Genomic DNA, 56,016 nt, shown 5'->3' on the forward strand with positions numbered 1-56,016 from the left:
GCGTTTCAGCCCTCCATCGCGGGTATAGCCCGACACGCCCGAGGGCAGGGTCACTTCAAGGTAGCCATAGCCATCAATCGCCAGATCAAGCTCACCGCCGGTTGAGGTAAGCGAGCCTTGCGCAAGGTTCACGCTGACCGCGGTCGGGCGCACGCCCAAACCAAGCTGCACGCCTGCGGGAACAATGGTGCCATCATTGGCCGTGACCGTGCCGGGCCGGGTGGCTTGCTGATACATGAGATCGGCAAATTCGGCGCGCCGGGCGTTGTAGCCCGTGGTCGACATGTTGGCGAGGTTGTTCGAGATGACCTCGACCCGCATTTGCTGGGCGCTCATCCCGGTGGCGGCGATCTGCAAGGCGCGCATGGCTCTCTCCTAATTCTTTACTTGAGCGTCGAGATGACGCTACGGATCCGTTCGTCCTCGCGGTCGAGGAAGTTTTGGCCCATCTCATAGGCCCGCTGCACTTCGATCATCCGCGCGATTTCTTTCACCGGATCGACGTTCGATTGTTCGACAAAGCCCTGCAAAACGCGGGCGTTCTCGGCCTCAAGGGTGCCATCGGGCACGGCGAAGCGGGTGCCGGCTTGCAGGCTGATGGTGGTGGAGTTTTCGGGCAGGTAGAGCCCGATTTGGGCGAGCGGCGCGCCATTGACGGACATGGTGCCATCTTCGGCCATCGCGATTTCGCCCTGATCGGCGGGGATGAAGATGGCCGAGCCGCCATTATCGAGCACGCGGAAGCCTTCGGGGGTGACCAGTTCGCCCGCGGGTGAGCGCATAAAGCTGCCTGCACGGGTCAGTTGGTTGCCCTCGGGCGTTTCGATCATGAAGAAGCCTTCACCCTCGATCGCGAAATCGAGCGAGCTGCCGGTATTTGCCAAGGGGCCCTGCTCGAAATCGACCAGCTTGCCGTGGGCATAGGCCATCGAGAGCGACGGCTCTTGCCCATCAAGCGAATCGACATATTCGGCAAAGACCACGCCTTCGCGCCGAAAGCCGGTGGTCGTAATGTTGGCCATGTTGTTGGCCACCACCTGCATTTCCCGCATCAGGCCCGATTGGCGCGACAGGGCCGCGTAGATCGAATTGTCCATGGCTCAGCTTCCGATGATGAGGGGGATGATCCGGGCGGTGTAAAACTCGACCAAGGATTTCGACATGAAGGACATCGAGACCCAGAACACCACGAGCATGGCGCCGACCTTCGGCACGAAGGTCAGCGTCATTTCCTGCACCGAGGTCAGCGCTTGAAACAGGCCGATGGAAACCCCGGCCACAAGCGCGACGATCAGCATGGGCGCCGAGATCATCACGGCGACCCACAGTCCTTCGCGCATGGTGTCAAAGAAGACGAGGTCTTCCATGTTACACCGGCATCCGCAGGATTTCCTGATAGGCCTCGACGACCTTGTTGCGCACCGTCACTGCGGTTTCCACCGCCAGTTCTGTCTGTGCGAGCGCCTGCACAAGGGCATGCGGATCGGCGCTGCCAAGCATTGCGGCTTTGGCCGTTTGCTCGCTTTCTTGCATGGTTTCCATGAAGCTCGTGGCAAGGCTGCCAAGCGTGCTTTGCTGGGAGTTGCCGCTGCCGGCTTGCGGCGCCGCGGCGGATCGGGCCAGTGCATAGCCCTGAGTCGCAACAGAAGATTTGATGTCCATTCTGGACCTCCTTCAGGTTTCAACGACGCAGCAGATCAAGCAGAGCCGACGACATTTGCCGGGTCTGATCGAACATTCGGAGGTTCGCCTCATAGCTGCGTTGCGCTTCGCGCGCGTCTGCGATTTCGACCACCAGATCGACATTCGAGCCGTCGTAGTAGCCGTTCTCATCGGCCATCGGGTTGCCCGGATCATAGATGCGGGCCAGTTCCTTCGGGTCGAGTTGCACGGGACCGAGTTGAACCTCGGCGGCACCGTTGTCTTGCGACACCACTTCCTCGAAGCTGGTCACCTTGCGGTGGTAGCCGGGGGTGTCGACGTTCGCGATGTTTTCCGAAACGTGGCGCAAGCGCATGGATTGCGCTTTGAGCCCCGAGGCGGAAACGGAAAGGGTATTGGAAAAGTCGCCCATGATCGTCAGCTCCGGCCAAGGCTGGCGCGCAGCACGTTGAGGGAAGACTTGTAGATCGCCAGTGCAAGGTCGTGCTGGCGCTTAACCTCGACAGCTTTCACCATCTCATCTTCAAGCGAGACGTCATTGCCATCGGGCGAACTGGCGCCGGGGTTACGCACCTGCGCGACTTCGACTCGATGCGCGCCATCCGCGCCAAGATGCCCGGATCGTGTGGCCCGCATCCCTTCGCCATGCTCACTGCGATAGGTTTCTGAAAAGTCAGAAACATCGCGCGCCTGGTAGCCGGGCGTATCGGCATTGGCGATATTTGTGGCGATGGCACTTTCGCGCAGCGCGGCCTGCCGGGCCATGCCTTGCGCCATCTGAAACATTTCTAGTTTACCGAACATCGGGGTTTCTCCTCCGAGCTATCAACCAACGATTAAGGGAGAATCGTTTAAAAACAGTTTCGAGAAGACGAGCTCGATACGGCTCGGTAACCATGGAGGCCAGAATGGCGTTGGGTGGCTTGGAGATGTTGCAGGCGGAGATCGCCGAGGTCGGTGCGGTGCATCCGGTCGGCCGGGTTTTCGAAGTGGGCAAGGGCACGATTGAAGTCAGCGGCCTGACGATGCGCGCGACCCTAGGGGATCGCGCACAGATCCATTCCCGTGGTGGTGCGCGATTCGATGCCGAGGTTATCTCGCTGCGGCGCACCTCTGTGACGCTTTTGGCCGATGGTGCCGTGGAAGGTGTAGCGATTGGCGACCGGGTTGAACTACTCGGTCAGGCCGGTATTGCGCCTGATAATTCTTGGGTGGGTCGGATCGTGGACCCGTTTGGCCGCCCGCTCGATGGCCGCCCGCTCTTGCGCGGCCCTGTTGACCGCAATGTCCGCGCCACGCCGCCTGCCGCTGCTGCGCGTGGGCGCTTGGGCGGTCGGGTTGAAACCGGGCTTGATGTTTTCAACACGCTTTTGCCGCTGGTGCGTGGGCAACGGATTGGCCTGTTTGCCGGGTCCGGCGTTGGCAAATCCTCACTGCTGGCGAAATTTGCCAAGGGCGTGGAAGCCGATGTTGTGGTGATCGCACTGATTGGCGAACGCGGGCGCGAGCTGCGCGAATTCGTTGAAAAGACGCTGGGGCCAGAGGGCATGGCGCGCGCGGTGATTGTGGCTGCTACCTCTGACCAATCTCCGCTGGTGCGCCGCCGCTGTGGTTGGGCGGCGATGTCGGTGGCCGAACACTTCCGTGACCAAGGCAAGCATGTGCTGTTTCTGGCCGATAGCGTCACCCGTTTTGCTGAGGCGCATAGGGAGGTTGCCTTGGCGGGCGGCGAACCCGCCAGCCTGCGTGGCTATCCGCCCTCGACCTCGCATCAGATCATGTCTTTGGCGGAACGCTCCGGCCCGGGGCTTGAGGGCACGGGCGATATTACGGCGGTCTTTTCGGTTCTGGTCGCGGGCTCCGATATGGAAGAACCTGTGGCCGATATTTTGCGCGGGACGCTTGATGGGCACGTGGTGCTAGATCGGGCGATTGCCGAGCGGGGGCGCTTCCCGGCGATTGACCTGTTGCGTTCGGTTTCGCGGTCTTTGCCCGATGCGGCGACCCCGCCCGAAAACGCGTTGATCGCCAAGGCGCGCAAGCTCTTGGGGGCTTATGATCGGGCCGAGATGATGATTCAGGCGGGGCTTTATACCTCTGGTAGCGACCCGCTGATTGATTCTGCGATCCGGGTTTGGCCCGCGCTGGATGGGTTCATTGCCCAAGACGCGCCCGATGCGGTGCAGGGCAGCTTCACCCGCTTGGCGCAGGCGCTTCAAGCCGCAGGCTGAAAAGCGCAACAGACACGAAAAAAGGGCCCGCAAGCGGGCCCTTTTTTATGCGCGCGGAGGCGCGGGTTACTTCATATCTTGCATCAGCTTTTCAAAGGCTGCGCGTTCGGCCTCGCTTTGGGCGATCAGCTTTTGTGCAGCGGCCAGCGGGCCCAAAGGTGCTGCATCCCGGTCTTGCGCCGGGGGGGCGGTGTCGCTGAAAAGTTCAAGAAACTGCCGTTGTGCCTCTGAACCGCCATCGGTCACTTGGTCCCAATTGCCTGCGCGCCAGGCGGCTTCCAGCCGCGCTTCGGTCGCGCCCGCTTCGGCAAAGGCGGCCTCGGCGTTTTGATGCTGGCCTAAAAGGCTAAGCGCCTCGCCGCGCAGAAGGGCTGCCTCTTCGCCTTGAAGCCCGACCAGATGCGAATAGGCTGCCGCCGCATCGCGCCCCGCAAGGGCGGCACGTGCCATGGCCAACCGACCCGGCTCACTGCGCCGGGTTGCCGGTGACAGAACTGCCCGTGAGGAAATATCGAACCCGCTTTTCGACAGCCGCTCCGAAAGCGCGATCTGCACTCCGGGTTCCAATTCTTCCGGGCTCCATTGCGGGCGGAAACGGAAGAAGGTTTCGATGAACATCTGCTCGTCGGGCAATTTCGCCAGCATGGCGAGCAAATCGTTTTGGGTATCGCGCCGCAGCGTTTCATCGAGGGGCTCTTCCCAGCGTTCGAGCGCCTCAAAAGCGGGGTCGAATTTTGCGGTTGAGGCGTTGCCCAGAATCTCGACCCGGGTAAGCTTATCGCCCATGTCGCTGCCGCCGAGCTGCTTGGCTAGGGCGCTCGCGTTCTCGACCTCATTCTTGGGGATGGCGATCCCTTCCGAGAGTTTGGTCTCAACCGATAAAATCAGCGCTTCAGCGGCGATCTCGGAATGCGATTCGGCGACTTTATCAAGCCGTTCGGTGGCGTCTTCGACCCGGCCTTCGGACAGATCAATCCGCGCATCCATGTATTCGAGCGAACTGCGATGTTCCGCTGGCGCGCGCGCCAGCATCGAACGCACGGTTTGCGCAACATCTGCCGCGCCAACTTCGATCAAACGGTCACTGAGTTTCGGGCCAATGAGGTTCCGAATCGGCGGGGGCAGGGCCGAATAGGCGCGCAGAACGGCACCAAAATTCACGGTTTCCCGCTGCGGCGGTTCGGGTTGCGCAACGAGCGCCCAAAGCGCAACGCGGCTGTCACAGGCGGTGAAAGCCTTGAATGCGGGATAGGGGTCGGGGGTGTTGCCATCGACCACATCTGCCAAAATGGTCAGCGCGGGATTGGCCTCTTCTTCCAGCCCGAAGGATTTGAACAGGGCCTTTGCTTCGGTGCCGAGGCCGAGCGCGATATAGACCTTTGCCAGATGTTCGACCGCGCGTAGCCGCGGCTTATCGAATTCTGCCAGAAGATCGCGTCGGGCATGCGCGATCTGTACCGAAGGGGCTTCCTCGGTCAGCCAAGATTGCAGATCAAAGTCGGCATCGCGCGGGCAGCTATGACCCGAATCTGCCAGTCGCCCCGGCGCGAAATGCGCCGAGGAATCCCGGTCGATTACGGTTTCTGCTTGCAAGGCAAGATGTGATTCATCCCTGCCGGGATGGCCTTCGATATCATGGCCCTCTGTCGGGGTACCATGCGCGGGTTCTGTTGTGGGCATGTCATGCCCTCCCGCTTCATGCCCATCTGTCTGATGCGGGTCTGCAACTGGATGCTTGGGCATCTGCATGGTGATCAGACCCTGAGACGCAGCGCGCCCCAATTCGTCAATCAAAGCAATCTCAGCCGCGCTGATCCGCCCATCGGGGAAGGCGACGTTTTCCGTTGCTTCACCGGGTTGCGGTGCGGGCTTTGGGGCGGACGGCGGGGCAGGTTGCGCTTCGGGCCGCATTTGAGTCGGTTTATCGGACCAATAAAGATCCAGATAGCCAAGCTTTGGAGCCGGGCGGTAGGAATGATCCGGCGCGGTGATCTGCGGCTTGGGGGTGCCGGGCTCGAACGGTTCGGGCTCGGCCCCATCGGCGATGTCGACCACCACCGCGCCAATCGGCAGTTGGAAGACTTCAAGATGCACATCCGGCGTGGTTTCAATAAAGACCGAGCGGGCATCAATATCGGCGGAAATTGCCTGAATCCGGGTTTTCGGGATCAGCCGAAACACATTGGCAAGGTTGAAGCGGGTGCGCGGCGGCGCGGTGAGCTTATAGCCCCCCTCCACACGTTCCGTGCTCCAGTCGGTGCCGGGCGGGAACATGAAGACCAGCCGGGAGAAATCGGCGTGTTCGCCAGAGCGCACGTCAATCTGTTGCGCCGCAACCGGGCTTGCCACAACCAGCAGCCCGGTGAGGACGAGGGCGAAGAACCTCATGCCGCCTCCGATTTCACCGCCTTGAGCGCCTCTTCGAGTTCCGAGAAACTGGGCCGGATGTGATGCGGCGTGTTCTGACGGCCGACTTCGATGCAGATGTTGGTGGCGTGGTTGTGCAGGTTGGCCACCAGCACTTCACGGATCAGCTTGTAGAAATTGGCGTCTTCATCGACCACGGCTTTGATACGTACCGCGAAGGGGCCAATGAACCCATAGGCGAGGAACACGCCCAAGAACGTCCCCACAAGCGCGCCGCCGATCATTTTGCCCAGAATTTCGGGCGGCTGGTCGATTGAGCCCATGGTTTTAATCACGCCGAGCACGGCGGCCACGATCCCAAGCGCGGGCATAGCATCCGCCACCGATTGCATCGCGTGGCTTGAGTGCATGGCGTGGTGATAGTTCGCCTCGAGCTGCTTTTCGAGCACCTCTTCGACCTGGTGGGGGTCGTCATAGTTCATCGAGGCCGAGCGCATCGTATCGCAGATCAATTCCACCGCTTCGTGGTCATGTACAATTTTTGGGTATTTCCCGAAAATTGAGGAATTTTCTGCATCCTCGATATGTTCTTCGATCGCGACCGGGTTTTGCCGGGCGAGTCGGATCAGTTCAAACAGCAGGCACAGAAGGTCGCGGTAGTCCCCGGGCTTCCATTTCGGGCCCTTGAACACCTTTCCCACATCCTTGAGCGTATGCTTGACCGAGGCCCCGTCATTCGAGAGCAAGAAGGCCCCCACCGCAGCGCCGCCGATCATAATCATCTCAAAGGGCAGTGATTTCAGAATGATCCCCATCTTGCCCCCGGCAGCCACGTAGCCGCCGAAGACCATGCCAAAGATGACGACGATCCCGATAATGCCGATCATGTCCGTTCTCCATTCATACGGAGCGACTGTGCCAGATTTGGCTTAACAAATGCTCTGCAAGGTTATTCCTGCGGTGCGCCCGCATTACGCCCGGCCATGATCACCGAGATCGAATAGGCAACCTGAGGTTCAAGCGCCGCCATCACCGCCGCAGAAGCATCCGGGCGCATCCGCGCAAGGAAGCCAGCGGCGAAGTCCGGGGCCATCGCCGCAAAGAGCGGGGCCGCTTCTTTCGGTTTCATGCTCTCATAGACGGTGACAAGTCGCGCCACATCTTCATCGGCGGCTTCGTCGGCCATGGTCACGGTTTGCGCAAGGTTGCGCTCCGCCTCAACCAGCGAGGCCAGCCGTTCTTCGATTCGCCGCTCGGCCAGCGTGATCGCTTGCGACCGATCCGTCAGAAGTTGTTCGCGCTCGCCTAGTTTTTTCTCGCGCGCTTGCACTTCCTTGAGCATCAGCATGACGCCCGGCTCGGAAACGCAATCGCCCGCAGTTTCTTGCGGTGCGTCATGCGCCCCGGTGCCGGTCGCGAAAGCTTCTGCGATCCCGGTGCCAAAACGAATCGCTCCCGAGACGGCAAACAAGCTCGCGATCAGCACCAAGCTGCCGCGTCCGAACCGTTTGCGCGACTTTTTCTTCGCCGGTGCTTTGGTCGGTTGTTTGGCTGCTTTGGCGGGTTTCATTCCGCGGCCTCCAGATCCGACGGACGCAGCCGACGGCGCAACACGCGTTGGTGACGGCGGGCATCCGCAGCGGGTTCCGGTGCGGGCGGCGGCGCGGGGGCTGCCGCGGCGGGGGCCGGGGTTTGGTTCATCGTGGCGAGCAACAGTTCAAGCCGTTGCGTCGCTTGTTCGGCGCGTTCGGTCACCGTGCGAAGCTGCTCGGCCGAGCTGGCCGAAGTGGCTTGCGCCCGGTTCAGCGCCTTGGTCATGTCATCAACCTGCGCGGACAGCACGGCGATTGCGCCGCCCATGCCGTTTTCCAGCTGGTTGAAGCGTTTCAGACGGCGGGCCAGAACCATGCAGTAGATGGTCGCACCCAGCGCGCCCAGACCCATGAGAATATCGGCGGTATACTGCAGCATCTGCCTCTCCTAGTTCAGCACGAATTCGATCACGAGCAGGTCGTTGACCTTGCCCTCGCCCACAACAACAAGCACCCGGCGCAGCATTTGCGCGCGCAGACGCATTAGCGAAGAAGGGTCTTCGAGATCCTTCACCTCAACCGCACGCAAGAAGCCGTTGAGCACATCAAGCACCCGGGGTTTCACCAGCTCGACTTCCTTTTGGTAGTTGAGCGGCACTTCAAGTTGCGCGGTAAAGCGGAGGTGGCGGCTGCCACCACCCGGCAGCGAGATCACCATCGGATCCAGCGCCACAAAGGCGATCTCCGGCAGCGGCTCGGGTTCAGGTTCGGGTTCATGCGCCGCCGCGCCCTCTGCAGGGGGCGGGGCAAGAATCATCCCGGAGTAAATGGCAAAGAATGCGCCGCCGCCCAAGACGAGCATCAGCACCAATCCAATGATCAGCGGCAGCTTAGATTTCTTCTTTGGCGCTTCTTCGCCTTCAGCTTCTGGCTCGGCCATGGCGGTATCCCGATTTCTTCGTTCTTCCCCGATATAGACCGGCACCCACTAACCGATTGTTAAGGGCGATCGGAGAAAGATGCTTTCGACGACGGGGCAGAAGCCCGCTCGAAGGAGGTGCGTCTTGCAACAACTCTTGGCCCTTTGGCAGGGATTAGACACGCTAAAGCGTGCGGTCGTAATTGGTGCGACAGTTCTCATGTTTGCAGCTGTATTGGCGCTTTCGAGCTTTGCCTCGAAGCCTGACATGGCGCTTTTGTATGCGGGGCTCGAGGGGCCGCGCGCAGGTGAGGTCGTGACCGCGCTGGAAGCGCGCGGCGTGCTTTACCAAGTGCGTGGCGATTCGATTTACGTAGAATCGACGCGGCGTGATGAGCTGCGGATGTCGCTTGCGGGCGAAGGTCTTCCGGCAACCGGGGGCGCGGGCTACGAATTGCTCGATTCGCTTTCGGGCTTCGGCACAACCTCGCAAATGTTCGACGCTGCCTATTGGCGCGCGAAAGAGGGCGAATTGGCCCGGACCATCGTTTCGAACCCGATGATTCGCCAAGCGCGCGTGCATATTGCGGCGCCTGCTGCGCAATCTTTCCGCCGCGATACCCATGCTAGCGCTTCCGTCACCGTAGTGACGGCCTCGGGCGGGCTTTCGCCCACCCATGCGAAGGCTTTGAAATTCCTTGTGTCTTCCGCGGTTCAGGGCATGTCGCCTGATGATGTGTCGATCATCGACAGTGTCTCGGGGCTGATTGCGACCGGCGATGAAGTCACCGGGCAAGTGGCGGGCGATCGTGCCGAAGAGCTGCGCAAGAATGTCGAGCGGCTGCTTGAGGCGCGCGTGGGCTATGGCAATGCGGTGGTCGAAGTTTCCGTCCAGACCGTGACCGAACGCGAAGCGATCACCGAACGACTGATTGATCCGGGGAGCCGGGTTCCGATTTCGACCGATGTCGAGGCGCGCTCGGATAAATCCGACGATACCAAACCGGGGGCGGTGACCGTGGCGTCCAACCTCCCGGCGGGGGATGCGGGCAATGGTGGCAAATCGCAAAGCCAATCGAGCGAATCGCGCGAGCGCACCAATTACGAAGTTTCTGAAACCACCCGCGAGGTGCTGCGCACCCCAGGCGACATCAAGCGGCTGACCGTTGCCGTGCTGGTGGATGGGGTCGAAGGCACCGATGCCAATGGTGTTGCGGCGGTCGTGCCGCGCTCGGATGAAGAACTCTCGGCGTTGAAAGAACTGGTGGCCTCTGCCGTTGGCTTTGATGAAACGCGCGGCGACGTGATCACCATTCGGTCGATGGCCTTTGAGCCGATCACCGATCTGGGCACCGAAGCCAGTGCCAGCATGTTTGCCTCCTCTCCTCTGGATGTGATGCAGCTGATCAAGATTGCTGTGGCCGCGATTGTGGCGCTGGTGCTGGGTCTCTTTGTGATGCGTCCGATCTTGGCGCAGCGGGCTGCCGCAGCGGCTGAGGCTGAACTGGGCGAACTGCCCGGTGGTATGATCGGTGCCGAAGGCATCCCGAGCTCTGATGGAACGCCTGCCCTGACGGGTGAGATTGCGGAGGATGATATGCCGATTGGTAACATGGCCGTGGTGTCCGACTTCGATCTTGGCGACATGCCGATGAGTATGGGGATGGGCGACTTCGGTGGCGGCTTTGGTGGCGATAGTGACAACGCCGATCCGGTCGCACGGCTCAAGAAACTGATCGAAGAGCGTCAGGCCGAATCGGTTGAAATCCTGCGGGCTTGGATGAACGAGGCGGAGGAACGCGCATGACGCGTCGCGGTATCCAACTTGAATCCTTCGAGGTCGAGACCGCGCCGCAAGAGCCGCAGATCGAGATCGACCCGCGTGCCTTTGAGGAAGAACGGCTTGCCGCTTTCGAAAAAGGCTACACGGCGGGTTGGGATGATGCCGTGGCCGCGCAAGCGGCCGAAGGGGCAAAGCTGCGCGCGGAACTCGGCCAGAACTTGCAGGAACTGTCCTTCACCTATCACGAGGCTCGCCAGCAAATTCTGGCCGCATTACGCCCGCTGTTGATGGGCATCGCGACCAAGATGCTGCCCGAAATGGCGCGCCAAACGCTCGCGCATATGGTGGTGGAGCAGCTTGAGCCCCTGTCCGAGCAGGCGACCACCGTGCCAATCGCCGTTGTGGCGAACCCGGCCAGCCTGCCGATGATCGAAGAAGTCATGGCCGATCGTGCTAGCCTGCCCCTGATCTTTCAGGCCGAACCCACCTTGGGGGAGGGGCAGGTGTATCTGAAATTCGCCGAAACAGAGACGCGGATCGACCTCGACGGGGTGATCGGCGCAATCGGTGCCGCAATCGAAACCTATTTCAGCGCCAACCAAGACCCGCAGGAGGCCGCTCATGGATGATATGCCCCAAACCGCGAACCCGTTTTCGCAAGTGCCGATCGAAATCACCATTTCTGTCGGCAAGGCGCGTCCGCTTGTGCGCGACCTGCTGCGCATGAAACGCGATTCGATCTTGCCGTTGGATCGTCGGGTGGAAGACCCGGTCGAGCTTTACGTGGGCGACAAGCTGATCGCGCGTGGCGAGTTGACCGAGATGGAAGGCGATTCGAACGGCCAATTGGCTGTGCGGCTCACCGAAGTCGTTGATCTGCAAAATGGGCTGTGAAAATGGCCCGTCACTACAGACTATTAACGTTAATCGTTGGTGTCTTTCTGCTCGGCACGCTCCCTGCGGGCGCGCAGGCGATCAATATTGACCTCGGCGGCGAGGGGTCGTTGACCAATTCTTCGCTGCTGCTCATCGCCGGGATCACGCTGCTCAGCCTCGCGCCGGGCATTGCGATCATGGTCACGTGCTTTCCCTTCATCGTCACGGTGCTGTCGATCTTGCGCCAAGCGATGGGGTTGCAGCAATCGCCGCCCAATATGCTTATCGTCAGTCTCGCGTTGTTCCTGACCTGGTACATCATGGAGCCGACCTTCATGGCCAGCTACCAAGCCGGGATCGAGCCGCTGATTGCGGGCAGCATCGACATGATCACCGCCTTTGAGCGTGGGGTGGAACCCTTCCGCATCTTCATGGCGGGCCGTGTGGACCCTGACACGTTCAGCCAACTTTCTGCCCTGCGTGATGGCGTGGCCTTTGAGGGCGAGATTCGCACCGCGCCGCTTTCGATGCTGGTGCCCTCTTTCATGCTGTCAGAGATCACCCGTGCCTTTGAGATTGGCTTCCTTGTCTTTCTGCCCTTCTTGATCATCGACCTTGTTGTGTCGGCGATCTTGATGTCGATGGGCATGATGATGGTGCCGCCCGCGGTTGTGGCGCTGCCCTTCAAGCTGGCCTTCTTTGTCGTGGCGAACGGCTGGGTGCTTTTGTCGGGCGCGCTGGTGCGGTCTTATTCCTGACGCTTGGGCAAGACCCAATCGGGGCGGATGCGGTGGCAGGTGTAGCCATGTGGGAACCGCTCAAGATAATCTTGATGCTCCGGCTCGGCCTCCCAAAACGGGCCTGCCGGGGCAACTTCGGTCACCAGCTTGCCGGGCCAAAGGCCAGAGGCATCCACATCGGCAATCGTGTCTAGCGCGGTTTGCTGTTGCGCTTCATCCAGAAAATAGATCGCCGAGCGGTAAGACAGCCCGTGATCATTGCCCTGCCGGTTCAGCGTGGTCGGGTCATGGATCTGGAAGAAGAACTCCAACAGCCGCCGATAGCTGATCTCCGCCGGGTCAAAGACGATCTCAATCGCTTCAGCATGGGTGCCGTGGTTGCGATAGGTGGCATTGGCGACATCCCCCCCCGAATAGCCCACGCGCGTGTTGCTCACGCCGGGCAGTTTGCGGATCAAATCCTGCATGCCCCAAAAGCAGCCTCCGGCCAGAATCGCTTTTTCCATCTTAGTCCTCCAGCAGTGCCAGATAATCGCCGTAGCCTTCTTCCTCCATCCGGTCTTTGGGGATGAAGCGCAGGCTCGCGGAGTTGATGCAGTAGCGCAGCCCGCCCCGGTCGCGCGGCCCATCGGGGAAGACATGACCCAGATGGCTGTCGCCATGGGTCGAGCGCACCTCAACCCGGCGCATCCCGTGGCTCAGGTCTTGATGCTCGGTCACATGCGCCGATTCGACAGGCTGCGTGAACGAGGGCCAGCCGCAACCGCTTTCAAACTTATCGCGCGAAGAAAAGAGCGGCTCACCCGAGACAATATCCACATAAAGCCCCGGTTCTGTGCGATTCCAATATTCGCCCGTAAAGGGGCGCTCGGTACCGCTTTCTTGCGTGACATAGAATTGCTCTGGCGTCAGGCGCGCCAGCGCCTCTTCGGTTTTTTCATACCGGCGTGTCATAGGGCCTCCATCCTCGGGAACCGTTCAGATGGGGTGGCACAGAAAAAAGTCCAGCCCCCTAGGGGGATGTGCTTTTTTCGATGTCAGGAGAGTGATGGTGAGCCGTACAGGATTCGAACCTGTGACCCGCTGATTAAAAGTCAGCTGCTCTACCAACTGAGCTAACGGCCCATCACTGGAGCGGGTCTCTAAAGGGGTGTGCCGGGGGGGTCAAGGCCCAAAGCGCGAAAAAATTGCAACACTGGAAAAAACTCGGGCGCGGGTGTAGAGGGCGCGCATGGAACACGCGCCCCTCTCCCCCGCCGGTCGTCGCTTTCTCAAGATGCACGGCCTTGGCAACGATTTTGTGATCATCGACGCCCGGACGGGCGAAAACCCTGTTGTGCCTGCGCTTGCGCGGGCGCTGGGGGACCGTCATCGCGGCGTGGGCTTTGATCAGCTTGCGGTGATCTTGCCCGCTGAAGGAGCAGATTTCACACTGGAATTTTGGAATTCCGATGGCTCAAAGGCGGGCGCCTGCGGCAATGCCACGCGCTGTGTGTCGGACCTTGTGATGCGCGATCTGGGCAAGGATGCGGTCACGCTCTTCACCGAACGGGGCCAGTTGGCAGCCTGTCGGCGGAAAGACGGGCTCGTTTCGGTCAATATGGGCGACCCGATTCTGGACGCGGCGGCGATTCCCGTCACCGCCGACCCGATGGCCTTGCCGCTGCCCGGCGAGCCTGTCGCTGTGGGAATGGGGAACCCGCATTGCATTTTCTTTGTGCCCGATGCCGAGGCTGTGGATGTGGTGGCGCTGGGCCAGAAGGTTGAACACCATCCGCTGTTCCCCGAACGCACCAATGTCGAATTTGCCTCGCTCACCGGGCCGGACCACCTACGGATGCGGGTCTGGGAGCGTGGCGCGGGTATCACGCTTGCTTGCGGCTCCGGCACCTGTGCCACCGCCGTTGCCGCGCATCTCAAGGGGCTCACGGGCCGCAAAGTGATCGTTGATGTTGATGGGGGGCAGTTGGAAATTGACTGGCGCGACGATGGCGTTTGGATGACCGGCCCCACCGCGACGGTGTTTGAGGGCGTTTTGGCGCCCGCATTTCTGGCCAGCCTATGAAGCCGCCCGTTTTTGCCACGCTTGGCTGCCGTCTCAATGCCTATGAGACGGAGGCGATGAAAGAACTCGCCGCAGGTGCGGGGCTCGAAGGGGCGGTTGTGGTCAACACCTGTGCCGTCACCGCCGAGGCGGTGCGCAAAGCCAAGCAAGAGATTCGCAAGCTCGCGCGCGAAAATCCCGATGTGCCGATCATTGTTACGGGCTGCGCTGCGCAGACCGAACCAGAGACCTTTGCCGCAATGGCCGAGGTGACGCGTGTGATCGGCAACCATGAGAAGATGCAGGCCGAGACTTGGGCCGCACTTGCCCCCAAAGGCGCCGATTTCATTGGCGAGACCGAGCGGGTGATGGTCGATGATATTCTGTCGGTCAAGGAAACGGCGGGGCATCTGATTGATGGCTTTGGCCGCCACCGCGCCTATGTGCAGGTGCAAAATGGCTGCGACCACCGCTGCACCTTCTGCATCATTCCCTATGGCCGGGGCAATTCGCGCTCGGTCCCTGCGGGCGTGGTGGTCGAGCAAATCAAGCGGCTTGTGGACAAGGGCTTCCATGAAGTTGTGCTGACGGGGGTGGATCTCACCTCTTGGGGGGCAGACCTGCCCGGCGCGCCGCGTTTGGGCGATTTGGTGATGCGCATCCTCAAACTGGTGCCCGATCTTGCCCGGCTGCGGATTTCCTCGATCGACAGTATCGAGGCGGATGAAAACCTGATGCTCGCCATCGCCACCGAGCCGCGCTTGATGCCGCATCTGCATCTGAGCTTGCAGCATGGCGATGATATGATTCTGAAGCGGATGAAACGCCGCCATCTGCGCGATGATGCGATTGCCTTTTGTGAAGAGGCGCGCAAGCTGCGCCCCGGCATCGTCTTTGGGGCCGATATCATTGCAGGCTTCCCGACCGAGACGGAAGAGATGTTCCAAAACTCGCTGCGCCTGGTCGAGGATTGTGGGCTGACCTTCTTGCATGTCTTCCCGTATTCCGCCCGCAAAGGCACGCCGGCCGCGCGCATGCCGCGTGTGGCGGGGCCGGATATCAAAGACCGCGCGGCGCGGCTGCGCGCGGCGGGGCAGGCGGCGCTTTTGCGTCACCTAGAAGCGGAAGTTGGGCAAGAACGCGAAATTCTCACCGAAGGGCCGCGTTTGGGCCGGACGGAGTTTTTCACCGAGGTCAGCTTTGATCGCGACATGCCCGAAGGCACGCTGATGCGCCTGCGCATCACCGGGCAAAACGGCGAAAGGCTAATCGCTTAAGCCCCGGTTTCCACGCAATGGCGGCGGAAGGCGCGTTTGAGCATATCAAGCTCGGCGCGCAACAGGTCAATCTCTGCGCGAAGATCATCTTCCAGCGGCACCCCGGTGACGATGGTGAAATGGGTCAACGTTTCCTCATCCATGCGGATCAAGAAGGTCTGCACGCCGTCTGACAACAACTCCGGCGGGATCGGCAGGCGCAGCTTCCACTTGCCGTTTTCCATCTTCTCGGCGCTCAGATCGGGCAGGTCTTTTTCGAGATGCGAGACCTGAAGATCGGGCGCCTCGGCTCCCGCCCAGATGCCTTCCCAATGGCCAGCGCGGACGCGCGATTGTTCCAGCATGTCGCCCCCTTAAATTTCAGCGCGCGGATGGCGCGCGAAGGTCAGGTCGCGCAGCACGATCTGGTTCATCTGCGGCCCTTCGAAGATGATATCCACCCAAGCCTTCTCGACCCGCTTTTCATTCATCTTTGTATAGGCGAGGTCGAATTCGACGAAATTCTGCCCCGTCTGGACGGGCAGTTCGCGCACCAATTGGTCGGTGTTCGGGCCGTGCTTCACATTCAGCCGGCAGAAAATCTCAAGCGGTTTTTCCAGCTCCACCTCAAGCCCGAGCCGGATCAGATGGTTGCGCCGCAGCCCTGTCACGCCTGCCTCGGGGAGGTCCAGTACCAGCGACAGGAAAGACCCGTCAAAGCGGAACACATCCATGCGCAGCCCAAAGGGAGCTAAGTCTTGCACGCCAGTATTACGGATTTGGCGCAGGGTCAGTTCCGAGACTTTGCAATCATGAAACAGCGTAACCTCGCGGCCCATCATCGCGCGCGATTGCGCGGCCGCGACTCCTTGCGGAAAGACTGGCCCACGCCAAACCTCGGGGCGCCAAGCCCAATCGCAGCCCAAGGGGCGCTCAATCCCATCCCCACCGCCCAGCGGCATCGAAAGCTTGCCCTCAGCGGCGAACAAAACCCGGTCAATTTCACGTTTGAGAGCGCGGGCATCAGAGCGCAGCTGCCGCAATTCCTGTCCCTCAAGCGCGGGGGCAAGGCGTGCGGCGCGGGCCCAGCGGGCGAGCATCCGGCCTTGCACAAGCCGATCAAGGAAGGTGTTAGACTTGCCCGTCATTTTCACCATTGTGCCCCAATAGTGCTACAGTGCCTCTGCGGCGTTGCGAATTGCGAAACAATCTACCCCACATGTCCCATTTGGCATGTCGAGGCGTGGAAATGAAGCCGCAAATCATTCGACATGGGGGTTTTCCCGCACGTCACAACTTATGCGTGAGCCAGATTCAGTTCGCGGCGCGGATACTCGCCTCTAGCGATTGCAAAAGGGAGAGTTGTGCCTTGTCGCTTAGGGCGCTGCCGCGCATCGGCATCACCGACAGCGCGGCGATATGACGATCCAGCCCGGTGATCGCGCGCCAGTAAACGGTATCAAGCGGCCCCTTCGTTACGGCGGAGCGGTCCGATATTTTGAACAACAAGCGTCGCTCTTGTTCTTGCACCGTCAGAATTTCGACGTCTTCGGCCTGCCCAGATCGCGCCATCGCCGCGCGCCCGGCTTCGGACTGGAAGAAGGTCTCGTAATTCTTCAGGGCAGTCTCAAGCGGAACGTCGGGCATGGGGCCGACGGTGGCGCTTAGGAGGGCGCGGTGCTTGGGTTGCGGTGCGCTCCCATCTCGCGCAATCGCGGCGCAATTGCCCCAAAGAACAAAGGCTGCCTCGGCTCCGTCTTGCCGCGATTTCGGATCAACGCAATAGCCTTCAGGCGCGGCAAGTGTCAGGCTGCCATCCAATACATTGGCGCGGCTGCTGACCTCGGCGGGTTTGATGATCGGTAGCGGCACCACGGCCACACAACCCGAAAGCGCCATTGTTCCCAGCGCCAATGCCCAAACCGATTTGCGTAACATCTGCCCCCCAGTGTTCGGGCAATCTCCTAACAATCTCGTTACCAAGATCGCAAGCCCGGATCGGGCAGCACGCGGATATTCGCCGTGTTTCGCCTTGCCCGGCTCCAAGCCGCGCGGCATCTTGCGGCAAACGGAGGGACGATGATCTATCTGGGCATTGATGGCGGCGGCAGCGGATGCCGCGCGGTTTTGGCCGATGCGTCGGGTCAAGTTTTGGCGCGCGGCGAAGGTGGGCCTGCCAATATCGCCTCCGATTACACAACCGCTGCAGCGCGCTTAAAGGCTTTGGCGCTTGAGGTAATCGGGGATCATCCGGTGGCTCAGGTGCGCGCGGTTTTGGGCGTGGCCGGGGCAAACCTTTCGGGCGCCGGGGGGCGCTTGGCGGCAGAACTGCCGTTTCGCGCCAAGGTGGTGCAAGACATTGCCACGTCGCTGCGCGGGGCGCTCGGTGAAGGTGATGGGATCGTGGCGGCGATTGGCACGGGCTCTGTTTTTGCGCGGCAATTGCATGGCGAGGTGAAAGCGATCGGCGGCTGGGGCTTTCGGTTGGGCGATGAAGCGTCGGGCGCATGGATGGGGCGGCTAATGCTCAACCGCATCACCCGGATGCTGGATGGCTATACGCCGCTCACCCCTTTGGCCGAGACGGTGCTGGCGGATCTGGGCGGCGGGCCGGGACTTGTGGCCTTTACGCTCAACAAAACGCCGGGGGATCATGCCCGCCTCGTTTATAAAATGGCGGCTGCGCTGGATGACCCGTTGACACAAGAGGTCATGGCAGAAACGCAGGCGGAACTGCGCCGTGCAATTGGCTTGTTGCAATGCGATCCGCCCTTGCCGGTTGTGTGGCAAGGCGGGCTCGGCCCCACGCTTGCGCTGCCCGATTGGCCTCGGGCCGAGCCTTTGGGGACGGCGGTCGATGGCGCGCTGGCCATGGCGATGGATGAAACGATATGGGCAGAGTGATCTTTACTGGCGCGCGGTTCTTTGACGGTGCAGCCTTTCATGAGGGCCAGGCGCTGGTGGTCTGCGATGGCCGGATCGAAGCGATCACACCCTTGGCGCAATGCCCTGAGGGAGAGCAGATCGCGCTCAAAGGCGGGGTTCTCGCGCCGGGCCTTGTGGACCTACAAGTGAACGGCGGCGGCGGGGTGATGCTGGGTGCGGGCGATGACCCGGTGCAAGAGATCGCCACGATTTGCACTGCCCATGCCGCCTTGGGGACGACCTCTGTTTTGCCCACGCTCATCACCACCTCTGCTGCTGAAACGCGCAAGGTCTTGGCGGCGGGCGTGGCGGCTGTGGGCCGTGTGCCGGGGTTCTTGGGGTTGCATCTTGAAGGCCCGCATTTGGACCCCAAGCGCCCCGGTTGCCATCCTGCCCAGCATATCCGCCCGATGGATCAAGACGACCTCGAAACACTCTGCGAAGCGCGCGCCGGTTTGCCCGCGCTGAAAATTACTCTGGCTCCGGCTGCGGTGACGCCCGAGCAAATCGCCCGGCTGACCGAAGCGGGTGTTGTGGTGTTTCTGGGCCATGCCGAATGCAGCTTTGCGGAAGCGCAGGCTGCAAGCCAGGCAGGTGCGCGCGGGGTGACGCATCTTTTCAACGCAATGAGCCAGCTTGGCTCCCGCGAGCCCGGTCTCGTGGGCGCGGCGCTGAGCCTGCCCTTCGCTGTGGGGTTGATTGCCGACGGCATTCACGTCGCGCCGGAGACTGCAAAGCTGGCGCTGCAACTGGCCGGGGATCGGATCTTTCTTGTCACCGATGCGATGGCCGCCGCGGGCACTGATTTGGCGGCGTTCGATTTGGCCGGGCAGCGCATTTTGCGCGCCGATGGCGCCTTGCGCACCGAAAATGGCACGCTTGCTGGCGCAGACCTCAGCCTGCCGCAAGCTTTGCGGTTTTGCTTAGGCACTTTGGGTCTGCCGCCCGCGCAGGCGCTGGCGATGATGACCGCTCGCCCCGCGGATGTGATTGGGGCAAGGGCCGGGCGCATCGCCCCCGGCTATCCCGCCGATCTGTTGCATTTCACCGAAGATTGGCAGCTTGCCCGCATCTGGCAGGGTGGGGCCGAGCTTCAGGCAAAATCGCCGACCGCGTAGCCCTGAATGTAAAGCAGCGCCGACAGGTCACCGTGGTTGATGCGAATATCGCACTGCGCCGCGACAGAGGGTTTGGCGTGCAGCGCCACGCCTGCGCCCGCCAGTTTCAACATGCCCAGATCGTTCGCGCCATCGCCCACCGCCATCACTTGTTCGGGGGCGAGGCCAAGCCGGGCAGTGATGTCATGGAAGGCCTGCACCTTCGCCTCGCGCCCCAAGATCGGCTTGACCGGAATGCCCGTCAGCGCGCCGTTTTCAATGCCAAGCACATTGGCGCGATGCTCCTCAAACCCGAGCGTTTCGGCGACATAGGCCGTAAAGGCGGTGAACCCGCCCGAGACCAGCGCGCAATAGGCGCCATTGGCCTTCATCGTGCGCAGCAGATCGTGCCCGCCCGGCATGAAGGTGATGCGCTCGGCAATCACCCGCGCGATCACGCTTTCCGGTAGCCCGGTCAAAAGCCCCAGCCGCTCGGTCAGCGCGCCTTCAAAGTCGAGCTCTCCATTCATCGCCCGCGCGGTGATTTCGCTTACCTGCGCGCCGACGCCCGCCACATCGGCCAGCTCATCAATGCACTCTTGCTGGATCATCGTGCTGTCCATATCGGCCAGCAGCATCTGTTTGCGACGCCCGGCCTGCGGTTGCACGACAAGGTCGACACCCATGCCTTGAAGATCTTCCCACACTTGCCAGCGATTCTCGGGCACGCTTTCCAGCGCGAATTCCGCCGCAATACCGGGGGCGAGCCAGCGCAACTCGCCGCCCCCCCAAGCATTGCGCAGCGACTCAACCGCAATGGCGGTCAGATCGGCAGCGGTGGGGTTGGCAAGCAAAGTGGCAATAAACATGGGCTTTATCCGGTCTGTTTCCGATAGTGGAATTCTGTGTCGCTTTTTGCGTCTGATGCGACGCTTTAGCGGTATTTTCTATATTGTGCCAGTGCAGCGAAACCTATACCAGCGACGGCGGGACACCCCTCCCCAACGAGGGGCGTTTATCTGGAAGGATAGCACAGATGGCACAGACTGCTCCGGCCACGCGGCCGGCTAACCCGCGTTTTTCTTCGGGCCCCTGCACGAAGATCCCCGGTTACTCCCTCGACATGCTTGCTGATGCGCCGCTTGGTCGGTCGCACCGTGCCGCGATTGGCAAAGCCAAGCTGAAAGAGGCGATTGACCTCACCCGTGAAATTCTGGGCGTGCCTGCGGACTACCGCATCGGCATCGTTCCTGCCTCGGACACCGGCGCTGTTGAGATGGCGCTCTGGTCGCTCCTTGGCGCCCGCAAAGCGACCATGTGCGCTTGGGAAAGCTTTGGCTCCGGCTGGGTCACCGATGTGGTGAAACAACTCAAGATTGACGCCGAAGTGAAAGAAGCTGGCTACGGCGATATCGTCGATTTTGCCACCGTCGATTTTAACACCGATGTTGTGTTCACGTGGAACGGCACCACCTCGGGTGTGCGCGTGCCGAATGGCGACGCGATCCCGGCGGACCGCGAAGGCCTGACCATTTGCGACGCCACCTCGGCCGCTTTCGCGATGGACTTGCCGTGGGACAAACTCGATGTCACCACCTTCTCTTGGCAGAAGGTGCTGGGCGGTGAAGGTGGTCACGGTGTGCTGATCCTCAGCCCGCGCGCTGTGGAGCGCCTTGAAAGCTACGCCCCCGCATGGCCGCTGCCGAAAATCTTCCGCATGACCAAAGGCGGCAAGCTGATCGAAGGCATCTTCAAAGGTGAAACGATCAACACCCCCTCGATGCTTTGCGTCGAAGATTACCTTGTCTCGCTGAAATGGGCGCAAACCGTGGGCGGGCTGAAAGGCCTTGTCGACCGTGCCGCCGCCAATGCCAAAGTTGTCTGGGATTTCTGCGACGCCAATGACTGGATCGCGAACCTTGCGAATGATCCGGCGACGGCCTCGACCACCAGCGTTTGCGTGAAATTCACCGACGACCGCATCAAAGACGGTGCTGCCTTTGCCAAAGCCGTGGCCAAACGGCTGGAAAAAGAAGGCGTTGCACTGGACATGGGCGCCTATCGCGATGCCCCGGCTGGTCTGCGTATCTGGTGCGGCTCGACGGTCGAGAAATCGGACGTTGAAGCGCTGATGCCGTGGGTTGCCTACGCTTTTGAAGCGGAAATCGCGGCGCAAGCCTGATTTCACGCCTGATCTGTGAACGTGATGGGCGCATGCGGCGCCCATCCTTCCCAAATTTTCTGAATATTCAGGAGCCCTAGAAATGGCCCCCAAGGTTCTCATCTCCGACGCCCTCTCTGACGCCGCCGTTCAGATCTTCAAAGATCGCGGCATCGAGGTCGATTTCCAGCCGAAACTCGGCAAAGACAAAGAAAAACTGGCCGAGATCATCGGCAACTATGATGGTCTGGCGATCCGTTCGGCCACCAAAGCTACGGCTGCGTTGCTCGAAAAAGCCACCAACCTCAAAGTGATCGGTCGCGCGGGTATCGGTGTCGACAACGTCGATAAAGAAGCCGCGTCGAAAAAGGGCATCATCGTGATGAACACGCCCTTCGGCAACATGATCACCACTGCCGAACATGCGATTGCGATGATGTTCGCCGTGGCACGCCAAATCCCCGAGGCTTCGGCTTCGACCCATGCGGGCAAATGGGAAAAGTCGAAATTCATGGGTGTCGAGCTGACCGGTAAAACGCTCGGCGTGATCGGCGCGGGCAACATTGGCGGGATTGTGTGCGACCGCGCCAAAGGCCTGAAAATGAAGGTCGTAGCCTATGACCCCTTCTTGGGCGAAGAAAAGGCGCAAAAAATGGGCGTCGAAAAGGTCGAACTGGAAGACCTGCTCAAGCGCGCCGATTTCATCACGCTGCACGTGCCGCTGACCGACAGCACCCGTAACATCCTGAGCCGCGAAAACCTCGCCAAAACCAAACCCGGCGTGCGCATCATCAACTGCGCCCGTGGCGGTCTGGTCGATGAAGAGGCGCTGGCCGAAATGCTGAAATCGGGCCATGTCGCAGGCGCTGCCTTTGACGTGTTCTCGGTTGAACCGGCCACCGAAAACCCGCTTTTCAACCTGCCCAACGTGGTTTGCACCCCGCACCTTGGCGCCTCCACCTCGGAAGCCCAAGAAAACGTGGCGCTGCAAGTGGCCGAGCAAATGTCGAACTACCTGCTCGACGGGGCTGTTGAAAATGCGCTCAACATGCCTTCGATGACCGCTGAAGAAGCGAAGGTCATGGGCCCCTGGGTGAAACTGGCCGAATACCTCGGTGCCTTCATCGGCCAAATGACCGATGAACCGATCAAAGCGATCAACATCACCTATGACGGCACCGCTTCGGGCATGAACCTCAAAGCGCTCGATTGCGCGGTGATCGCGGGCATCATGAGCCGCGCCAACCCCGATGTGAACATGGTCTCGGCCCCGGTGATCGCGAAGGAACGCGGCATCCAAATCTCGACCACGACGCAAGACAAATCGGGCGTGTTCGATGGCTACATCAAAGTGACCGTGGTCACCGATGAGCGCGAGCGGTCGATTGCGGGCACTTGCTTCTCGGATGGCAAACCGCGCTTCATCCAGATCAAAGGCATCACCATCGACGCCGAGGTGGGGCAGCACATGCTCTACACCACCAACAAAGACGTGCCCGGCATCATCGGTACGCTCGGCACGATGCTTGGCAAGCACAAGGCCAACGTCGCGAACTTTACCCTTGGCCGCGCAGCGGCGGGTGGCGAAGCGATTGCCATTGCCTATCTTGATGAGGTGCTCGGGGCCGAGGCTGTGGCCGATTTGGAAGCCACCGGTCTCTTCCAGCAAGTGAAGCCGTTGGAATTTAATATCCGCTGAGCTAGCTAACCTTAGGTAATCGGGGCCCTCCGCGACCGCGGGGGGCCTTATCCATTGGAGAGACTATGCAGACTTACGCCATTGGCGACATTCACGGCCAATATGACCTGATGCTGCGCGCCTTCGAGATGATTGAAAAAGACCGCGCCCGCGATGGCGCGGCCGATAGCCCAGTGGTGGTGCTGGGCGATTTGTGTGATCGCGGCCCAAAATCGGCGCAGGTGATCGCGCATTTGTACGAGGCCCAAAGCCGGGGCGAAAACATTGTTGTGATCAAGGGCAACCATGACCGGATGTTTTCGACCTTTCTAGATGATCCGTGGAAACGCGATCCGCGCCTGAGGCCCGAATATACTTGGCTGCACCCGCGCCTCGGTGGGCCGCAGACGTTGGCAAGCTATGGCATCCGCGAACCGGGCAATCGCCCCGTCGAGCAAGTGCATACCGAGGCACTTTGCGCCGTGCCGCCCGAGCATCGCATCTGGGCGCGAGAATTGCCCACCAGCTACACCCGCGATGACGCTGTTTTTGTGCATGCGGGCATTCGCCCCGGCATCCCGCTGGAGGCGCAACAAGAAGATGATCTGGTGTGGATCCGGGGCGAGTTCCTGACCGATACGCGCGACCATGGTGCGCTTATTGTGCATGGTCATACCGCGCTTGATGAATCCACCCATTATGGCAACCGGCTCAACCTAGATAGTTCTGCTGGCTATGGTGGGCCGCTGTCCACCGCAGTGATCGAGGGGCGTAAAGCGTGGCTCTTGACCCCCGAAGGCCGCCAGCCGCTGGAACCCGTGCTGCTGGAGCCCATGGTTCGTTAACCCTTTTCGACGATGCTGCGGCATCGACGATCAAAGGGCGTAACAATGAAACATGGTAGCAAGCACAAGCTGGTCGGGCAGTGGGAAATGGTCGAGCCGAAGGGCAGCAACACGGGTCGGGCGCGCCTGTGTTTCATTTGGCGGTTCGCGGGCTAAGACGCTCGTCTAACGGCGCAGGATAACCTGCCGATGCGCGGCGCGGCCTTGCGCGTCGAGAACCGTTAGGCTCACGTAACCGGGGTTTGTCAGGTTCAGCACCGTTTCGCGCGTGCGTGAGCCCACAATCAGCGGCGCGCCGTTCACGAGCCATGTGAAGGGCGGTTGACCGCCACGCAGCTTGACCACCAGCCCTTGGCCCGCTGTTTCCACCTCGGCCCCATCGGGCGGGAAGGTGACTTCCGGCGCACCCGCCACCACCTCGGCAAAAGCGGCATCACGCGGGCGGAAGCGTTGTAACGGTTGCGGCAGTCGCGCATTGGGCAGCAATAGCGTAGCGGGCGGCGGCGGTGGTAAAGGCGCGCGTTCGGGCCCAACCCGGTCGAACATCTCAAACAGGATCGGCGCGGCAAGCTCGCCGCCAAAGGCGCCCGGCACCGGCGTGCCATCGGCCCGCCCCATCCAAACGCCCGCCACATGGCGACCATCAAAACCCAAAGCCAGCGCATCACGGTGCCCATACGAAGTGCCGGTCTTATAGGCGATGCGATTTGGCGTGCCGCCCGGCGGCGGCGCGATACGCGACAAAATCTCGCTCACTTGCCACGCGGCCACGGCTCCGAACAACTGCCCATCCAGCGGATGTGCCCCACCCGCTTCGGCAGAAAGCTGCACCGGTTGGCCCAGACGGGCGAGCGCGGCATAGGCTTGCACAAGGTCTTCAAGACTGATCCCCAGCCCGCCCAAGCTGATCGCCAATCCGGGTGGCGCGCTCGTGGGCAGGGTGGGGGTCGCGCCTGCGCGGCGCAAAGTGGCCAAAAGCCGTTCGGGCCCCAAAGCCTCTGTCAGACTGACCACAGGAATATTGAGCGACAGCGTCAGCGCTTGGCGCACCGTCACGGTGCCGCGAAATTCACGGTCAAAGTTCTGCGGTCGCCACGGGCCAAAGGCAACGGGGCGGTCTTCGATCAGCGTTTCGGGATGGGCGAGGCCGTCATCAAAAGCCAGCGCATAGATAAACGGCTTGAGCGTAGACCCCGGCGAACGCGGCGCTTGGGTCAGGTCGACAAACCCGGCGCGCGCGCTGTCTGTCCATTCTGCGCCGCCAACTTCGGCCAAAATCTCCCCGTTCTGATGATCGGCCAAAAGCATCGCCACGGACACTTGCCCGACCTGCCCGCGCACCGCACGGCGGGCGAGTTTTTCCGCCGCGCGCTGCAGTTGCGGATCAATCGTTGTTTCGATCCGCGCGCCTTGGGGCGCACCGGCAAACAGCCGTGCGGTGAGATGTGGGGCGAGCGCCGGGAAATCGCGCCGCGCGGTTGGGATGGGTTCGGCCTTGGCCGCTGCGGCGCTGTCTTTGGCCAAAACACCTGCGGCAGCGAGCCGATCCAACACCCGGTCGCGCGCGGCTTTGGCCGCTTTCGGGTGGCGGTCCGGGCGGCGGCTTTCTGGCGATTGCGGCAGGGCGATCAAAAGCGCCGCTTGTGCGGGGGTAAGCCGCCGCGGCTCTTTGCCAAACCAAGACAAGGAGGCCGCCCGCAAGCCTTCAAGGTTGCCCCCATAGGGAGCGAGCCGCAGGTAAAGATCAAGAATTTGCTCCTTGCTCAGCCGCCGTTCGAGCGCCAGTGCCACCCGCGCCTGCCGTGCTTTGCCCGCCAGCGTGCCGGTGGGGCCATCTTCCAAAAGCCGCGCCACTTGCATCGTTAACGTTGAGGCCCCCGAAACGACTTTTTGATGCCAAAGCACCTGCGCCCCGGCGCGCAAAACCGCCCAAGGGTCCACGCCCGCATGCTGCCAAAACCGCCCATCTTCATAGGCGACAAGCTCTTGCAGATAGGCGCAGTCCACCGGACCGGGGGCCAGCCTCCAGCGCCCATCGGCCACCGGAAAGGCACGCAACAGGCTGCCATCACGGGCCAGAACTTCAGTGCCGACAGCGATGGTTAGGGGCGGCAAGTCGGTCGCCGCGATCCAGTCGTTAAACGCATCGCGGCCGCCCGCAGCCAGTGCAAGGGCAAGGGCGGCCGCAAAGAAAAGCCGTGGTCTCACTCGATCCGCACCACCCCGGTGTCCCCATGCGCGCGCATCTCAGGGCGATACATATCTTCGACCGAGGGCGCGGGATGCAAGAAGGTGCCGGGCGACACCGCGCGGACGATATAGGCAAGCCGGAACGGTTGTTTCGACTGCCAATCCACCGCCGCCAAGAACTGGTCTTGCCGGAACTCGGTCATCCGCGTGTCGGAGGTGGCTTCCAGCCAATCAAGTGCCGCCAGATCGCCGCCACTGATCAGGTTCGGGTTGTCGATCTCAAAACCTGCGGGCAGCGGATCAGAAACCATCAGCCGCGCTTCTTGATAGCCCTGCGGCGCAACTTCCAGAACCGTCACCAGCCGCGTGCCTTGCGCCACAAGCGCGGGGTCGGCGCGCTCCCCTTGCAGCGTGTAATAGCTACGGCTGATCGCCCAGCCATTGCCGCCTGCGGGTTCCGCCACTTCGGGCACACCCACCGTTGTCAGCGTCAGCGTGGCCGGGCGCGCCCCGGTATTGGCAATGGCAATCGAGCGGCCAGCGGTCTCCGCGTCAATCACCTTCACGAGCGGCCCCTCGGCGGGCAGACCATCAATTGTGAGCCCATCTGCGCCGGGGCGATCAATCAACGCATGGGCGGCCAGCAGCGTCCAAGTGGCTTCCTGCGTTGACAGCGTGCCGGTGTTGAGCCGCCCCATCAGCGAGGTGCCAACCGTGTCTAGGCTAACGGCATTGGACCCCGATTCGGAGGCCAGCGCCAGTACCGCCGCACTGTCGCGCAATTGGGTGCCATAGTCGTTGCGCCAACCGGGTTTTTCTTTGCCATAGTCACGGATCATCCGCGCGGCGCGGGCAAACATCGCATCGGCCCGCGTTTGATCCCCATAAGAGGCCAGCGCCGCGCCCAGTTGGGCCGCTGCCAAAGGCGTGCCGAAATCATCGCCCTTCACATCGGCATAATAGCGCAAATCACCGACGGCTGCCGCCCCTTCCCGCGCCAGCACCATAAGTTGATAGGCCAGTTCCTGTCCGCCACCATTGGAGTTTGCGTCAAAATCTGGCGCGTAGTTGATTTGGTTGCGCAGATTATCGAGCGCGTTGCGGAAGGCGGTGTCGGGCACCGCATGGCCCGCTTTACGGGCTCGGCTCAGGAAGTCGGTCACATAGGCATCAAGCCAGCCATCGCCCGCATCGGCGCGCCACAGGCCAAACGCGCCAGAGGCATCTTGATTGGTCAGCACCTTGCGAATGGCGGTATCAATCCGGTCTTGCAAATCCGCGGGCGAGGCCAGTTCCATCGCCTCAGCGACCGAGCTGAGGTAAAGCAGCGGCATCGCCTTGGAGGTCACCTGCTCGGTGCAGCCATAAGGGTAACGATCCAGCGCCGACAGTAGCGCGGGTGTGTTGAACTGCGCGAGCGGGCCAGAGGCGAGCGTGGCGCGCGCCGAACCGGGCAAGAATCCGGCAAAGACATTTGCGTCAAAGGTGAAGGTATTCCCTGCCGCAAGGTCAAACCGCGATTGCCGCGCGACCTCGGGGCTGAGGTTCTTCACCTCCACCTTCAGTACTTTTTCCAAAAGCTTGCCATCGGGGGTGGTGAGCGCCACGCGCACCTCTTGCACGCCTTCAATCATCGGCGCAGTCAGCGGCACCTCGATTTCGGCTTTGCCAAGGTCGGCCAAATCAATGCCCGAAGGCGCCGCGCCAAGGCCAAGCCCCATCGAACTCACATCAAGTCCCATCCGGCCCGAAGGCCCGGTGGCATGGACAATCTCAAGCAACAGGCGCGAGCGGTCCCCCGGCGCCAAGAAGCGCGGCAGCGAGGCGGTAACGACCACCGGATCGCGCACCAGCACATCTTTGCTGGCTTGCCCAACCCCGGTTTTGGACCAAACCAAGGCCGAAAGCCGTACCGTGCCATTGAAGGCGGGCATGTCAAAGCTCGTGTGAATCACCCCGTTTTCATCGGCCGTCAAAGCGCCCGAGAAATAGGCCACCAATTCCTCTGTCGGGGGCGGCGCCTGCATCGACATTTCGCGCGCGGCATCGCCGCCAGAGCGGATCACGCCTGCCTCGCCCGCGCGGCCATCAATCAGCCGCCCGTAAATATCGCGCAGGCCGACGCCCAGCCGACGTTGGCCAAAGTAATGCGCCTGCGGATCGGGCACTTTGAAGCCCGTCAGGTTCAAAATCCCCAAATCCACGGCGGCAATTGTGGCATGCACGGTTTCACCCGGCGCGATCCCTTCGACCTTGAGCGCCACCGGCATGGGGGCGCGCGGGTCAGAGGCATCGGCCATATCAAAGCTGGCCATCAGTGCCCGCAGCCCCGGATCGACCTTGGCATAGGCAAGCCCCATCGCGCGGTTCGGGGCGCGGGTGGGGGCCTCTTCAGCCAAGGGCCGAAGGACAGAGGCCGTGACATAGGCGCCTGCGCCCCATTCTGCGGTGACGGGGAGCGTGATTTTGTTCTCGCCCTCGGCCACTTCAACCGCCTCAAGCGAAATCACCCGGTTGGAGAGGACCGACACCAGCGCTACCCCTTTGGCAGGGGCAACCACCCGCAATTGCGCGGTGTCGCCCGCCTTATAAGCGGGTTGATCCAAAGAGAGTTGCAACCGATCGGGGCTGGTCAGCACATCGGCAGGCGCATACCAGCCCGCATCGAAAGCGTAGCTTGCCACAACCTCATCATCGCCGGTTTCAATCACCAGCTCATATTGGCCCCAATCGACCTTGGCCGAAACGCTAAGCGGGTTGAGCGTGCCGGTGGTGGCACTGCCTTCGGCCACACGGGTGCGATGCGTGATCGGCTCCCAGTTCCAGTAGCCATCCATCGCATACCATTGATACTGCGTCTCGACCCGGTTCACGACCCAGCGCACCGGAAGCGCCACGGGCTGCACCTTGTCATTGAGCGCGACAATCTCAAAGCCCGCCTCGGTGCCCTCGGCCACGGTATTCTCGCCAAACATCGGCTTGATCCCGACCACGGGTTTGGGCGGCATCACGAGCCGCGAAATGCTGCGCTCCACCGGGCGGCCCGAGCCCTCTTTCACGCGCAGCGTGAAGGTGGCTTGCAGCGGACGGCCTTGATCAAAGCCATATTCGGGGATTTCCGCCCAGATATCGGCATGGCCCCGGGCATCTGTTTCGCCGCTATCGAGCCCACCCCAAGAGGTTTCGGTGGGTTCGTCATGGCGGCCAAAGCGATAGCCGTCATAGCCGGGCACGGTTGCGGCAGCGCGCATCGTCAAATCGCCTTCGGTTTCCAGCGCGGCACCGGGTGCACCGAAGAGATAGCGCGCATCAAGCGCGATTTTGGGCAAATCACCGCCCGAGAGTACGCCCTCGGGCAAGGTCAGCGTGAAGTCGATCCGCTCGGGCAGGAAGTCTTCGACCAGCAGTTTTTTAGAGGTGAGCGGCGCGGCTTTCGGGTCGGCAAAGATATCCAACCGCCAGGTGCCGCGCGGCACCTCGGCCCCCAAATCCATCGCGACCAGATGCCCGCCATCGCCCACATCTTCGGCGAGAGAGCGAGCATATTCCACGCCATCGGGGCGCATCAGCACGGCGGTAAGCGGCAGGCCATTAAGTGCCGTGGCAGTGGAATCGCGCGCCAAAAGCGTGGCGTGGATGGTTTCGCCCACCCGGTAGGCACCCCGGTCTGTGGCCATGAAAACATCAATAGCCGGGGCAGGCGGCATGCCTTCGACCCCGCGATCCGAAAGGTCAAACTCGGCATCCGAAAGCGATAGGAAGGCCAGATCATCGCCGCGTGTCACCGAAAGCAGACCCGGCGCAGCATTGCCTTGGCCTGCCGCCAGTTCCGGGCCGAAATGGGCAAGCCCGGCAGCATCGGTCATGGCGGTGGCAATCACGCTGTTGCCTTTGGAAACCAGTTCCACCTTGGCACCATCCACGGCGGCGGCATCAGAAAGGCCACGCACCGCGACGGTAAGGCCATCCGCGCCGGAAAACGTCGTCATCCCCAGATCGGAAATGGCAAACCATTGCGCGGCGGGCGGGCTTTCATATTCGTCGGCACCGGGTACCGCCGCCACCAATACATAAACCCCCGCGCCCAAGGCCCCGGTCACCTCTTGCACCGGCAGGCGGGTGGTCATGTCGCGGTTCACTTGCAGCTTCACATCTGCGGTGCCGCGCCAGACCTCTTCGGCCATCTCGCCCGCGAAATAGTCGAGCCCCCAACTGTCGAGCGACTGTGCAAAATAGCCATCGCGCATCGCCGCGATCAGGTTGCGGTCGGAAACGCGCAAGATTTTTAGGTCCAGATGCTCAAGGTTGACCGTTTGCACCGGCACGCCGGTATCGGCTCCGCGCGGCAGGATATAAGAACGCCCAGCAAAGCTTACGGCGGGCGAGCGGTCGCGCACATAGGCCGTGATCTCGACATCTTTGCCCAGCGTATCGCCGCGCGCATCGGGCAGGCCCTTGCGGAAGGTCAGCGAGATACGCTCACCATGCTCAATTCCGCTGATGCAGATTTGGTTCGCCTCGGCTTCAACGCTGAGCCCCGCTTTGGGCAGTTGCACAAAGCTTGCGTAATCTACCCCGCTTTTCGCAAGGTTTTCTGAGAAAGTGGCGCAGATGCGCGGGCTGGCTTTGTCGGCCTCCACCTGATGCTCAGAGATCCGGAACCCGTATTTTCCCTCAGCCTTTTCCAATGCGGTCGCAATGTCTTGCCGGTTGGAAAGCGTGACTGCGAGCCTCAAAGCTCCCAGCATTTCCTTGGTGCGGCGCGCCTTTTCCAACGCGTCTGACATCACCAAAAGCGCTTGCGCTTGGCCCGCACTGTTGGGGGCACGTAGATAGCCGTTCACCGCTGCGGTCACTTGCTGCGACGCGGTCGCGCGGGTGTTGCTGAGCGCCAGTCCGATTGTGGCGTAATCCACCCACAAATCGGCGGAGTCATTCAGCACCAAAAGCGCGCCGGTAAGGGCTTGCACCCGTTCTCGGTCGTCGCGTTCGCGGGCGGCTTGCAACGCCTGCTGCAACTCGTTCGGCGAAGAGAAATTCGTCATATGGCGCCGCCCCATGGCATTGGCCATCTCGGTCGCAGCAGCGATTGTGCCCTCGCGCAGAAAGCCAAGATCGGCAGCACGAATCCGGGCGCGGGCTTCCGTCTCTTTGGCCGCTTTCACCACAACCCCGGAATAGGCACCCTGATAGGGCGTCATTCCGGTGATCTCTGTTTTGGGGAAGCACGAGTTGTTGCGCGCGTTAAAGGTGATCGCTTCACAGGCCGGGATTTGTAGACACGCCGCCTGACAGGCTTCCAACGTGGTGTCGAACAATTGCGCCAAATCGCGCCCGCTCAGGTCCATCCCTTCTGCGATGGAGAGACGTTTTGCAGGGGTCAGCGGCCTATCTTGGGCGGCTACAGGCAGCGCGGCCATGAGAGAAAGCGAGAGGGCGAGCAAGGCTTTGGGCAAATGCATTTGATCCTCCGGACTGGATGCCAAGAGCGTCTCACGCAAAGGAATTTCGTTCAACGGTGAAGCTCACACCCCAACAACGTTAACTGCAAATTCACCCAAATGGCCGAGTTTTGCCGGAAAGACTTTGAATGGGTGCCGGGCATGGAAGCCGCGTTGTCGGAAAAATTGGCGCAAGAACGTCGCGCGCGGTTGGCTGCAGAACGTCTGCTGGAGCAAAAGAAACGCGAACTTTTCGCCGCTAATCAAAAGCTTGCGCTGCATGCGCGGGCGCTTTCAGATCAGATCGTGAAGCAACGCCACGGGTTGCAAGTGGCCCTGACGGAGGCTGCCTCTCTCAAGGGGGAAAACCATCGTGTGCGCGGTGATCTGGAGCGCGCAGAATCGGTTGCGATGATCGCGCAGCGCCGTCTTTGGGACGCGCTTGAAACGATTCAGGACGGTTTTGCCGTTTATGACAGTGAGTTGCGGCTTGTTGTGGCGAACAAAGCCTATCTGTCTTTCTTTCATGGCGAGATCGCGGTGACGGCCGGCGTCACCTACGATTCCGTGCTCAAGATCGTTGCCAATCATCAGATGATTGATATGGCGGGCCGTGACCCGCTTGATTGGCATCATGACATGATTGCCCGAATCAAACGCGAGCATATCGAGCCGATGGTGCTCAAGACCCGCGAGGGGCAGCATATCAAGATGATTGATCGGTGGAGCGACGACGGTGACCTTGTGTGCCTGTCGCAAAACATCACCCCGATCATTGAGCGTGAGCGCGAATTGGAAGAGGCGCGCAATAAGGCCGAGGCAGCGAACCGCGCGAAATCCGCCTTCTTGGCGAATATGAGCCATGAAATCCGCACACCGATGAATGGCGTCGTGGGCATGGCCGAATTGCTTTACGAAACCGATCTGAACGAAGAACAGCAGCTTTACGCGGAAACGATCCGCTCTTCGGGCGAAGCGCTGCTGACGATCATCAACGACGTTCTGGATTATTCGAAGATCGAGGCGGAACGGCTGCGGCTATACCCCGAACAGTTCGATCTGGAGCGCTGCCTGCACGAGATCATGGTGCTGCTTCAACCCTCTGCCAAGGATAAGGGGATCAAGCTTCTGGTCGATTACGACCTGTTCTTGCCCACCCGCTTCATGGCGGACCCGGGGCGGATGCGGCAGATTTTGACCAACCTGATTGGCAATGCGGTGAAGTTCACCACCTCTGGTCATGTGCTAGCACGTGTCGTCGGTTTTGAGCGTGAAGACGATGCCTATGAGCTTCACGTCACCGTGGAAGATACCGGGATCGGTATTTCCGCCGACAACATCGACCATGTCTTCGGCGAGTTCAATCAGGTGGAAAGCACCTCGAACCGCCGGTTTGAGGGCACCGGGCTTGGCCTTGCGATCACCCGGCAGTTGGTGCTGCTGATGGGCGGTTCGGTTTGGGTGGACAGCAATCTGGGCGAGGGCTCGTGCTTTGGCTTTATCGTCACCTTGCCGCGCGCCGAACCTGCTGAACCCGTCGACCGACCGACCCCGCCCGTCACCCTGCGCGCGGCGCTGGTGGTGGATGACCTTCTTGTGAACCGGGTCATTTTGGAACGCCAGCTTGAGACCTATGGGCTCGAAGTCACGCTGTGCCGCACTGGGGCAGAAGCGCTCAACGTCATTGATGATGGCGGGCAGTTCGATGTGGTGCTGACCGACCATCACATGCCCGACCTTGACGGGATCGAGCTTTCCAAACGCCTGCGCGCGATGGGGCATGAAACGCCGATTTTGCTGCTCACCTCTGACAATGCCGCGCTGGAGCAGGCAGAGGCGGATTGCAACCTTTTTGGCTGCCTCGAGAAGCCCGTGCTACGCTCCGATCTGTTCCGGATGCTGCAAAAAATCTCTGTCGGGCCCGAACCGGAGCCGCTGCCCGAACCTGAACCGCCGCCGCCCCCGCCGCCTGCGCCGGTGAAGCGGCAGATGCGGATCTTGGCCGCCGAGGATAACCGCACCAACCAATTGGTGTTCGGCAAGATGGTGAAGGATCTGGATATCGAGCTGCGCTTTGCGGGCAATGGTCGTGAGGCGGTAGAAGAATGGCGCAAATATAAGCCAGACCTGATCTTCATGGATATCTCGATGCCCGAAATGGATGGGCGCGAGGCGACCCGCGCGATCCGGTCTGAGGAATTTGGCACCGGGGCGCATGTGCCGATTTGCGCGCTCACCGCCCATGCGATGGAGGGCGATAGCGACTCGATCTTTGAAGCGGGGCTCGACCATTATCTGACGAAGCCGCTCAAGAAGGCCGCGATCACGGACCGGATCAAGGCGCATCAACCCGAGGAAGCGCGCCCGGTGCTGCCGGAACCGGAAGAGTAATCAGCGCTCTTCCGCGATAATCGCCAGAAACGCCTCGGCGAAGCGGTCCAATTTCGCTTCGCCCAATGCGCCGACCTTTTCCAGTTCCGCGCGGGTGCGGGGTTTCTTTTCGGCAATTCGGCGCAACACATTGGCCGGGCAGGTCAGGAACCGATCATAGCCATCAGACCCGCGGGCGAGGTCGCGCTGGGCGGCCTCAAGCGCATCATAAAGCGTGCCCGCCTCGCGCCCTGCCAATTTGCGCCGGGCCGGATGGACGGGCGTTGCGGCTTCGGCCCCGGCAATCACCTCCAAAAACGCAGCGCCATAGCTTTCGAGCTTTTTCGCGCCCACGCCGCTGATCCGTGCGAATTGGTCGAGCGTTTGCGGCCGGGTTTCGGCCATTTCAATCAAGGTGCGGTCGGGAAAGACCATATAGGCGGGCAGGCCAGCGGCCTCGGCCAAGGCGCGCCGCTTGGCCTTGAGTGCCGAAAGCAGCGGCGCATCCTCATCTGACACCAGCGCCTTGGGCACATGTTTTGCGCGCGCCTTGCGCACCAGATCGCGCCGCAACGTGATGCTTTCTTCACCGCGCAAGATCGGCCGGGCGCGCTCAGTCATCACCAATGCGCCATGCCGTGCGGTATCAGGGCGAATGAGGTCATACCCCTGCATTTGCCGAAACACCGCCTGCCATTGCGTGCGGCTCAGGTCTTTGCCCACGCCAAAAGTCGGCAGCTTGTCGTGCCCGCGCGCGGTGATCCGGTCATTGGTTTGGCCCAGCAAAATCTCGATCAGATGGCCCGCGCCGTAGCTTTCCTCCGTGCGCAGCGCGGCAGACAGCGCTTTGCGAACGGGTTCGGTGCCGTCAAACAGGTCTGGCGGCGTGTCGCACAGATCACAATTCCCGCACGGCTCGGAGCTTTCGCCGAAATAGGAGAGCAGCCTTTGGCGACGGCAGCCCGTGGCCTCTGCCAGCCCCAAAAGCGCATTCAGCCGCCCGTGATCTGCCGCTTTACGCTCCGGCGGGGCCATGCCTTCGTCAATTTGTTGGCGACGAAAGCGGATGTCATCGGCGCCATAGAGCGTAAGCGTTTCGGCTGGCGCGCCATCGCGGCCCGCGCGGCCAATTTCTTGGTAATAGCCTTCGATCGACTTGGGCAAATCGGCATGGGCGACCCAGCGGATATCTGGCTTATCGACCCCCATGCCAAAGGCGACGGTGGCGACCACAATCAACCCGTCTTCGCGCTGAAAGCGGGCCTCGACTGCGCGGCGGTCTTCCGCCTCCATGCCACCATGATAATGGCAGGCGGGGTGCCCTGCCTCTTGCAGCGCTTTCGCCAATTGTTCGGTCTTCGCGCGCGAGGCACAATATACAATGCCCGATTGCCCGCGCCTTGCAGCGGCAAAGTCGAGGATTTGCTTGCGTGGTTGGTCTTTGGGCTCAAAGACGAGCGAGATATTGGGCCGGTCAAACCCCCGCAGGAACGTGGCCGGGGCCTGCCCATCAAACAGCCGCGTCACAATCTCAGCGCGGGTTTCTTCGTCTGCCGTGGCCGTAAACGCCGCCAAGGGTACATTCAGCGCGCGGCGCAGATCGCCAATGCGCAAATAATCGGGGCGGAAATCGTGGCCCCATTGGGACACGCAATGCGCCTCGTCCACCGCAATCAGCCGGGTCTTGGCGCGGCGCAAAAGGTTTTGCGTGCCAATGCCAGCGAGTCGCTCGGGCGCGATGTAAAGGAGCTTGAGGCGCCCTTCATCAATTGCAGCAAAGACCTCTTCGGTCTCTTCTTCGGTATTGCCAGAGGTGAGCGCGCCCGCCGCAACGCCCGCCTCACGCAGTGAGCGCACCTGATCGCGCATCAACGCAATGAGCGGCGAGATAACGACCGTCAGCCCGTCTAGGCACAGCGCAGGCAGTTGGAAACACAAAGATTTCCCGCCGCCCGTCGGCATGATCGCCAAAGTGTTGCGCCCTGCCAGAACCGCGCGCACGATCTCTTCCTGCCCCGGTCGAAAGGCATGGAATCCGAACACCGAGGCAAGCAATGCCTCGGGCGCACGCTCCGGCTGGTCGGGCATTTAGATGCCCAAAAGCCGCTGGATGAAGATCAGGGCGATGATCACGATCATAGGCGTCAGATCAATGCCCTGCATCGGCGGCAAGATGCGCCGGATCGGGCCGTAAAACGGCTCAAGCGCGCGGGTCAGCAGATCCCACAGCTTGTAAACGAGCGGCTGGCGCATGTTCAGCACGTTGAAGCCAATCAGCCAGCTCATGATCACATGGGCCAAAATGACGAACCACAGGATCTGGAACACCAGCGACAGCGCCACGAGCACGCTATAGGGCAGGAAGGAAGAAAGCATCGGAAACCTCCGCAAAGTTAGCTGACAGGTAAGCGAGCCGCGCCCGTCTTGCAACTGTTGGACGTGGGGCATTTTCCGCAAGGGCATGGTTGACCGGGCTGCTGCGCTGCGGCAAGGGGGATATAGCTGAACGGAGGGGTTCATGTATCCGATCATTCGTATGATGAAGGCGATCATCGGTTCGCGCGGAAAGCGCATGGATATTTTGGACCAGATCACCACCACGCATCGGGCTTGGCCGTGGGATATTGACCCTTGGAAAGACCTCAACAACGGCCGGATCATCACGCTGTTTGATTTGGGCCGGATCGCACTTTCGGAACAAACCGGGCTGACAAAGGCCATGCTGCGCAACCGGTGGGGGATTGTGGTGGCGGGCAATACCACGCGCTACCGCAAGCGCATCACGATGCTGCAGCGGTTTGAAATGCGCACCCGTTGCTTGGGTTGGGACGCGCGCTTTTTCTACATGGAACAGGCGATGTGGCGGGGCGAGGAATGCTGCAACCACATTTTGATCCGGGGGGCCATAACGTCCAAAGCCGGGATCGTGCCGCCGCAACAGGTCGTGGAAGATATGGGGCACAAGGGCATGAGCCCCGAACTGCCCGCTTGGGTGCAGGCTTGGGCTGCCGCCGATCAACAGCGCCCATGGCCGCCCGAAATGCCGCGCTAAATTCCACGGATAAGGTAAATCTTGCGCCACTGGCCGCTTTAGGGCTTTGATCTTGCCATCCGGGACAGGGGGGCATGATGATCACGGACCGCAAGCGCATCTGGGGATGGTGGTTCTTTGACTGGGCGAGCCAGCCCTACAACACACTGCTGATCACCTTCATTTTTGCCCCTTTCATGAAGGTGCTTTTGGGTGATGGCACCACCGCGCAAACGGTGTGGGGCTATGGCGTTGGGGCGGCTGGGCTGATCATCGCGCTGGCCTCGCCCTTCCTTGGTGCGATTGCCGACCGAACCGGGCGACGGCTCCCCTTCGTGTGGCTTTTTTCGCTCATGTATGTGCTGGGCGCGGCGGGGTTGTGGTTTGCCATTCCCGGTGATTTCAGCCTGATCTTGATTATGTTGTCCTTTGCGATTGGCATGATCGGGATGGAATTTGCCACCGCCTTCACCAATGCGATGCTGCCAGATCTCGCGGGGCGCGAAAATATCGGCAAGGTTTCGGGGTCGGGCTGGGCCTTTGGCTACGTTGGCGGGCTCTTGTGCCTGATCATTATGCTTACCTTGCTGCAAGCCAATCCAGAGACGGGCAAGACCCTGATCGGGCTTAAACCTATCCTTGGGCTGGATGTAGCCACGCGTGAAGATACCCGCGTTGTCGGCCCGCTGACCGCGCTTTGGTATGCGGTTTTCATGATCCCGTTTTTCCTATGGGTGCGCGAGCCGCGCCATGCGGGCGCGGTGCCGGTGGCGCAAGCCACCCGCGAAGCTTGGCCAGAGCTGCGCGAGACGCTTTCGCATCTGCCGAAAAAGCCGAGCCTCTTTGCGTATCTGGCGGCATCAATGTTTTATCGCGATGGGCTCAATGGCATCTACACCTTTGGCGGCATCTATGCGGCGGGGGTGCTCAATTGGTCGATCACGCAGATCGGCATTTTTGGCATTTTGACGCTGATCACCGGGTCTTTGTTCGCTTGGCTTGGCGGGCGTGCGGATGATCGCTTCGGCCCAAAATCGGTGATCGTCTTCAACCTTTTGATGCTCACGGCGGTGGTGATTGGTGTGGTGATGATCTCGCGCGACAGCGTCTTTGGTATTGCGGTGCCTGCTGAAAGCAGCTTGCCCGATATCGCCTTTTTCATCTTGGGTGGGTTGATTGGCGCAGGCGGAGGGGCTTTGCAATCGGCCTCCCGCACGATGATGGTGCGCCAGTCCGACCCAGAGAAGATGACCGAATGCTTCGGCCTTTATGCGCTGACCGGCAAGGCCACGGCGTTCATTGCGCCGATCTCAATTGGGGTGGTGACGGGAATGACTGGCAGCCAATCCGCCGGGATCACGCCGATCATCGTGCTTTTCGTTTTGGGGCTGATCCTGCTAGACTTCGTAAAAAGCGCGGGGGACGATACCCGCAACAGTTGAGAGGAGCCCAGATGAGACCCCTACGCCTGTTTGCCGCCCTGACCCTATTGGCGCTGACCATCACCCCGCTGCAAGCCGAGCCTTTGGCACGTACACTTTTTGGCTCTAAATCCATGCCCGCGCAGGGGGCTTCTGAGCCGATTGGCACTTATGCACGGGGCTGCGCGTCGGGGCTGCTGCAATTGCCCGAAACCGGGCCGACGTGGCAAGCGATGCGGTTGAGCCGTAATCGAAACTGGGGCCAGCCAGAGACGATTGCCTTCATTCAAGACCTGTCCGCCTATGCCGCCACTTTGCCCGGTTGGCAGGGGCTTTACGTCGGCGACATCAGCCAGCCGCGTGGTGGGCCAATGACCGGCGGGCATGCGAGCCACCAGATCGGGTTGGATGTTGATATCTGGATGTTGCCGCCCAAATCGCTGCGGTTGAGCCGCGGGCAGCGCGAAAATATCTCGTCCATCTCGATCCGCACCGAAGACCAAACCCGCGTGAACGGCAATTGGACCCCGGCGCATATGGCGCTTTTGAGGGCGGCGGCTTCGGACCCGCGGGTGGATCGCATCTTCGTTGCGGCGGCTGCCAAGATTGCGATGTGCAATCAAGCTACTCGGGCTGATAAAGCTTGGTTGCAGAAGATCCGGCCGTTTTACGGTCATAACGTTCATTTCCATGTTCGGCTCAAATGCCCTCCGGGTTCGCGTTTGTGCGAAACGCAAAAGCCCACCGTTCGGCAGCTTTCAAATGGCGGTGATGGCTGTGACGAAACACTGAATTGGTGGGTGACGGATATGCTCAACCCGCCTAAACCCACGGGCAAGCCCGCGAAACCGGCCAAGCCTCAGCCGGTGAAGAAAAGCGCGAAAACCTATGTGATGTCGGATTTGCCTGCCCAATGCCGCACCGTTCTTGCCGCGCCCTGATCGCGGCCTTCGCCCTTGCCTTGGGCGCTTGCGCGGCAACCGCGCAAGATAAAGCGAGCTTTCTGCAAAGCTATGAATGGACCCGACCTGAAAAGGCCTTTGGGGGCTTTTCGGCGCTCGAATTGGCAGAGGATGGGCGCGGCTTCATTGCCCTTTCCGACCGTGCCACGCTGTGGCGCGGGCAGCTTGCGCGCGATGCGTCAGGGCAAATCGTCGGTGTGCAGACCGCTGGCCCCGTCGTTTTGCATGACAGTCTTGGTCGGGCGTTGCGTGATCATACGGGCGACTCCGAAGGTTTGGCGGTTACCAAAGGTGGCGTGCTTTATATCTCGTTTGAGGGTTTGGCCCGGGTTAGCGTGTTCCCAACGGATGCTGGGCCTGCGGGGCTTTTACCCCGGCCTGAGGCGTTTCGGTTCTTCCCAAGGAACGGCGCGCTAGAGGCCCTAGCTGTCGCAGCGGATGGCACGCTTTATACCCTGCCGGAAGAGGTGCCGGGGAGCGTGGGCGTAACCCCGATCTGGCGGTATCGAAGCGGGCTTTGGAGCCAGCCCTTTGCCATTTCGCGTGATGGAGATTGGAAGCCGGTGGGCGCCGATTTCGGCCCCGATGGTCGTTTCTATCTGTTGGAGCGTGATTTTCGCGGCCTTTTTGGGTTTGCCTCGCGGGTGCGGGTGTTTGACATTACGGGCGACAAAATCTCCGCTGGTGAGGTTCTGTTGCAAAGCGCGGCGGGCCAGTTTGACAATCTCGAGGGGCTGGCGGTCTGGCGTGATGCCAAGGGGGCGATCCGGCTCACGATGATCTCGGATGACAATTTCTTGCCGATCCAGCGCACCGAAATTGTCGAATACAGCGTTAATCGCTGATGTTTTGCTTGACCGATGCCGGGCGCGGGCGTATCCGCGCCCCGTCCGCATGGTGCGGACCATGTCCCCGCTACCATGTAAAAACGGTGATCCAATATGCGCTACCTGCCCGGCATTCTTGCCATGGCCGCCATTGTGGTGGCCTCTAACATCCTCGTGCAGCATCTTTACGGCCAATGGCTGACGCTCGGGGCTTTCACCTATCCCTTCGCCTTTCTGGTCACCGACCTGACGAACCGTCTGCAAGGCGCGCGCGCCGCGCGGCTGGTTGTGGTCTCGGGCTTTGTCGTCGGTGTGATTTGTTCGCTGATTGGCTCGCAAATCATGGGCGAGTTCGGTCCGCTGGTGAGCTTCCGCGTCGCTTTGGCCTCTGGTCTGGCCTTCCTCACGGCGCAACTCACTGATGTGTCGATCTTTAACCGCCTGCGCGCGCGCGGCGGCTGGTGGAAAGCGCCGCTCGCCTCGACTTTGGTTGGCTCGAGCCTCGACACGGTGATCTTCTTCACCATCGCCTTCGCCGCGCAATTGACCTTCCTTGAGCCGGCCAATGATGTGGCTTGGGCTAATGAAATCCTGCCGCTTTTGGGGCTTGGACCCGCGCTGCCGCTCTGGGTGTCGCTCGCGCTGGCCGATTGGTGCGTAAAAATTGCGCTTGCGGTCGTCGCGCTGGTGCCTTTCCGGGCATTTATTTGGCGTGTCACGCCACGGTTAGCGTAATTTTACTTGTCATACACCAAATCTGTGCCACCCTTTCCTTATCGGCAACGCATTGAAAGGAGGTGGTCCAGTGTCTAGAGTGATATTGGAGAGAGGTGTCGGGACAGTTATGGGGGCCGAGGCCTGAGGGCAGACCCAAAGGTTTCATCCATAGCTGGGACGGAGGATCTGATCCAGACCCTAACCGGACCATCTCCGTAGATCTCGGGGGTCGCAGGGAAATCCCGCGACCCTTTCTCTTTGCGACTTATCGACCGAGGGGGCTTTTCAGGCCCCCTTTTTGCTGTCTGGGGCTGGATTCGGGCGCCGCGCCGTGGCACTCCGAGAGGGTCTTGGAGGGGCCGATGGCGGAAATCGAAATTGCAGACATGACGTTTGAGCAGGCGATGGCCGCGCTTGAACAGGTGGTCAATCAGCTAGAACGCGGCGAAGTGGCGCTGGATCAGTCGATCCGGCTCTCGGAACGTGGGGCATTGCTCAAGGAGCGCTGCGCGGAGCTGCTTAAGGAAGCCGAGGAGCGGGTCGAAAAGATCACCCTTGGCGAAGGCGGGGTGCCCAAAGGCACGCAACCGGTGGAAGGTCTGTAATGTTCGATCAACGTCTGAAGGAAGTGCAAGACGCGGTGGAAACCGCGATGCAAGCGACCATTGCCGCGTTTCCGCAAAGCGATCTGCGCGATGCCATGGCCTATGCTGCGCAAGGCGGCAAGCGGCTGCGTGCATTTTTGGTGCTGGAATCGGCCCGCATTCATGGGCTGAGCGATGACCAAGCCATGCCCGCCGCGCTCGCGATTGAGGCATTGCATGCCTATTCGCTCGTCCATGATGACATGCCCTGCATGGATGATGATGACCTGCGTCGCGGCCAGCCCACGGTGCACCGCAAATGGGATGAGGCGACCGCCGTTTTGGTCGGCGATGCGCTGCAAACGATGGCGTTTGAACTTTGTGCCGAACCGGTGCTGGGCGATGCGGAACATCGCATTGCGCTGGTGAAAGCTTTGGCCGAGGGTTCGGGCGCGGCAGGCATGGTCTACGGCCAAGCGCTCGACATTGCCGCGGAAACGGCTGCAGCGCCGCTTTCGCTCGACGACATTATCAAACTGCAAGCGGGCAAAACCGGGGCGTTGATTTCCTTTGCCGCGCAGGCGGGGGCTATTTTGGCGGGGGCCGACCGGGCGCCGCTTGCGGCCTATGCGAAAGCGCTCGGCCTTGCCTTTCAGATCGCGGACGACATCTTGGACGTGGAAGGCAGCGAGGAAGCGGCAGGAAAACGCCTTGGCAAAGATGCCGATGCGGGCAAGGCGACCTTCGTTTCCCACCTTGGCTTGGCGGGCGCAAAAGCGCGCGCGGCTGAATTGGTTGCCGAAGCCGTTGCGGCGCTGGAGCCCTACGGCCCCGCCGCTGAACCCCTGCGCGATGCCGCGCGTTTCGTGATCGCCCGTGATAAGTAAAGACCGATGAGCCAACCGCCAATCACCCCCGTTCTTGATAAGGTCCGCTTGCCGTCGGATCTCAAATCCCTTTCTGATCGTGATCTGCAACGCTTGGCCGATGAGCTGCGGGCCGAGACCATTTCCGCGGTCTCGGAGACCGGGGGGCACCTTGGGGCCGGGCTGGGCGTGGTGGAACTGACGGTTGCCCTGCATGCCGTCTTTGATTGCCCGCGCGACAAGATCATTTGGGATGTGGGTCACCAATGCTACCCGCATAAGATCCTGACCGGGCGGCGCGACCGTATTCGCACCCTGCGCACTAAGGGCGGGCTGTCGGGTTTCACCAAGCGGTCTGAGAGCCCCTATGACGCGTTTGGGGCAGGGCATAGCTCAACCTCCATCTCGGCGGCGACGGGCTTCACCATGGCGCGCGAACTGGGTTCGGAATGCGGCGATGCGATTGCCATCATTGGCGATGGCGCGCTGACGGGGGGGATGGCGTTCGAGGCGCTCAACCACGCGGGCCATCTGGGCAAGCGGATGTTTGTGGTGCTCAACGACAATGAAATGTCGATCGCACCGCCGGTGGGGGCGTTGTCGTCTTATCTGACCCGGCTTTATTCCGAAGCGCCGATGCAAGACCTGCGCGCCGTGGCCAAAGGGGCTGTCAGCCTGTTGCCCGAACCCTTCCAAGAGGGTGCACGCCGGGCCAAGGAAATGCTCAAAGGCATGGCCGTGGGCGGCACGCTTTTTGAAGAGCTGAACTTCTCATATGTCGGGCCGGTCGATGGGCACGACCTTGATACGCTCTTGCATCTGTTCCGCAGCCTCAAGACCCGCGCCACCGGGCCGGTGCTGATCCATGCGGTGACGAAAAAGGGCAAGGGCTATGCGCCCGCCGAAAACCGCCCCGACCGAGGCCATGCCACCGCGCGCTTTGACGTGCAAACCGGCGCGCAGCACAAATCGCCCTCCAATGCGCCGAACTACACCAAGGTCTTTGCCGAGAGCCTGATCGACGAGGCGTCGCGCGATGAAAAGATCGTCGCCGTGACGGCGGCCATGCCCGAAGGCACGGGGCTCAACCTCTTTGCCGAGCGGTTCCCGCGCCGCTGCTTTGATGTGGGCATCGCCGAACAGCATGGCGTGACCTTCTCGGCCGGTTTGGCCGCAGGCGGTATGAAGCCGTTTTGCGCGATCTATTCGACCTTCTTGCAGCGCGGCTATGACCAGATCGTGCATGATGTGGCGATCCAACGCCTGCCGGTGCGCTTTGCCATCGACCGGGCGGGGCTCGTGGGCGCGGATGGCGCGACCCATGCGGGCAGCTATGACATTGCCTTTATGGCGAACCTGCCGGGCATGGTGGTGATGGCCGCCGCTGATGAGGCTGAGCTTGTGCATATGGTCGCCACGGCGGCCGCGCATGACGAGGGGCCGATTGCCTTCCGTTATCCGCGCGGCGAGGGGATGGGCGTCGATATGCCCGCCCAAGGCGTGCCGCTTGAAATTGGCAAAGGCCGGATCGTGGCCGAAGGCGCGCGGGTGGCAATTTTGTCTTTTGGTACGCGTTTGGCCGAAGTGCTGAAAGCGCGCGAGGCTTTGGCCGCACGCGGGATGGCGCCGACCGTGGCTGACGCGCGCTTTGCCAAGCCGCTTGATACCGATCTGATCTTGCAATTGGTGGCCGAGCATGAGGCGCTGATTTGCATCGAAGAAGGCGCCGTGGGCGGCTTTGGCAGCCATGTCGCACAGTTCCTGAGCGAGCAAGGCGTCTTTGATCAGGGCTACAAGTTCCGCTCGATGGTGCTGCCCGATACGTTCATCGACCATGCGAATCCGGCGGATATGTATGCCTCGGCCAAGATGAACGCCGAGGATATCGAGGCAAAGGTGCTTGAGGTCTTGGGCGTCGCGGTTGCGAAACGCGCCTGATCTGCACACAAAGGGACGCGCCCGAACCTTGGGTGGGCGCGTCGCTCCGCCGGGCATGAGCGCTTTATCGGGTAAGTCCTCCATCGTTTTCGCGATGCGCGACATCCCAATGCGCCCTCCCGGGGGAAGGGTCGGGCGCGGCCCGGGCTGGTCGCCCGGGCGATTGCTCTGTTTGGCTGGCGCTTAACCCTGCACCGCGTCCAAAATGTAGCGCGCGGTCATCAGGTCCAGATGCGCCCCGCCGCCATTTTTGCACAGCGTGATTTCCTCGGCGCTTTGGCGGGCAAAGGTGCCAAAGCCTAGGTCGTAGTAATCCGCAACAATCTCCGTTTCAGCCAGCACGCCGCGCGCGATAGGGTCGCGGAATTCGCCGATGTGATGCACCGTTGTCGCGCGGGCATCGCAAAAAATCCGCGCGCGTTTTAGCGCCACATCATCTGCCTCGCGCATATCGGGGCGGAAGGCACCGATCAGGTCAACATGGGTGCCCGATTGTAGCCAGTCACCACGCAGCCACGGCTCTTTCGCCATTGTCGTGCCCGCCACAATCTCGGCCTGTCCCAGCGCGGTTTCCAAATCCATCTCGACCGCTGCGCCCATGCGGTCGGCCAAAGCCTCGGCACCGGCTGGTGAGCGGTTCCAGATCGTGAAAGACGCTTCCGGGAAGGCTGCACGATAGGCCGAAATCATTGAGGCTGCGACATTGCCCGCGCCGCAAATCAGGATGTTGCGCGCCTCGGGCCGGGCAAGGCGACGCGCGGCCAACAGGCTGTCGCCCGCCGTTTTCCATTTGGTGACCAGACCAAAATCCAGCACTGCATCCAACAGCCCGGTTTGATTGTTCATCAGCATCACGCCGCCGTTCACTGTGGCAAGGTCTGGCGCATTGCCGGGCACGATGGTCGCGGCTTTCACCAACATGCCCAGCCCGTCAATCACGGCAGAGCGGGTCAACAGCGTGTCTTTGCCACGATAAAGGAAGCTATCGGCCACCTCTGGGCGGGGCAGGGCGTGGCCCGCCGCCAAAGCATCGGTGAGCGCGATCCAGTCCAGTTTTGCTTCGGCCTCGGGGCCGATCATTGCGGGCGTCATGCGGCTTCCTCTGCGGTCAATAAGCCCTCGGCCACGAGCCGGTCGGCCCAGCCTTGGGGATGTTCAAAAAGATGGGTTTTCCAGCCGCGTGCGGCGGCGGCGTCAATATTTTCTGGCCTGTCATCCGCGAAAAGCAGATCCGGTCCCGCAAGACCTGTTTCTTGCTCCAAGAGCGCGTAAAAGCGCGGGTCGGGTTTGATCAGCCCATGATGGGCAGAGACAAACAGTCGATCAAAGTTGCGCAAATAGGGGTAGGCGTCGCAGGCGATTTCAAAGGTCTCGCGCCCAAAGTTTGAAAGCGCGAAAACCGGCACGCCCTTGGCCTTCAGCGCCGCCAAAAGCCGGGCTGAATGCGGGATGCCGGGGCTTGCCATCGTCAGCCATTCATCATGCCACAGCATGATCGCCTCGGCCCAATCTGGGCGGGCTTTGGCGAGCGCCTCCACCGTTTCGCGGAACGGTGCGCCAAGGTCGATTTGCTCGTTATGCTCATGGATGCCGCTATTGGCAAAAAAAGCCGCCGCGCGCTCGGCCCCGAGGTGGGCTTCATAAAACGGTTCCGGGTTCCATTCGATCAGCACTTTGCCGATGTCGAACACAACAGCTTTGGTCATTGGTGCACCCATGCGATGACGGCGGGAATGGTGAGAATGCTCACGGCAGTAGAAAAGAGGATCGCCGAAGACACGCGCTGCGGGGCAACGCTGAAATGTGCGGCCAGAATATAGACATTGCCCGCCACCGGGAGGGCGGCGGCGGCAATCATCACCCCCGCGGCAAAGGGTTCGACCGGGAAGATCAGCAGCGCCGCAATGGCGACGGCAAGGGGATGCAGGAACAGCTTCGCGGCGGAGAGCCAAAGCGCCGGCCCCACCTTTTCGGCACTGCGCCCGGCAAGCGAGGCGCCAATGGCAAACAGCGCGCCGGGCGTGGCGGCTGCGCCTAAAAGTTTGGTGAATTCATCCAGCGGGCCGGGCATCGGCAGATGCAAAAGCGCCCAAGCGAGCCCCGCCACCATCGAAACGATCATCGGGTTCTTCACCAGCCCCAGCGCCAGCGGCGCAAAGGCCACCCGGCCGTGGCGGGCATAGGTGATGATCAGCGTGATCAGGGTTGAAAAGACAATCATATCGGCGGCCAGCACCATCAGCACCGGGCCTGCGGCCTTGGGGCCAAGCAAAACCACCAGCATCGGCACGCCCAAAAAGCCGGTGTTGCCGGTCATCGTGGTGTGCGCCTCCATTGCCGCCTCGGCCAAGGGGCGGGTGCGGGCTTTGGCGACGATAAAGCCGATGATCCACACCAAGAAAGAGCCGGTCAGATAGGCGGCAAAAAAGGCGGGATCGAAAAGTTCCTCAAGCGGCAGCGTGGCGGTAAACCGAAACAGCATCGCCGAAAGCGCGAAGTAAAAGACGAACTTCGTCAGCCATGCCGTCGCCTCTGCCGGGAAAAAGCGCAGTTGCCCTGCGCCCCAGCCCAGCCCGATCAGGCCAAAGAACGGCAATGTCTTGAGGAAGATTTCCCACATGCGCCAGCGCTAGCATGCGCCAAGCGCCAGCACCATCCCCTAGCCTGCGCCGATCAGCGCGCCCGCCGCAAAGACCAAGGCGCCGCCAATCACCACCTGCGTGACGGCGCGCAAGATCGGCGTTTCCATATATTTGTTCTGGATCCACGCAATCGCCCAAAGCTCGACGAACACGATGATCATCGCGATGGTGGTCGCGGTCCAGAAATCGGGGATCAAATAGGGCAGGGCGTGGCCCAAACCGCCCACCGTCGTCATGATGCCAGAGGCAAGGCCGCGTTTGAGCGGGGAGCCGCGACCGGAGATCACGCCATCATCATGCGCGGCTTCGGTAAAGCCCATCGAGATGCCTGCACCTACCGCCGCGGCAAGACCGACCAACAGAGTGGTTTTGGTGTCTTGCGTGGCAAAGGCGGTGGCGAAGATCGGGGCAAGGGTGGAGACAGAGCCATCCATCAACCCCGCCAGCCCCGGCTGCACCCATGTCAGCACAAATTGCCGATGCGCGGCTTGGTCTTCCTCGGACTTGGTGTCGTCATCGAGGTTTTCTTCCATCAGCGCTGCGGCATGTTTTTCGTGGCCGAGTTCCGCAGCGGCAAGATCGCCGAGAAGCTTGCGCGTATCGGCATCGGTGGTTTGCTGGGCGGCGCGGGTGTAGAAAGCGCCTGCCGTGCGCTCCATATCCTCAGCCTCGGCACGGATCGCTTCAAGCGACAGGTTCGCGGCCAGCCAGACGGGTTTGCGATTGTAAAAGCCCGCCACGTGTTCGCGGCGAATGAGGGGAATCACCTGACCAAAGCGCGCGGCATGACGGTCGATCAGCATCCTGCGGTGGCCGTCTTCCTCCTCCGCCATGCCCTCAAACACCGCTGCCGTGCCCGGATAGTCTTCGCGCAGGCGCTCCGCAAAGCTGCGATAGATCCGCGCGTCATCTTCTTCTGAAGAAATCGCAAGCGCGAGAATCTCTTGTTCGGACAGGTCTTTGAAGCGGCGGCGAGAGGCAATTCCGGGGAGCATGGCGTCATCCTGGTTAGAATTGTTCTAAAGTAGCGGCATTCCCGGAGCATACAACCGAATAATGTGAACTATCTAGTTCATTTTCATCTTGAAAAAGTGAACCGATGAGTTCATATAGATCATGTGAACCAAGTGGTTCAGAAAAGGAGATCCACGATGAAACGCCTCATTATCGGCCTTGTGGTTGCCACGATGACCGCTTCTGCCGCTGTTGCGGGGGGGTGGAGCTTTGATATGCCGCGGCTCGACTTCCCGGGTTCCGGCTCGCAAGTCACCCAAGGGTGCAACCATCTGACGCAGAAGTGCACGCACTAACCTGCCTATTTGCGCGGCGCCGTGCCCCTGTGGCAACGGCGCCAATGCGCGAAACATTGACCCTGCTGCGCCTGCGGCCTACCCATTGGGTCTGAAAACCGGATGGGGGACAGTATGACCGAGCCGCGCGACGCGTTGATTGTCATCGACATTCAGAATGACTTCTGCCCCGGTGGCGCTTTGGCTGTTGCGGGGGGCGATGAAATTCTGCCGCAGGTCAATGCGATGATGGGCCAATTCCCGGTGCGGGTGCTGACGCAAGATTGGCACCCGGAAAACCATTCCTCTTTTGCCGCCAATCACCAAGGCGCGGAGCCGTTTTCTGAAATTGATATGCCCTACGGCAAGCAGACGCTGTGGCCGGTGCATTGTGTGCAGGGCTCGGAAGGGGCTGACTTTCATACGGCGCTGGATGTGGAGCGGGCCGATCTGATCTTGCGCAAAGGCTTTCGCGCGCCGATCGACAGCTATTCTGCCTTCTTTGAAAACGACCATGAAACGCAAACCGGGCTTGCGGGCTATTTGCGCGACCGAGGCGTGACGCGGCTGACCTTTGTAGGCTTGGCGCTCGATTATTGCGTGGCGTGGTCGGCGATGGATGCGGCGAAGCTTGGCTTTGAGGTGCGCGTTTTGGAAAGCGCCTGTCGCGCGATTGATTTGAACGGTTCGCTGGATGCGGCGCGTGCAGCGATGCTGGCCGCTGGCGTGACCTTGGAAGCCTAAGACATGGTCGATATCGCCACCCGCGTTTACAATCACCGCTGGCAGATTGACCCGATTGTGCGGTCTTTGCTGGATACCGACTTTTACAAGCTGCTGATGTGCCAGTCGGTCTATCGCAATAACCGCGATACGCAGGTAACGTTTTCGCTGATCAACCGCACCAAATCGATCCGGCTGGCGGATTTGATTGATGAGGGCGAGTTGCGCGAGCAGTTGGACTATGCGCGCGGGCTGCGGCTTAGCCGGGGCGAAAGCACTTGGCTGCGCGGCAATACCTTTTACGGCAAGCGGCAGATGTTCCGCTCTGACTTCATGGAATGGTTCGAGACCTTCCAATTACCGCCCTATCATCTGGAAAAGCGCGACGGCCAATACGAACTCACCTTTGAGGGCAATTGGCCCGAGGTGATGATGTGGGAAATTCCGGCGCTGGCGATCTTGATGGAGCTGCGTTCGCGCGCGGTGCTGCGCGAGATGAAGCGGTTTGAACTGCAAGTGCTTTATGCGCGCGGCATGACTCGCGTGTGGGAAAAGATCGAGCGGCTCAAGCGCATCGACGGGCTCAAGATCGCCGATTTCGGCACCCGTCGGCGGCATGGGTTTTTGTGGCAAGATTGGTGCGTGCAGGCGATGGTCGAGGGCTTGGGCGAAGCCTCTCAAGGCGGGGCGTTCACCGGCACCTCGAATTGTCTGATTGCGATGCGGCGCGACCTAGAGGCCGTGGGCACCAACGCCCATGAATTGCCGATGGTAATGGCGGCTCTGGCCGATAGCGATGCCGAGTTGCGCGATGCGCCCTATAAGGTGCTTGAAAACTGGCATGAAGAGCATGATGGCAATCTGCGCATCATCTTGCCCGACACCTATGGCACCAAGGGGTTCTTGGAGCGCGCCCCCGATTGGCTGGCGGCGTGGACCGGCATTCGCATCGATTCTGGCAACCCGTTTGAAAGCGCGGAAACGGCGATCAACTGGTGGAAGGCGCGTGGAGAAGACCCCACGCAAAAGCTGGTGATTTTTTCTGACGGACTTGATGTGGCGCAGATCGAAGAATTGCACGCACGGTTCAAAGGCCGGGTGAAGGTCAGCTTCGGCTGGGGCACGCTGTTGACGAATGATTTCCGCGACCTTGTGCCCGGCGATGCTTTGGGGCCGTTTAGCCTTGTGTGCAAAGCGGTGGCGGCGAATGGCCGGCCCACGGTCAAACTGTCCGACAACCCAGAAAAAGCCACTGGCCCGGCGGGCGAGATTTCGCGCTACCGCCGGGTGTTTGAGGTGGGCGCGCAAGAGCGCATGGACGTGCTGGTTTAACCGGCCAGCGCGTTTAGCATCAGGAACAACAGCCCCGACAATAGCGCCGAGGCGGGCACGGTAATCACCCAAGCCGCGGCGACGGTGGTCATATGTGCACGGCGCACCAGCAAACGGCGCGAGCGTTCCTCGGGCGGGACCGGTTTGCCCTTTTGCAGGCCAAGCATCCGCGAGCGGCGTTCGGAGTGCCATTCCCGGTAGAAGCCCACACCAAAGACGCCACCAACGGCGATATGGGTGGATGATACCGGCAGGCCCAGCCAAGAGGCGACAATCACCGTGATGGCGGCAGAAAGCGCCACACAAAAAGCGCGCATGGCGTTCAGCTTGGTGATCTCGGACCCCACAAGCTGGATCAGGCGCGGCCCAAACAGCATCAGCCCGACCGAGATCCCAAGCGCCCCCACAACCATCACCCAAAGCGGCACGGTGACGTTGTCGGCCAATTCGCCCGCTTCAACCGCATGCACAATTGCGGCCAGCGGCCCCACGGCATTGGCGACATCATTCGCACCATGCGCAAAGGAGAGAAGCGCCGCCGAAACCACAAGCGGCAGCGTGAAGAGCTTCTTGAGCGACTTTTTGCGGTTTTCCATATCGCGCGATTGGCGGCGCACCAGCGGCACCGCAAGCGCCCATGCCGCAAGGCCGAGCACAAGGCCGATCATCACCGCGCTAAACGGCTCGACATGGATGATGCGTTTCAGCCCCTTGATCGCCAGATAGGTCGCAAAAGCGCCCGTCATGATCCCAATAAGGCCCGGCACCCAGCGGCGCGCGGCGGCGATTTTGTCTTCAACATAAATCACCTTGGCCTTGATCAGCGCCAAGAAGGCGGCTGCAATCAGCCCTCCCATCACCGGTGAAATGACCCAGCTTGCCGCGATCTTGCCGATGGCCCCCCAATTCACGGCGGCAAAGCCCGCTGCGGCAATTCCGGCGCCGACAACGCCGCCAACGATGGAGTGGGTGGTGGAAACCGGTGCCCCCATCCATGTTGCGAGGTGCAACCAAAGCGCCGATGCCAAAAGCGCCGACATCATCGCCCAAACGAAATGCGCGGCATCGGGCACCGCATCGGGGGCCAAAATCCCGGTCGAGACGGTTTTGACCACATCGCCGCCCGCCAAAAGCGCGCCCGAGGTTTCAAAGATCGCGGCGATCAGCAACGCGCCGCCAAGCGTCAGCGCATTGGCCCCCACCGCCGGACCCATGTTGTTGGCCACATCGTTCGCGCCGATGTTAAGCGCCATATAGGCGCCAATCGCTGCCGCCCCGATCACGATCCACGCGCCCGGCTGTGCGCCCATCAAAACGCCCGCCGCCAGTGCCGCCAGCACGATGAAGGCGATCGACAGCCCCGGCGCCACAAGCGGCTTGGCAACAAACTGCGCGGCTTCCTCGATCCGACCGATCCGCTTGAGATCTTTGTCGAGGGTTTTCCACTGATTGATGGGAGGTGTGGTCACGGTTGCGGTCCCCGAACGACCCATCTGGCCGCGCGTTACCGGGCCGTCAGGATTCTGTTACATTCGGGCCGGGGGCCTAAACTGTTTGCGCCTTTAATTCAACGCCGCATTCACGAGAGCGTGCGCAAAAGCAGCTTCAAATCTTTTTCCTGAACCCGTTTGGCCGCCGCTTTTGGGGTAACCCATTTGCGTTTGCGCCGCCCGGCTTCGGGATATTTGTCTTCAAGCTCTTCAACATCAACAATAAAGCAAAGCACTTGGCAGCGCTGATCGAGGCCGGTCTTGCGCACCTTGGTGTAGACATAATTGCCGACGGGTTCGTGCTTGACGGTGCCCTTCACGCCCGCTTCTTCCCAAGCTTCACGCAGCGCCGCCTCGGCCAAGGTCTTGCCGCGCATCGGCCAGCCCTTCGGGACGATCCAGCGCCCGGTATCCAGCGAGGATACCAACAGCACCTCAACATCTTTCGTAGTCTCGGCATCGGGCCTGCGCAGGCAGAGCGCCGCGACTTGCAAAGCGTCTGGCTTCTTGCCCATGAGGGTGCCGAGAAAGTGCGGCATCTCCATCATGCGACTCCTTCCCAAGGAGCCGCATCCTTGAGCAGCAGCCGGGCAAGTTCAACCGCGCGGCGAGCATAGCTGCGTTGCCGCTTTGGGTCTTGGGCGGCGCGGGTGACCACCCAGCCCGCAGAGCTAAATGCCCTAAGGGAAAGGAAAAGTGGCAGGAGTTCGAGCTGGTCATCGGGTAATGCGCGGTGTTTGCGGTATCCCGCGACAAGTCGTCGCGCATGCTCCCCAAGAAGCGGATCCCCCCAGCTTTGGATCAAAACCGTCGCCAAGTCATAAAGCCGCCAGCCCGGCCCGCAGTCGTCAAAATCAATGAGCCTAAGCTTGCCTGCCTCGACCATCACATTCGAGCGCAGCACGTCAGCATGGATCGGGCCATAATCGGTGGCGCGGGGCAGCATCAGCGCTGCCTTCTCGCGGGCCTGTTGAAGAAGGGTAGATTCCTCCGCGCTTAGCGTTGGGTTCTCCCAAAACGGCCCGAGCCGGGGTGCAGGGCCCAAAAGCGCGTCTTGATCCCAGGCTGCACGGGGGAAGGGCGAGGGGCAAGCGCCCGCATCGGCTGCATTGTGTAGATGCGCCAAAAGTGCGCCCAAATCCTCGGCCCGTTCCAAAACGGCGGAGCCTTCAAGTTTTTCATCTGCCGCACCGAGCGGTTTGCCCGAAATCCAGCGCAGGCAAGAGGCCGTCATCCCCTGCACTTGCGCGACCCATGCTCCGCTGGCGGCGGGCAGCGGCTCCACCACAGCCACGCCTGCATCTGCAAGCTTTGCGCACCACGCCAGTTCACAGGCAATTGCCGCCGGGTCTTGGTAGCCGGGGCGGTGTAGCCGCAAAGCGAGTTTCGCGCCCGAACCATGCACGGTGGCAAAGACGATATTTTCAGACCGCCAAACCATTTGCAGCGGCGCGCCTTGGCACAGCCAAGCGCGCTGCGCAGCCCCGGCCAGTTCATAGGCTTTGGCGTCATCCATCATGCGGGCATCTCTTGCAGTATATCTTTGAGGGTTGTTGCCAGCATCTGCGCATTTTCACGCGAAAACGGCAGCGGCGGGCGCATTTTCAAAATGTGCTGGGCGCGTCCAACGCGGCCCAAAAGGATGCCTCTATCCTTCGCGGCTTCCACGACGCGGCCACAAAAGGCGCCATCGGGCAGGCCATCGCGTGCAAATTCAATCGCGAAGAATAGGCCCAAGCCGCGCACATCGGCAATCAACGGGTGACGCAACTCTAGCAAAAGCCCCAGCGCATAGGCGCCAACGGCTTCGGCGTTTTCCACCAGACCTTCGTCTTCGATCACATCCAAAACCGCATTGGCGGCGGCACAAGAAACGGGGTTGCCCGCGAAGGTGTTGAAATAGCCAAAAGCATTGCGGAAGGCCGCCATCACATCGGGCCGGGCCACGACGGCTGCCACCGGGTGCCCATTGCCCATCGGCTTGCCCAAGGTCACAAGATCGGGCGCAAAGCCCAAAAGCTCATGCCCCCACCAATGGCTGCCCAAGCGGCCAAAACCGGGCTGCACCTCATCACACAAAATCAGCCCGCCTGCGCGTTTCACAACGTTGACCGTAGCATCCAGAAACCCCGGTGCGAGCCCCGGCATCCCTTCATTGGCAAAGATCGGGCAGAGCATCAGACCGGCAAAGCCGTGGCCTGCTTGCTCTAGCTCTTCAATCGCCTGGGCCACATTCGCGGCAAAAGCCTTTGCCTGCGCCTTTGGGCTGCCGCCCAAGGGCGCGAGGCTATCGGGCGCGGGCACGCGGCGGATATGAGGCGGGTAGCCGCCAATCGGCGGGCGGCGGGTGGACAGATGTGCCACCGCCGTCGTGTTGCCGTGATAGGTGTTGTCGGTGGCGATCAAACCCGTCTTTCCTGTCACCGCCTGCGCCATGCGCAAAGCCACGTCATTCGCCTCAGACCCCGTGCAGGTCATCAGCATTTGGCTTAGCCCGTGGTCAAACTTGGCCACCAGCCGCTCGCCGTAATCAAGAATGCCTTCATGCAGATAGCGGCTGTGCGTGTTCAGTTGCGCGGCTTGGTGCGCGATCGCCTCAACCACGCGCGGATGACAATGCCCCAAATGTGCAACATTGTTATAACAATCGAGGTAGCGCCGTCCCTTGGCATCATAAAGCCAAACACCTTCGCCGCGCACAATATGCACGGGGTCATCATAGAAGGTGGGCACATTCGGGCCCAAAAGCGCTTCACGCCGCGCGATTAGATCAGTCATCTTCGCCCACTTTCCCGCGCAGGGATTTAACCTCGCCGCGGATGGATTTTGCCGCCAAGCGGCGGCGCTGGCTGCCCTTGGTGGGCTTGGTGGCAATGCGGCGCTTTGGGGCCACCAGCGCGGCCCGGATCATCTCGGCCAGCCGCTCGCGGGCCAGTTCGCGGTTGCGCGTTTGCGAGCGGGTCTCTTCTGCCCGGATCACAATCGCCCCATCCAAGGTCCATTTCCGCCCGGCAATCCGCTTGAGGCGCGCTTTGACCGCAGGCGTTAGATGCGGGCTGCGCTCTGCCTCAAAGCGCAGTTCCACCGCTGTCGACACCTTGTTGACGTTTTGCCCGCCGGGCCCTTGGGCGCGGGTGAAGCTTTCTGAAAGCTCCCAATCGGCAAGTGCCAAATTATCGTTGATCCAAAGCATGCGCAGACCCTAGCGGGCGCGGCAGAAAACGAAAGCGCTTTCGGCAGGAAATTTGCTGTGATCTCAGAGCATCGCGCCAAGTCGGGTGCCTTGGTCGATGGCGCGCTTGGCATCCAACTCGCCCGCGATATCGGCCCCGCCAATCACATGCGCCGCGATCCCTTGCGCCTTGAGGCTATCGGCCAAGCTGCGCTGGCTTTCTTGGCCCGCGCAAAGCACCACCGTTTCGGCTGCGATCAAGGTAGGGTTTTCACGCGCTTCCCCAAAGGTGATGTGCAGACCTTCGGGTGTGATACGCTCGTAATTCACCCCGCCCAACATCTTCACCCCTTTCGCGTTCAGCGCGGCGCGGTGAATCCAGCCCGTGGTTTTGCCCAAGCGGCGACCGGGCTTTTCGGGCTTGCGCTGCAAAAGCGTCACCTGCCGCGTGGGCGGACTTGGCGCGGGTTTAGCAAGGCCGCCGGGGGTTTGCGCCGGATCGCCCACGCCCCATTCGCGCGCCCAGTCTTCGGGGTGGAGGGTTGGACTTTCGCTCACGGTCAGGAATTCGGCAACGTCAAAGCCAATACCGCCCGCACCCACCACTGCAACGCGCGGCCCAGCTTCGGCGCGCCCGCTCAATAGATCAGCGTAGCTCACGGCTAATGCTTCGCCTTCAATGCCGGGGCTGCGGGGGGCAACGCCCGTGGCAATCACCACCTCGTCAAACTCGCCCAAATTGCGCACTGTCGCCTCGGTGCTGAGCCGCAGGCTCACGCCCGTTTTTTTCAGCATGGTGGCGAACCAGTCGGTGAGGCCGTGAAACTCCTCTTTCCCCGGAATGGTGCGGGCAAGGCAAAGCTGCCCGCCAATCTCGGCACCTTTTTCAAAAAGCTTCACCGCAT

The 56,016-nt window shown here is 61.3% G+C and carries 55 protein-coding genes and 1 tRNA gene (2 of these 56 cut by a window edge); 24 read left to right on the forward strand and 32 right to left on the reverse strand.

The window, feature by feature from the left end:
• The 6 genes in view from flgG to BW967_RS07390 are tightly spaced (at most 19 nt apart) and all read right to left on the reverse strand, a layout consistent with a single transcriptional unit that may run on beyond the window.
• Positions 1-366: the start of a flagellar basal-body rod protein FlgG gene (gene flgG / locus BW967_RS07365; protein ID WP_076484416.1), read on the reverse strand. Its footprint begins 420 nt before the window's first position; 366 of the gene's 786 nt are visible here — the first part of the coding sequence; its start codon is at positions 364-366; the stop codon falls past the left edge of the window.
• Between the two features lie 17 nt (positions 367-383).
• Positions 384-1,097, reverse strand: a complete 714-nt coding sequence (locus BW967_RS07370) for a flagellar hook-basal body complex protein (protein ID WP_076484417.1) — start codon at positions 1,095-1,097, stop codon at positions 384-386.
• A gap of 3 nt (positions 1,098-1,100) precedes the next feature.
• A complete protein-coding gene (locus BW967_RS07375; protein WP_076484418.1) occupies positions 1,101-1,367 on the reverse strand; it encodes a flagellar biosynthetic protein FliQ in 267 nt (88 codons plus the stop codon).
• A gap of 1 nt (position 1,368) precedes the next feature.
• Complete coding sequence (gene fliE / locus BW967_RS07380) at positions 1,369-1,662, reverse strand: flagellar hook-basal body complex protein FliE (protein ID WP_076484419.1); 294 nt, start codon at positions 1,660-1,662, stop codon at positions 1,369-1,371.
• A gap of 19 nt (positions 1,663-1,681) precedes the next feature.
• Entirely contained in the window at positions 1,682-2,074 is a 393-nt protein-coding gene (gene flgC, locus BW967_RS07385) for a flagellar basal body rod protein FlgC (protein ID WP_076484420.1), read from the reverse strand.
• A gap of 5 nt (positions 2,075-2,079) precedes the next feature.
• The gene (locus tag BW967_RS07390; protein WP_076484421.1) at positions 2,080-2,466 is read right to left on the reverse strand and encodes a FlgB family protein; all 387 of its coding nucleotides are present in this window, start codon (positions 2,464-2,466) and stop codon (positions 2,080-2,082) included.
• Between the two features lie 104 nt (positions 2,467-2,570).
• Between BW967_RS07390 and BW967_RS07395 the strand changes: the two genes are divergently transcribed.
• The gene (locus tag BW967_RS07395; RefSeq protein ID WP_076484422.1) at positions 2,571-3,893 is read left to right on the forward strand and encodes a FliI/YscN family ATPase; all 1,323 of its coding nucleotides are present in this window, start codon (positions 2,571-2,573) and stop codon (positions 3,891-3,893) included.
• Between the two features lie 66 nt (positions 3,894-3,959).
• On the opposite strand, the gene BW967_RS07400 is transcribed toward BW967_RS07395, so the two are convergent.
• The 5 genes from BW967_RS07400 to BW967_RS07420 all read right to left on the reverse strand — a co-directional run bounded on the left by BW967_RS07400 (position 3,960) and on the right by BW967_RS07420 (position 8,732).
• Positions 3,960-6,281 carry a hypothetical protein gene (locus BW967_RS07400; RefSeq protein ID WP_076484423.1) on the reverse strand — a complete coding sequence of 774 codons (2,322 nt, stop codon included), beginning with the start codon at positions 6,279-6,281 and terminating at the stop codon, positions 3,960-3,962.
• On the reverse strand, positions 6,278-7,147 hold the full coding sequence (gene motA, locus BW967_RS07405; protein WP_076484424.1) for a flagellar motor stator protein MotA: 870 nt from the start codon (positions 7,145-7,147) through the stop codon (positions 6,278-6,280). Before motA ends, BW967_RS07400 begins: the two co-directional genes overlap by 4 nt.
• A 62-nt stretch (positions 7,148-7,209) precedes the next feature.
• Positions 7,210-7,830: a MotE family protein gene (locus BW967_RS07410; RefSeq protein ID WP_076484425.1), complete on the reverse strand. Its 621-nt coding sequence runs from the start codon at positions 7,828-7,830 to the stop codon at positions 7,210-7,212.
• A complete protein-coding gene (locus BW967_RS07415) occupies positions 7,827-8,228 on the reverse strand; it encodes a hypothetical protein (protein WP_076484536.1) in 402 nt (133 codons plus the stop codon). The genes BW967_RS07410 and BW967_RS07415 overlap by 4 nt, the downstream gene beginning before the upstream one ends.
• A gap of 12 nt (positions 8,229-8,240) precedes the next feature.
• Positions 8,241-8,732 (reverse strand): flagellar basal body-associated FliL family protein, encoded by a 492-nt coding sequence (locus tag BW967_RS07420; protein ID WP_076484426.1) that lies wholly within the window; start codon positions 8,730-8,732, stop codon positions 8,241-8,243.
• Positions 8,733-8,811: 79 nt separating this feature from the next.
• On the opposite strand from BW967_RS07420, the gene fliF reads away from it, so the two are divergent.
• Genes fliF through fliP form a run of 4 tightly spaced genes read left to right on the forward strand, consistent with a single transcriptional unit; the run spans position 8,812 to position 12,128 of the window.
• On the forward strand, positions 8,812-10,518 hold the full coding sequence (gene fliF / locus BW967_RS07425) for a flagellar basal-body MS-ring/collar protein FliF (RefSeq protein ID WP_076484427.1): 1,707 nt from the start codon (positions 8,812-8,814) through the stop codon (positions 10,516-10,518).
• Complete coding sequence (locus tag BW967_RS07430; protein ID WP_076484428.1) at positions 10,515-11,123, forward strand: FliH/SctL family protein; 609 nt, start codon at positions 10,515-10,517, stop codon at positions 11,121-11,123. Before fliF ends, BW967_RS07430 begins: the two co-directional genes overlap by 4 nt.
• Positions 11,116-11,388: a FliM/FliN family flagellar motor switch protein gene (locus BW967_RS07435; protein ID WP_076484429.1), complete on the forward strand. Its 273-nt coding sequence runs from the start codon at positions 11,116-11,118 to the stop codon at positions 11,386-11,388. The genes BW967_RS07430 and BW967_RS07435 overlap by 8 nt, the downstream gene beginning before the upstream one ends.
• A 2-nt stretch (positions 11,389-11,390) precedes the next feature.
• Positions 11,391-12,128 carry a flagellar type III secretion system pore protein FliP gene (fliP, locus tag BW967_RS07440; RefSeq protein ID WP_076484430.1) on the forward strand — a complete coding sequence of 246 codons (738 nt, stop codon included), beginning with the start codon at positions 11,391-11,393 and terminating at the stop codon, positions 12,126-12,128.
• Here the strand turns inward: fliP and msrA are convergent.
• The 3 genes from msrA to BW967_RS07455 all read right to left on the reverse strand — a co-directional run bounded on the left by msrA (position 12,119) and on the right by BW967_RS07455 (position 13,235).
• Positions 12,119-12,616, reverse strand: coding sequence for a peptide-methionine (S)-S-oxide reductase MsrA (gene msrA / locus BW967_RS07445; RefSeq protein ID WP_076484431.1), 498 nt, complete (start codon positions 12,614-12,616; stop codon positions 12,119-12,121). The two genes, fliP and msrA, sit on opposite strands and share 10 nt — an antisense overlap.
• 1 nt (position 12,617) lies before the next feature.
• Positions 12,618-13,064, reverse strand: a complete 447-nt coding sequence (gene msrB / locus BW967_RS07450; protein WP_076484432.1) for a peptide-methionine (R)-S-oxide reductase MsrB — start codon at positions 13,062-13,064, stop codon at positions 12,618-12,620.
• A 95-nt stretch (positions 13,065-13,159) separates the two neighbouring features.
• A tRNA-Lys gene (locus BW967_RS07455) sits at positions 13,160-13,235 on the reverse strand.
• 106 nt (positions 13,236-13,341) lie between these two features.
• Here BW967_RS07455 and dapF point away from each other — a divergent pair.
• Together dapF and mtaB are read left to right on the forward strand one after the other, a co-directional pair.
• Entirely contained in the window at positions 13,342-14,175 is an 834-nt protein-coding gene (dapF, locus tag BW967_RS07460; RefSeq protein ID WP_076484433.1) for a diaminopimelate epimerase, read from the forward strand.
• Positions 14,172-15,431: a tRNA (N(6)-L-threonylcarbamoyladenosine(37)-C(2))-methylthiotransferase MtaB gene (gene mtaB / locus BW967_RS07465; protein ID WP_076484434.1), complete on the forward strand. Its 1,260-nt coding sequence runs from the start codon at positions 14,172-14,174 to the stop codon at positions 15,429-15,431. The genes dapF and mtaB overlap by 4 nt, the downstream gene beginning before the upstream one ends.
• Here the strand turns inward: mtaB and BW967_RS07470 are convergent.
• The 3 genes from BW967_RS07470 to BW967_RS07480 all read right to left on the reverse strand — a co-directional run bounded on the left by BW967_RS07470 (position 15,428) and on the right by BW967_RS07480 (position 17,348).
• Entirely contained in the window at positions 15,428-15,775 is a 348-nt protein-coding gene (locus BW967_RS07470; protein ID WP_076484435.1) for a hypothetical protein, read from the reverse strand. The genes mtaB and BW967_RS07470 overlap by 4 nt on opposite strands.
• A 9-nt stretch (positions 15,776-15,784) precedes the next feature.
• The gene (locus BW967_RS07475) at positions 15,785-16,558 is read right to left on the reverse strand and encodes a DUF6478 family protein (protein ID WP_076484537.1); all 774 of its coding nucleotides are present in this window, start codon (positions 16,556-16,558) and stop codon (positions 15,785-15,787) included.
• 166 nt (positions 16,559-16,724) lie between these two features.
• A complete protein-coding gene (locus BW967_RS07480) occupies positions 16,725-17,348 on the reverse strand; it encodes a hypothetical protein (RefSeq protein ID WP_076484436.1) in 624 nt (207 codons plus the stop codon).
• 141 nt (positions 17,349-17,489) lie between these two features.
• On the opposite strand from BW967_RS07480, the gene BW967_RS07485 reads away from it, so the two are divergent.
• Together BW967_RS07485 and nagA are read left to right on the forward strand one after the other, a co-directional pair.
• Positions 17,490-18,314 carry a glucosamine kinase nucleotide-binding domain-containing protein gene (locus tag BW967_RS07485; RefSeq protein ID WP_076484437.1) on the forward strand — a complete coding sequence of 275 codons (825 nt, stop codon included), beginning with the start codon at positions 17,490-17,492 and terminating at the stop codon, positions 18,312-18,314.
• Positions 18,302-19,453, forward strand: coding sequence for an N-acetylglucosamine-6-phosphate deacetylase (nagA, locus tag BW967_RS07490; protein ID WP_076484438.1), 1,152 nt, complete (start codon positions 18,302-18,304; stop codon positions 19,451-19,453). Before BW967_RS07485 ends, nagA begins: the two co-directional genes overlap by 13 nt.
• On the opposite strand, the gene serB is transcribed toward nagA, so the two are convergent.
• Positions 19,429-20,301: a phosphoserine phosphatase SerB gene (gene serB / locus BW967_RS07495; RefSeq protein WP_076484439.1), complete on the reverse strand. Its 873-nt coding sequence runs from the start codon at positions 20,299-20,301 to the stop codon at positions 19,429-19,431. The genes nagA and serB overlap by 25 nt on opposite strands.
• Positions 20,302-20,468: 167 nt before the next feature.
• Here serB and BW967_RS07500 point away from each other — a divergent pair, with 167 nt between their 5' ends.
• The 3 genes from BW967_RS07500 to BW967_RS07510 all read left to right on the forward strand — a co-directional run bounded on the left by BW967_RS07500 (position 20,469) and on the right by BW967_RS07510 (position 24,116).
• Positions 20,469-21,614 (forward strand): phosphoserine transaminase, encoded by a 1,146-nt coding sequence (locus BW967_RS07500; RefSeq protein WP_076484440.1) that lies wholly within the window; start codon positions 20,469-20,471, stop codon positions 21,612-21,614.
• 82 nt (positions 21,615-21,696) lie between these two features.
• Positions 21,697-23,292: a phosphoglycerate dehydrogenase gene (serA, locus tag BW967_RS07505; protein ID WP_076484441.1), complete on the forward strand. Its 1,596-nt coding sequence runs from the start codon at positions 21,697-21,699 to the stop codon at positions 23,290-23,292.
• Positions 23,293-23,357: 65 nt separating this feature from the next.
• On the forward strand, positions 23,358-24,116 hold the full coding sequence (locus BW967_RS07510) for a metallophosphoesterase family protein (protein WP_076484442.1): 759 nt from the start codon (positions 23,358-23,360) through the stop codon (positions 24,114-24,116).
• Positions 24,117-24,281: 165 nt separating this feature from the next.
• Here the strand turns inward: BW967_RS07510 and pbpC are convergent, their stop codons facing one another.
• On the reverse strand, positions 24,282-26,324 hold the full coding sequence (pbpC, locus tag BW967_RS07515) for a penicillin-binding protein 1C (protein ID WP_076484443.1): 2,043 nt from the start codon (positions 26,322-26,324) through the stop codon (positions 24,282-24,284).
• A complete protein-coding gene (locus tag BW967_RS07520) occupies positions 26,321-31,768 on the reverse strand; it encodes an alpha-2-macroglobulin family protein (protein WP_076484444.1) in 5,448 nt (1,815 codons plus the stop codon). Before BW967_RS07520 ends, pbpC begins: the two co-directional genes overlap by 4 nt.
• Positions 31,769-31,867: 99 nt before the next feature.
• Here BW967_RS07520 and BW967_RS07525 point away from each other — a divergent pair, with 99 nt between their 5' ends.
• Positions 31,868-34,138, forward strand: a complete 2,271-nt coding sequence (locus BW967_RS07525; RefSeq protein WP_245826474.1) for a response regulator — start codon at positions 31,868-31,870, stop codon at positions 34,136-34,138.
• Here the strand turns inward: BW967_RS07525 and recQ are convergent, their stop codons facing one another.
• Positions 34,139-36,205 carry a DNA helicase RecQ gene (gene recQ, locus BW967_RS07530; protein ID WP_076484445.1) on the reverse strand — a complete coding sequence of 689 codons (2,067 nt, stop codon included), beginning with the start codon at positions 36,203-36,205 and terminating at the stop codon, positions 34,139-34,141. It abuts the gene before it with no gap.
• On the reverse strand, positions 36,206-36,493 hold the full coding sequence (locus BW967_RS07535) for a YggT family protein (protein WP_076484446.1): 288 nt from the start codon (positions 36,491-36,493) through the stop codon (positions 36,206-36,208). It abuts the gene before it with no gap.
• A 142-nt stretch (positions 36,494-36,635) separates the two neighbouring features.
• On the opposite strand from BW967_RS07535, the gene BW967_RS07540 reads away from it, so the two are divergent.
• The 8 genes from BW967_RS07540 to dxs all read left to right on the forward strand — a co-directional run bounded on the left by BW967_RS07540 (position 36,636) and on the right by dxs (position 44,463).
• On the forward strand, positions 36,636-37,169 hold the full coding sequence (locus BW967_RS07540; protein WP_076484447.1) for an acyl-CoA thioesterase: 534 nt from the start codon (positions 36,636-36,638) through the stop codon (positions 37,167-37,169).
• Positions 37,170-37,246: 77 nt separating this feature from the next.
• Positions 37,247-38,590, forward strand: coding sequence for an MFS transporter (locus BW967_RS07545; protein ID WP_076484539.1), 1,344 nt, complete (start codon positions 37,247-37,249; stop codon positions 38,588-38,590).
• Between the two features lie 11 nt (positions 38,591-38,601).
• Positions 38,602-39,510, forward strand: a complete 909-nt coding sequence (mepA, locus tag BW967_RS07550; RefSeq protein ID WP_076484448.1) for a penicillin-insensitive murein endopeptidase — start codon at positions 38,602-38,604, stop codon at positions 39,508-39,510.
• The gene (locus tag BW967_RS07555; protein ID WP_076484449.1) at positions 39,483-40,376 is read left to right on the forward strand and encodes an esterase-like activity of phytase family protein; all 894 of its coding nucleotides are present in this window, start codon (positions 39,483-39,485) and stop codon (positions 40,374-40,376) included. Before mepA ends, BW967_RS07555 begins: the two co-directional genes overlap by 28 nt.
• A 96-nt stretch (positions 40,377-40,472) precedes the next feature.
• On the forward strand, positions 40,473-41,093 hold the full coding sequence (locus tag BW967_RS07560; RefSeq protein WP_076484450.1) for a queuosine precursor transporter: 621 nt from the start codon (positions 40,473-40,475) through the stop codon (positions 41,091-41,093).
• A gap of 344 nt (positions 41,094-41,437) precedes the next feature.
• A complete protein-coding gene (locus BW967_RS07565) occupies positions 41,438-41,680 on the forward strand; it encodes an exodeoxyribonuclease VII small subunit (RefSeq protein ID WP_076484451.1) in 243 nt (80 codons plus the stop codon).
• Positions 41,680-42,546, forward strand: coding sequence for a polyprenyl synthetase family protein (locus tag BW967_RS07570; RefSeq protein WP_076484452.1), 867 nt, complete (start codon positions 41,680-41,682; stop codon positions 42,544-42,546). Before BW967_RS07565 ends, BW967_RS07570 begins: the two co-directional genes overlap by 1 nt.
• A gap of 6 nt (positions 42,547-42,552) precedes the next feature.
• Positions 42,553-44,463, forward strand: coding sequence for a 1-deoxy-D-xylulose-5-phosphate synthase (gene dxs, locus BW967_RS07575; protein WP_076484453.1), 1,911 nt, complete (start codon positions 42,553-42,555; stop codon positions 44,461-44,463).
• Positions 44,464-44,646: 183 nt separating this feature from the next.
• Here the strand turns inward: dxs and BW967_RS07580 are convergent, their stop codons facing one another.
• The 4 genes from BW967_RS07580 to mbfA are packed head-to-tail and all read right to left on the reverse strand — an operon-like array spanning position 44,647 to position 48,100.
• On the reverse strand, positions 44,647-45,555 hold the full coding sequence (locus tag BW967_RS07580) for an ornithine cyclodeaminase family protein (RefSeq protein WP_076484454.1): 909 nt from the start codon (positions 45,553-45,555) through the stop codon (positions 44,647-44,649).
• Positions 45,552-46,169 (reverse strand): HAD family hydrolase, encoded by a 618-nt coding sequence (locus BW967_RS07585; RefSeq protein WP_083952028.1) that lies wholly within the window; start codon positions 46,167-46,169, stop codon positions 45,552-45,554. Before BW967_RS07585 ends, BW967_RS07580 begins: the two co-directional genes overlap by 4 nt.
• Positions 46,166-47,083: an AEC family transporter gene (locus BW967_RS07590; protein ID WP_076484456.1), complete on the reverse strand. Its 918-nt coding sequence runs from the start codon at positions 47,081-47,083 to the stop codon at positions 46,166-46,168. Before BW967_RS07590 ends, BW967_RS07585 begins: the two co-directional genes overlap by 4 nt.
• A gap of 39 nt (positions 47,084-47,122) precedes the next feature.
• Entirely contained in the window at positions 47,123-48,100 is a 978-nt protein-coding gene (mbfA, locus tag BW967_RS07595) for an iron exporter MbfA (protein ID WP_076484457.1), read from the reverse strand.
• Between the two features lie 156 nt (positions 48,101-48,256).
• On the opposite strand from mbfA, the gene BW967_RS18680 reads away from it, so the two are divergent.
• The 3 genes from BW967_RS18680 (at position 48,257) to pncB (ending at position 50,449) form a co-directional block, all read left to right on the forward strand.
• Positions 48,257-48,415: a hypothetical protein gene (locus BW967_RS18680; protein WP_170952620.1), complete on the forward strand. Its 159-nt coding sequence runs from the start codon at positions 48,257-48,259 to the stop codon at positions 48,413-48,415.
• A 114-nt stretch (positions 48,416-48,529) separates the two neighbouring features.
• Positions 48,530-49,138: a bifunctional nicotinamidase/pyrazinamidase gene (gene pncA / locus BW967_RS07600; protein WP_076484458.1), complete on the forward strand. Its 609-nt coding sequence runs from the start codon at positions 48,530-48,532 to the stop codon at positions 49,136-49,138.
• A 3-nt stretch (positions 49,139-49,141) separates the two neighbouring features.
• Positions 49,142-50,449: a nicotinate phosphoribosyltransferase gene (gene pncB, locus BW967_RS07605; RefSeq protein WP_076484459.1), complete on the forward strand. Its 1,308-nt coding sequence runs from the start codon at positions 49,142-49,144 to the stop codon at positions 50,447-50,449.
• On the opposite strand, the gene BW967_RS07610 is transcribed toward pncB, so the two are convergent.
• From BW967_RS07610 to BW967_RS07635, 6 genes are all read right to left on the reverse strand, one after another.
• Entirely contained in the window at positions 50,446-51,942 is a 1,497-nt protein-coding gene (locus BW967_RS07610) for an inorganic phosphate transporter (RefSeq protein WP_076484460.1), read from the reverse strand. The genes pncB and BW967_RS07610 overlap by 4 nt on opposite strands.
• A gap of 86 nt (positions 51,943-52,028) precedes the next feature.
• Positions 52,029-52,487: an NUDIX hydrolase gene (locus BW967_RS07615; protein ID WP_076484461.1), complete on the reverse strand. Its 459-nt coding sequence runs from the start codon at positions 52,485-52,487 to the stop codon at positions 52,029-52,031.
• Positions 52,484-53,458, reverse strand: coding sequence for a phosphotransferase enzyme family protein (locus BW967_RS07620; protein ID WP_076484462.1), 975 nt, complete (start codon positions 53,456-53,458; stop codon positions 52,484-52,486). The genes BW967_RS07615 and BW967_RS07620 overlap by 4 nt, the downstream gene beginning before the upstream one ends.
• Complete coding sequence (locus tag BW967_RS07625) at positions 53,455-54,717, reverse strand: aspartate aminotransferase family protein (protein ID WP_076484463.1); 1,263 nt, start codon at positions 54,715-54,717, stop codon at positions 53,455-53,457. The genes BW967_RS07620 and BW967_RS07625 overlap by 4 nt, the downstream gene beginning before the upstream one ends.
• Positions 54,710-55,132 carry an alternative ribosome rescue aminoacyl-tRNA hydrolase ArfB gene (gene arfB / locus BW967_RS07630; RefSeq protein WP_076484464.1) on the reverse strand — a complete coding sequence of 141 codons (423 nt, stop codon included), beginning with the start codon at positions 55,130-55,132 and terminating at the stop codon, positions 54,710-54,712. Before arfB ends, BW967_RS07625 begins: the two co-directional genes overlap by 8 nt.
• Positions 55,133-55,195: 63 nt before the next feature.
• Positions 55,196-56,016: the end of an NADPH-dependent 2,4-dienoyl-CoA reductase gene (locus BW967_RS07635; protein WP_076484465.1), read on the reverse strand. The gene runs 1,192 nt beyond the window's last position; only the last 821 of its 2,013 coding nucleotides appear in the window; its start codon lies beyond the right edge, outside the window; the stop codon is at positions 55,196-55,198.

This window comes from Rhodobacter aestuarii, from assembly GCF_900156655.1.
In the GTDB taxonomy this organism is placed as follows: domain Bacteria; phylum Pseudomonadota; class Alphaproteobacteria; order Rhodobacterales; family Rhodobacteraceae; genus Rhodobacter; species Rhodobacter aestuarii.

Coding starts and splice junctions, on each gene's coding strand:
- BW967_RS07625 (WP_076484463.1), bottom strand. CDS start 54,717: ATGACTGATCTAATCGCGCGGCGTGAAGCGCTTTTGGGCCCGAATGTG.
- BW967_RS07545 (WP_076484539.1), top strand. CDS start 37,247: ATGATCACGGACCGCAAGCGCATCTGGGGATGGTGGTTCTTTGACTGG.
- BW967_RS07620 (WP_076484462.1), bottom strand. CDS start 53,458: ATGATGGATGACGCCAAAGCCTATGAACTGGCCGGGGCTGCGCAGCGC.
- fliP (WP_076484430.1), top strand. CDS start 11,391: ATGGCCCGTCACTACAGACTATTAACGTTAATCGTTGGTGTCTTTCTG.
- BW967_RS07480 (WP_076484436.1), bottom strand. CDS start 17,348: ATGTTACGCAAATCGGTTTGGGCATTGGCGCTGGGAACAATGGCGCTT.
- BW967_RS07585 (WP_083952028.1), bottom strand. CDS start 46,169: ATGACCAAAGCTGTTGTGTTCGACATCGGCAAAGTGCTGATCGAATGG.
- nagA (WP_076484438.1), top strand. CDS start 18,302: ATGGGCAGAGTGATCTTTACTGGCGCGCGGTTCTTTGACGGTGCAGCC.
- BW967_RS07430 (WP_076484428.1), top strand. CDS start 10,515: ATGACGCGTCGCGGTATCCAACTTGAATCCTTCGAGGTCGAGACCGCG.
- arfB (WP_076484464.1), bottom strand. CDS start 55,132: ATGCTTTGGATCAACGATAATTTGGCACTTGCCGATTGGGAGCTTTCA.
- BW967_RS07375 (WP_076484418.1), bottom strand. CDS start 1,367: ATGGAAGACCTCGTCTTCTTTGACACCATGCGCGAAGGACTGTGGGTC.
- mepA (WP_076484448.1), top strand. CDS start 38,602: ATGAGACCCCTACGCCTGTTTGCCGCCCTGACCCTATTGGCGCTGACC.
- BW967_RS07485 (WP_076484437.1), top strand. CDS start 17,490: ATGATCTATCTGGGCATTGATGGCGGCGGCAGCGGATGCCGCGCGGTT.
- fliE (WP_076484419.1), bottom strand. CDS start 1,662: ATGGACATCAAATCTTCTGTTGCGACTCAGGGCTATGCACTGGCCCGA.
- serA (WP_076484441.1), top strand. CDS start 21,697: ATGGCCCCCAAGGTTCTCATCTCCGACGCCCTCTCTGACGCCGCCGTT.
- BW967_RS07435 (WP_076484429.1), top strand. CDS start 11,116: ATGGATGATATGCCCCAAACCGCGAACCCGTTTTCGCAAGTGCCGATC.
- BW967_RS07420 (WP_076484426.1), bottom strand. CDS start 8,732: ATGGCCGAGCCAGAAGCTGAAGGCGAAGAAGCGCCAAAGAAGAAATCT.
- motA (WP_076484424.1), bottom strand. CDS start 7,147: ATGATCGGCATTATCGGGATCGTCGTCATCTTTGGCATGGTCTTCGGC.
- BW967_RS07580 (WP_076484454.1), bottom strand. CDS start 45,555: ATGACGCCCGCAATGATCGGCCCCGAGGCCGAAGCAAAACTGGACTGG.
- BW967_RS07510 (WP_076484442.1), top strand. CDS start 23,358: ATGCAGACTTACGCCATTGGCGACATTCACGGCCAATATGACCTGATG.
- recQ (WP_076484445.1), bottom strand. CDS start 36,205: ATGCCCGACCAGCCGGAGCGTGCGCCCGAGGCATTGCTTGCCTCGGTG.
- BW967_RS07535 (WP_076484446.1), bottom strand. CDS start 36,493: ATGCTTTCTTCCTTCCTGCCCTATAGCGTGCTCGTGGCGCTGTCGCTG.
- msrA (WP_076484431.1), bottom strand. CDS start 12,616: ATGGAAAAAGCGATTCTGGCCGGAGGCTGCTTTTGGGGCATGCAGGAT.
- serB (WP_076484439.1), bottom strand. CDS start 20,301: ATGTTTATTGCCACTTTGCTTGCCAACCCCACCGCTGCCGATCTGACC.
- mbfA (WP_076484457.1), bottom strand. CDS start 48,100: ATGCTCCCCGGAATTGCCTCTCGCCGCCGCTTCAAAGACCTGTCCGAA.
- dxs (WP_076484453.1), top strand. CDS start 42,553: ATGAGCCAACCGCCAATCACCCCCGTTCTTGATAAGGTCCGCTTGCCG.
- BW967_RS07470 (WP_076484435.1), bottom strand. CDS start 15,775: ATGCTGGAACAATCGCGCGTCCGCGCTGGCCATTGGGAAGGCATCTGG.
- BW967_RS07520 (WP_076484444.1), bottom strand. CDS start 31,768: ATGCATTTGCCCAAAGCCTTGCTCGCCCTCTCGCTTTCTCTCATGGCC.
- flgC (WP_076484420.1), bottom strand. CDS start 2,074: ATGGGCGACTTTTCCAATACCCTTTCCGTTTCCGCCTCGGGGCTCAAA.
- BW967_RS07615 (WP_076484461.1), bottom strand. CDS start 52,487: ATGATGGAGATGCCGCACTTTCTCGGCACCCTCATGGGCAAGAAGCCA.
- BW967_RS07370 (WP_076484417.1), bottom strand. CDS start 1,097: ATGGACAATTCGATCTACGCGGCCCTGTCGCGCCAATCGGGCCTGATG.
- BW967_RS07590 (WP_076484456.1), bottom strand. CDS start 47,083: ATGTGGGAAATCTTCCTCAAGACATTGCCGTTCTTTGGCCTGATCGGG.
- mtaB (WP_076484434.1), top strand. CDS start 14,172: ATGAAGCCGCCCGTTTTTGCCACGCTTGGCTGCCGTCTCAATGCCTAT.
- BW967_RS07560 (WP_076484450.1), top strand. CDS start 40,473: ATGCGCTACCTGCCCGGCATTCTTGCCATGGCCGCCATTGTGGTGGCC.
- fliF (WP_076484427.1), top strand. CDS start 8,812: ATGCTTTCGACGACGGGGCAGAAGCCCGCTCGAAGGAGGTGCGTCTTG.
- pncA (WP_076484458.1), top strand. CDS start 48,530: ATGACCGAGCCGCGCGACGCGTTGATTGTCATCGACATTCAGAATGAC.
- msrB (WP_076484432.1), bottom strand. CDS start 13,064: ATGACACGCCGGTATGAAAAAACCGAAGAGGCGCTGGCGCGCCTGACG.
- BW967_RS07540 (WP_076484447.1), top strand. CDS start 36,636: ATGTATCCGATCATTCGTATGATGAAGGCGATCATCGGTTCGCGCGGA.
- BW967_RS07410 (WP_076484425.1), bottom strand. CDS start 7,830: ATGAAACCCGCCAAAGCAGCCAAACAACCGACCAAAGCACCGGCGAAG.
- BW967_RS07475 (WP_076484537.1), bottom strand. CDS start 16,558: ATGACGGGCAAGTCTAACACCTTCCTTGATCGGCTTGTGCAAGGCCGG.
- BW967_RS07525 (WP_245826474.1), top strand. CDS start 31,868: ATGGCCGAGTTTTGCCGGAAAGACTTTGAATGGGTGCCGGGCATGGAA.
- BW967_RS07570 (WP_076484452.1), top strand. CDS start 41,680: ATGTTCGATCAACGTCTGAAGGAAGTGCAAGACGCGGTGGAAACCGCG.
- BW967_RS07400 (WP_076484423.1), bottom strand. CDS start 6,281: ATGAGGTTCTTCGCCCTCGTCCTCACCGGGCTGCTGGTTGTGGCAAGC.
- BW967_RS07390 (WP_076484421.1), bottom strand. CDS start 2,466: ATGTTCGGTAAACTAGAAATGTTTCAGATGGCGCAAGGCATGGCCCGG.
- BW967_RS07610 (WP_076484460.1), bottom strand. CDS start 51,942: ATGGGTCGTTCGGGGACCGCAACCGTGACCACACCTCCCATCAATCAG.
- dapF (WP_076484433.1), top strand. CDS start 13,342: ATGGAACACGCGCCCCTCTCCCCCGCCGGTCGTCGCTTTCTCAAGATG.
- BW967_RS18680 (WP_170952620.1), top strand. CDS start 48,257: ATGAAACGCCTCATTATCGGCCTTGTGGTTGCCACGATGACCGCTTCT.
- BW967_RS07395 (WP_076484422.1), top strand. CDS start 2,571: ATGGCGTTGGGTGGCTTGGAGATGTTGCAGGCGGAGATCGCCGAGGTC.
- pncB (WP_076484459.1), top strand. CDS start 49,142: ATGGTCGATATCGCCACCCGCGTTTACAATCACCGCTGGCAGATTGAC.
- BW967_RS07565 (WP_076484451.1), top strand. CDS start 41,438: ATGGCGGAAATCGAAATTGCAGACATGACGTTTGAGCAGGCGATGGCC.
- BW967_RS07500 (WP_076484440.1), top strand. CDS start 20,469: ATGGCACAGACTGCTCCGGCCACGCGGCCGGCTAACCCGCGTTTTTCT.
- BW967_RS07555 (WP_076484449.1), top strand. CDS start 39,483: ATGCCGCACCGTTCTTGCCGCGCCCTGATCGCGGCCTTCGCCCTTGCC.